General features: G+C 71.3%; 39 protein-coding genes, 2 pseudogenes and 1 riboswitch. Of the genes and pseudogenes, 12 read left to right on the forward strand and 29 right to left on the reverse strand.

What is annotated here, in order from left to right:
• From BMY61_RS40580 to BMY61_RS40590, 3 genes are all read left to right on the forward strand, one after another.
• Positions 1-297: FG-GAP repeat domain-containing protein (locus BMY61_RS40580; protein ID WP_143094770.1), on the forward strand; the 297-nt coding region annotated here is incomplete at its 5' end.
• Between the two features lie 167 nt (positions 298-464).
• Positions 465-1,658 (forward strand): acyltransferase family protein, encoded by a 1,194-nt coding sequence (locus tag BMY61_RS40585; RefSeq protein WP_082015614.1) that lies wholly within the window; start codon positions 465-467, stop codon positions 1,656-1,658.
• Positions 1,659-1,761: 103 nt separating this feature from the next.
• Positions 1,762-2,394 carry a DUF2461 domain-containing protein gene (locus BMY61_RS40590; protein ID WP_042458970.1) on the forward strand — a complete coding sequence of 211 codons (633 nt, stop codon included), beginning with the start codon at positions 1,762-1,764 and terminating at the stop codon, positions 2,392-2,394.
• 50 nt (positions 2,395-2,444) lie between these two features.
• On the opposite strand, the gene serA is transcribed toward BMY61_RS40590, so the two are convergent.
• The 6 genes and pseudogenes from serA to BMY61_RS40620 form a co-directional block, all read right to left on the reverse strand.
• On the reverse strand, positions 2,445-4,034 hold the full coding sequence (gene serA, locus BMY61_RS40595) for a phosphoglycerate dehydrogenase (RefSeq protein ID WP_042458973.1): 1,590 nt from the start codon (positions 4,032-4,034) through the stop codon (positions 2,445-2,447).
• Between the two features lie 287 nt (positions 4,035-4,321).
• Positions 4,322-5,320: a ketol-acid reductoisomerase gene (gene ilvC / locus BMY61_RS40600; RefSeq protein ID WP_042458976.1), complete on the reverse strand. Its 999-nt coding sequence runs from the start codon at positions 5,318-5,320 to the stop codon at positions 4,322-4,324.
• A gap of 115 nt (positions 5,321-5,435) precedes the next feature.
• Positions 5,436-5,960, reverse strand: a complete 525-nt coding sequence (gene ilvN / locus BMY61_RS40605; RefSeq protein WP_042458981.1) for an acetolactate synthase small subunit — start codon at positions 5,958-5,960, stop codon at positions 5,436-5,438.
• Positions 5,961-5,977: 17 nt separating this feature from the next.
• Positions 5,978-7,822 (reverse strand): annotated as a pseudogene (locus tag BMY61_RS40610) (acetolactate synthase large subunit); the annotation flags it as partial.
• A gap of 257 nt (positions 7,823-8,079) precedes the next feature.
• Positions 8,080-10,974, reverse strand: a complete 2,895-nt coding sequence (locus tag BMY61_RS40615) for a putative bifunctional diguanylate cyclase/phosphodiesterase (RefSeq protein WP_052439460.1) — start codon at positions 10,972-10,974, stop codon at positions 8,080-8,082.
• A gap of 236 nt (positions 10,975-11,210) precedes the next feature.
• On the reverse strand, positions 11,211-12,122 hold the full coding sequence (locus BMY61_RS40620; RefSeq protein WP_042458987.1) for a 2-hydroxyacid dehydrogenase: 912 nt from the start codon (positions 12,120-12,122) through the stop codon (positions 11,211-11,213).
• A gap of 85 nt (positions 12,123-12,207) precedes the next feature.
• Here BMY61_RS40620 and BMY61_RS40625 point away from each other — a divergent pair, with 85 nt between their 5' ends.
• On the forward strand, positions 12,208-12,639 hold the full coding sequence (locus BMY61_RS40625) for a VOC family protein (protein ID WP_042458990.1): 432 nt from the start codon (positions 12,208-12,210) through the stop codon (positions 12,637-12,639).
• 115 nt (positions 12,640-12,754) lie between these two features.
• Here BMY61_RS40625 and BMY61_RS40630 read toward each other — a convergent pair whose 3' ends face one another.
• The 11 genes from BMY61_RS40630 to BMY61_RS40670 form a co-directional block, all read right to left on the reverse strand.
• Complete coding sequence (locus BMY61_RS40630; protein WP_082015615.1) at positions 12,755-15,787, reverse strand: helix-turn-helix transcriptional regulator; 3,033 nt, start codon at positions 15,785-15,787, stop codon at positions 12,755-12,757.
• 38 nt (positions 15,788-15,825) lie between these two features.
• Positions 15,826-16,002, reverse strand: coding sequence for a hypothetical protein (locus BMY61_RS46825; protein ID WP_161791355.1), 177 nt, complete (start codon positions 16,000-16,002; stop codon positions 15,826-15,828).
• Positions 16,003-16,209: 207 nt separating this feature from the next.
• Positions 16,210-17,721: an Asp-tRNA(Asn)/Glu-tRNA(Gln) amidotransferase subunit GatB gene (gatB, locus tag BMY61_RS40635; protein WP_042458996.1), complete on the reverse strand. Its 1,512-nt coding sequence runs from the start codon at positions 17,719-17,721 to the stop codon at positions 16,210-16,212.
• 37 nt (positions 17,722-17,758) lie between these two features.
• Complete coding sequence (locus BMY61_RS40640) at positions 17,759-17,998, reverse strand: hypothetical protein (protein WP_042458998.1); 240 nt, start codon at positions 17,996-17,998, stop codon at positions 17,759-17,761.
• Entirely contained in the window at positions 17,995-19,488 is a 1,494-nt protein-coding gene (gatA, locus tag BMY61_RS40645) for an Asp-tRNA(Asn)/Glu-tRNA(Gln) amidotransferase subunit GatA (RefSeq protein ID WP_042459001.1), read from the reverse strand. Before gatA ends, BMY61_RS40640 begins: the two co-directional genes overlap by 4 nt.
• 5 nt (positions 19,489-19,493) lie before the next feature.
• A complete protein-coding gene (gatC, locus tag BMY61_RS40650; RefSeq protein ID WP_042385005.1) occupies positions 19,494-19,790 on the reverse strand; it encodes an Asp-tRNA(Asn)/Glu-tRNA(Gln) amidotransferase subunit GatC in 297 nt (98 codons plus the stop codon).
• Positions 19,791-20,007: 217 nt separating this feature from the next.
• Entirely contained in the window at positions 20,008-20,412 is a 405-nt protein-coding gene (locus BMY61_RS40655; protein ID WP_174514575.1) for a lasso peptide biosynthesis B2 protein, read from the reverse strand.
• An 8-nt stretch (positions 20,413-20,420) separates the two neighbouring features.
• Positions 20,421-20,672, reverse strand: coding sequence for a lasso peptide biosynthesis PqqD family chaperone (locus tag BMY61_RS40660; protein ID WP_042459007.1), 252 nt, complete (start codon positions 20,670-20,672; stop codon positions 20,421-20,423).
• A 12-nt stretch (positions 20,673-20,684) separates the two neighbouring features.
• Complete coding sequence (locus tag BMY61_RS40665; RefSeq protein WP_042459010.1) at positions 20,685-22,487, reverse strand: lasso peptide isopeptide bond-forming cyclase; 1,803 nt, start codon at positions 22,485-22,487, stop codon at positions 20,685-20,687.
• 88 nt (positions 22,488-22,575) lie between these two features.
• Positions 22,576-22,704, reverse strand: a complete 129-nt coding sequence (locus BMY61_RS45675; RefSeq protein ID WP_143094772.1) for a lasso RiPP family leader peptide-containing protein — start codon at positions 22,702-22,704, stop codon at positions 22,576-22,578.
• A gap of 167 nt (positions 22,705-22,871) precedes the next feature.
• Entirely contained in the window at positions 22,872-24,374 is a 1,503-nt protein-coding gene (locus tag BMY61_RS40670; RefSeq protein ID WP_052439461.1) for a putative bifunctional diguanylate cyclase/phosphodiesterase, read from the reverse strand.
• Between the two features lie 248 nt (positions 24,375-24,622).
• Here BMY61_RS40670 and BMY61_RS48915 point away from each other — a divergent pair, with 248 nt between their 5' ends.
• On the forward strand, positions 24,623-25,672 hold the full coding sequence (locus BMY61_RS48915; protein ID WP_052439462.1) for a pentapeptide repeat-containing protein: 1,050 nt from the start codon (positions 24,623-24,625) through the stop codon (positions 25,670-25,672).
• Between the two features lies 1 nt (position 25,673).
• Here the strand turns inward: BMY61_RS48915 and ligA are convergent, their stop codons facing one another.
• The 3 genes from ligA to BMY61_RS40690 are packed head-to-tail and all read right to left on the reverse strand — an operon-like array spanning position 25,674 to position 29,555.
• Positions 25,674-27,836, reverse strand: coding sequence for an NAD-dependent DNA ligase LigA (gene ligA, locus BMY61_RS40680; RefSeq protein ID WP_042459013.1), 2,163 nt, complete (start codon positions 27,834-27,836; stop codon positions 25,674-25,676).
• A gap of 19 nt (positions 27,837-27,855) precedes the next feature.
• Positions 27,856-28,869 carry a methionine synthase gene (locus tag BMY61_RS40685; RefSeq protein WP_075004256.1) on the reverse strand — a complete coding sequence of 338 codons (1,014 nt, stop codon included), beginning with the start codon at positions 28,867-28,869 and terminating at the stop codon, positions 27,856-27,858.
• Entirely contained in the window at positions 28,866-29,555 is a 690-nt protein-coding gene (locus BMY61_RS40690; protein WP_042459016.1) for an SDR family oxidoreductase, read from the reverse strand. The genes BMY61_RS40685 and BMY61_RS40690 overlap by 4 nt, the downstream gene beginning before the upstream one ends.
• Before the next feature lie 87 nt (positions 29,556-29,642).
• Here BMY61_RS40690 and BMY61_RS40695 point away from each other — a divergent pair, with 87 nt between their 5' ends.
• On the forward strand, positions 29,643-31,511 hold the full coding sequence (locus BMY61_RS40695) for an NAD-binding protein (RefSeq protein WP_052439463.1): 1,869 nt from the start codon (positions 29,643-29,645) through the stop codon (positions 31,509-31,511).
• On the opposite strand, the gene BMY61_RS40700 is transcribed toward BMY61_RS40695, so the two are convergent.
• Positions 31,466-32,020, reverse strand: a complete 555-nt coding sequence (locus BMY61_RS40700; protein ID WP_042459019.1) for an LOG family protein — start codon at positions 32,018-32,020, stop codon at positions 31,466-31,468. The two genes, BMY61_RS40695 and BMY61_RS40700, sit on opposite strands and share 46 nt — an antisense overlap.
• 39 nt (positions 32,021-32,059) lie before the next feature.
• The gene (mnmA, locus tag BMY61_RS40705; RefSeq protein ID WP_042459022.1) at positions 32,060-33,220 is read right to left on the reverse strand and encodes a tRNA 2-thiouridine(34) synthase MnmA; all 1,161 of its coding nucleotides are present in this window, start codon (positions 33,218-33,220) and stop codon (positions 32,060-32,062) included.
• 163 nt (positions 33,221-33,383) lie between these two features.
• On the opposite strand from mnmA, the gene BMY61_RS40710 reads away from it, so the two are divergent.
• Positions 33,384-34,142, forward strand: a complete 759-nt coding sequence (locus tag BMY61_RS40710; protein ID WP_236656639.1) for an enhanced serine sensitivity protein SseB C-terminal domain-containing protein — start codon at positions 33,384-33,386, stop codon at positions 34,140-34,142.
• Between the two features lie 88 nt (positions 34,143-34,230).
• On the opposite strand, the gene BMY61_RS40715 is transcribed toward BMY61_RS40710, so the two are convergent.
• From BMY61_RS40715 to BMY61_RS40735, 5 genes are all read right to left on the reverse strand, one after another.
• A complete protein-coding gene (locus tag BMY61_RS40715) occupies positions 34,231-35,322 on the reverse strand; it encodes an ABC transporter ATP-binding protein (protein WP_042459028.1) in 1,092 nt (363 codons plus the stop codon).
• Between the two features lie 38 nt (positions 35,323-35,360).
• Positions 35,361-36,431 (reverse strand): ABC transporter ATP-binding protein, encoded by a 1,071-nt coding sequence (locus BMY61_RS40720; RefSeq protein ID WP_042459031.1) that lies wholly within the window; start codon positions 36,429-36,431, stop codon positions 35,361-35,363.
• A 60-nt stretch (positions 36,432-36,491) separates the two neighbouring features.
• The gene (locus BMY61_RS40725) at positions 36,492-37,484 is read right to left on the reverse strand and encodes an ABC transporter permease (protein ID WP_042459034.1); all 993 of its coding nucleotides are present in this window, start codon (positions 37,482-37,484) and stop codon (positions 36,492-36,494) included.
• 180 nt (positions 37,485-37,664) lie between these two features.
• On the reverse strand, positions 37,665-39,347 hold the full coding sequence (locus BMY61_RS40730) for an ABC transporter substrate-binding protein (RefSeq protein WP_042459037.1): 1,683 nt from the start codon (positions 39,345-39,347) through the stop codon (positions 37,665-37,667).
• 82 nt (positions 39,348-39,429) lie between these two features.
• Positions 39,430-40,491: an ABC transporter permease gene (locus BMY61_RS40735; RefSeq protein ID WP_052439464.1), complete on the reverse strand. Its 1,062-nt coding sequence runs from the start codon at positions 40,489-40,491 to the stop codon at positions 39,430-39,432.
• Positions 40,492-40,932: 441 nt separating this feature from the next.
• Here BMY61_RS40735 and BMY61_RS40740 point away from each other — a divergent pair, with 441 nt between their 5' ends.
• The gene (locus BMY61_RS40740; RefSeq protein ID WP_042459043.1) at positions 40,933-41,592 is read left to right on the forward strand and encodes a trimeric intracellular cation channel family protein; all 660 of its coding nucleotides are present in this window, start codon (positions 40,933-40,935) and stop codon (positions 41,590-41,592) included.
• A gap of 22 nt (positions 41,593-41,614) precedes the next feature.
• On the opposite strand, the gene BMY61_RS40745 is transcribed toward BMY61_RS40740, so the two are convergent.
• Complete coding sequence (locus tag BMY61_RS40745; protein WP_042459045.1) at positions 41,615-42,361, reverse strand: IclR family transcriptional regulator; 747 nt, start codon at positions 42,359-42,361, stop codon at positions 41,615-41,617.
• 178 nt (positions 42,362-42,539) lie between these two features.
• Here BMY61_RS40745 and BMY61_RS40750 point away from each other — a divergent pair, with 178 nt between their 5' ends.
• The gene (locus BMY61_RS40750; RefSeq protein WP_042459048.1) at positions 42,540-43,718 is read left to right on the forward strand and encodes a cysteine desulfurase family protein; all 1,179 of its coding nucleotides are present in this window, start codon (positions 42,540-42,542) and stop codon (positions 43,716-43,718) included.
• 251 nt (positions 43,719-43,969) lie between these two features.
• On the opposite strand, the gene BMY61_RS40755 is transcribed toward BMY61_RS40750, so the two are convergent.
• Positions 43,970-44,695, reverse strand: coding sequence for an enhanced serine sensitivity protein SseB C-terminal domain-containing protein (locus BMY61_RS40755; protein ID WP_042459051.1), 726 nt, complete (start codon positions 44,693-44,695; stop codon positions 43,970-43,972).
• 80 nt (positions 44,696-44,775) lie between these two features.
• Positions 44,776-44,881: riboswitch (glycine riboswitch) on the forward strand.
• A 163-nt stretch (positions 44,882-45,044) separates the two neighbouring features.
• Here BMY61_RS40755 and gcvT point away from each other — a divergent pair.
• The 3 genes and pseudogenes from gcvT to BMY61_RS40770 all read left to right on the forward strand — a co-directional run.
• Complete coding sequence (gcvT, locus tag BMY61_RS40760; RefSeq protein ID WP_143094773.1) at positions 45,045-46,163, forward strand: glycine cleavage system aminomethyltransferase GcvT; 1,119 nt, start codon at positions 45,045-45,047, stop codon at positions 46,161-46,163.
• A gap of 111 nt (positions 46,164-46,274) precedes the next feature.
• Entirely contained in the window at positions 46,275-46,652 is a 378-nt protein-coding gene (gene gcvH, locus BMY61_RS40765) for a glycine cleavage system protein GcvH (RefSeq protein WP_042459060.1), read from the forward strand.
• Between the two features lie 35 nt (positions 46,653-46,687).
• A pseudogene (locus BMY61_RS40770) lies at positions 46,688-47,067 on the forward strand (serine hydroxymethyltransferase); the annotation flags it as partial.

Here is a 47,067-nt window from a genome sequence, read left to right on the forward strand (position 1 = left end):
GACGTCACCGGCGACGGCAAGGCCGACATCCTCATCTACGAGCCCGACGGCACCATCCAGATGGGCGTCGGCACCGGCGACGGCTTCACCAACTACCACGAGATCAGCGCCGGCTGGGGCGGCTACGACGGCAAGATCAAGTTCGGTGACGTCACCGGCGACGGCAAGGCCGACATGGAGATCATCCAGCCCAACGGCGACATGACCCTCGGCGTGAGCAACGGCAACGGCTTCACGAACTACCACACCATCAGCGGCGGCTGGAGCACCTTCGCCGCCCGCCTCCAGCTCGCCTGACCCCAGCTCCCCCGACCCCACCCTGGAACCGCCCGCGCGGCCCCGGAGACGCCTCGTCCCCGGGGCCGCGCGCTCATGGAACACTCACCGGATTCCAGCCCGCGCAAAGGGTTCCATTGCGGACACCGCCCCGACACCGGTTGACCCGTTCGGGTTATCGTTCCCGGGTGCGCACCCAACAGTCCTCCTCTTTGCTCCACCGCGCCGAGGCGCCGCCGAACACCCGGTCCCGCCTGGACGCGCTGACGAGCCTGCGCTTCTTCGCCGCCTTCGCCGTGTTCGTGCACCATTTCAACGGCTTCGTCCCGCGCGGCGGCTTCGCGCGCGTGCCCTGGCTCTACCCCTGGTCGACGATCGGCGCGCACGGCGTCACCTTCTTCTTCGTCCTGTCCGGCTTCCTGCTCGCCTGGAGCTGGCGCCCCGGGACCCAGAGCCTGGGCGGCTACTACTGGCGTCGGGCCGGGCGCATCTGGCCGGCTCACCTGGTGGCCACCATCCCGGCGATGCTGATCTTCTACGCCTTCGCCTGGGGCCCGGACCACACCGACGTCCTCTCCACGCTCTCCTCGCTGTTCCTCGTGCAGACCTGGTTCCCCTCGGTGAACCCCAGCCTGCCGGGCAACCCGGTGACCTGGACGCTCAGCGTCGAGCTGCTCTTCTACCTGCTCTTCCCGTTCATCTACCGCGGCTTCGTCCGGCTGCGCACCCGAACGCTGATGCTGATCGCCGGCCTCGGCCTGGTGGCCATGTGGGCGCTGGACTTCTGGGCGCAGTACCACGTGAGTGCCAACACCGAGTCCTGGATCATGCGCAACCCGGTGGTGTACCTGCCGGAGTTCGCGCTCGGCATGGCCTTCGCCTTCGCTCTGCGTCGCGGTTGGCGGCTCCGGCTGAGCCCGTGGCCGGTCCTGCTCCTGCTCGTCGCGTACATTCCCGTGTACGCGACCCACGCGGTCGGCCCCTACGGCTGGTTCGGCATCCAGATCGAGGCCACCGTGCGCCAGACCGTCGCGGTCATCTCCGTGCTGCTCATCGTCGCCTTCGTCCAGCGGGAGCTGGACGGCCGGAAGAGCCTGCTGCACCGCCGCGGACTGGTCCTCCTGGGCGCCTGGTCGTACTGCTTCTACCTGGTCCACCAGCAGGTCATCCAGGCCTGCTACGACCTGCACCTGAACCAGCCGGCCAGTGCCACCAACGTGTGGATCCTGCTGGTCATGGCCGCCGTCGGCACCCTCGTCGCCTGGCTGCTCTACACCCTGGTCGAGGAGCCCGCCCGCAAGTGGTGGTCGGCCCACATGCCGAAGTCGCTGGAGGCACGCCGCGCCCCGAGCCCGGCCGCGCCGGAACGCGTCAACGCGTAGCGTCGCAGGGAAGCCGTCGGCCCCGTCCCGGGATTCGTTTCCGGGGCGGGGCCGACGGCTTGTTCACTCCGCGAAGGCCGAGCACGGGGTCTAACCTCGGACTATGAGCTTCCAGGGTTGGCCGGCCGAGGCACTCGAGTTCTACGAGGGCCTCGAGGCGGAGAACAGCAAGGAGTACTGGACCTCCCACAAGGACGTCTACGAGCGCTGCGTCCGAGAGCCGATGGCCGCCCTGCTGGAGGAGCTGGCGCCCGCGTACGGCGAGGCCAAGGTCTTCCGCCCCAACCGCGACATCCGTTTCTCGGCCGACAAGTCGCCGTACAAGACGCACATCGGCGCGGTCCTGGAGGGCGGCGGCTACGTCCAGCTCTCCGCGGACGGCCTGGGCGCGGGCAGCGGCTGCTACGCGATGACCCCGGACCAGCTCGCCCGCTACCGGGAGGCGGTCGCCGAGGAGAAGCCGGGCAAGGCCCTGGAGTCGGTCATCACCAAGCTCACCGGGGCCGGCATCGAGATCATGGCCCACGGCCGGCTCAAGAGCGCCCCGCGCGGTTATCCCAAGGACCACCCGCGCATCGACCTGCTCCGCAACAAGAGCATGGCCGCCTGGCGCCAGTGGCCGGTCGAGCCCTGGCTCGGCACCGCCGAGGCCAAGAAGCACCTCGTGGGCTTCCTGAGGGCGACGCGCCCGCTCAACGCCTGGCTGGCCGAACACGTGGGCGTCACGGGCGACTGAACCCCGCCAGGGCAAGGCCCTGACGGGGTTCGCTGCCACCGCTGGTCGACTCAGGCGGAGAGGTTCACCGAGCGGGCGAACTTGGCACCGATCTCGGCGGAGATCTCGTTCAGCAGCTCCTGCGGGATCTCGCTGTCGACCGTCAGGGAGACGAGCGCGTCGCCGCCCTCCTCGTCGCGGGAGACCTGCATGCCGGCGATGTTGATGCCGGCGTCGCCGAGGAGCTTGCCGAGGGTGCCGACGACGCCCGGGCGGTCCTCGTAGCGGAAGAAGCCCATGTAGTCGGTCAGCGCGACGTCCACGTCGAACTCGTTGACGCCGACGATCTTCTGCTGACGCTTGGGGCCCGTGAGGGTGCCCGCCACCGCGATCTCGCGGCCGTCGTTGAGCGTGCCGCGGACGGTGATGACGTTTCGGTACTCGGGGCTCTCGCTCAGCGTCGACAGGCGCACCTCGAGGCCGCGCTCCTGCGCGAAGAGCGGGGCGTTGACGTAGGAGACCGTCTCGGCGACGACGTCCTCGAAGACGCCCTTGAGCGCGGAGAGCTCCAGCACCTTGACGTCGTGCTGGGTGATCTCGCCGCGCACCTCGACGTCGAGGCGGACGGCGACCTCGCCGGCCAGCGCGGTGAAGATGCGGCCGAGCTTCTCCGCCAGCGGCAGGCCCGGACGGACGTCCTCGGCGATGACGCCACCCTGGACGTTGACCGCATCCGGCACGAGCTCACCGGCGAGCGCGAGGCGCACCGAGCGGGCGACGGAGATGCCGGCCTTCTCCTGGGCCTCGTCGGTGGAGGCGCCGAGGTGCGGGGTGGCCACCACGTTGTCGAAGCCGAAGAGCGGCGAGTCGGTGCAGGGCTCCTTGACGAAGACGTCCAGGCCCGCGCCGGCGACCCGGCCCTCCTTGAGGGCGGCTGCCAGCGCCTCCTCGTCGACGATGCCACCGCGCGCGGCGTTGACGATGCGGACGGTCGGCTTGACCTTGTGCAGCGCCTCGTGGCCGATCAGGCCCACCGTCTCCGGGGTCTTCGGCAGGTGCACGGTGATGAAGTCGGCGACCTCCAGCAGCTCGTCCAGCGGCAGGAGCTTGACGCCCATCTGCGCGGCGCGCGCGGCCTGGATGTAGGGGTCGTAGGCGACGATCTTCATGCCGAAGGCCGACATGCGCTGCGCGACCAGGACGCCGATGCGGCCGAGGCCGACGACGCCGAGGGTCTTCTCGGCCAGCTCGACGCCGGTGTACTTGCTGCGCTTCCACTCGCCGTTCTTCAACGCGGCGTTGGCGGCCGGGATGTGACGGGCCGTCGACAGGAGCAGACCGCAGGCGAGCTCGGCGGCGGTGACGATGTTGGACGTCGGCGCATTGACGACCATGACGCCCGCCTTGGTGGCGGACGGGACGTCGACGTTGTCCAGACCGACGCCGGCGCGGGCGACGACCTTGAGCTTCTTGGCGGCGGCGATCGCCTCCGCGTCCACCTTGGTGGCGGAGCGGATCAGGATCGCGTCGACATCCGCGATGGCGGGAAGGAGTTCGGCGCGGTTGGCACCGTCGCAGTGGCGGATCTCGAAGTCCGGCCCGAGTGCGTCGACGGTGGCAGGCGACAGCTCTTCAGCGATGAGAACTACAGGCTTGCTCACGACAGTTTGTCCTTACTGTCCGGTTCTCCCCGAAGCCGTGCGTGTGAGGGTGGCACCCGCGTTGCTTGGACGGCATGGAGGGGACGATGGCATGCCGCGTTGGAGACGCACGACGCTGTGAGCCTGACGCGCAATTCGAGTCTATCGGCGGAGGCGCATCCACCGAGTGCCCCAACGGAAGAATCACCCGTCGGGGACCGTACGTTCCGTACAAAGCTTTGCTTTGTCGAAGGTCGCGGTAAAAGAAGCGGGGGTGGTCGGTTGACCACCCCCGCTCACCAGGCGGCTTACGCCTCCTCGTCGACCCAGCTCATGAGCTTGCGCAGCTTCTTGCCGGTGGTCTCCAGCAGGTGCTCGCTGTCGGCGTTCTTGTACTCGTTGTACTTCGGCAGGCCGGCCTTGTACTCGGCGATCCAGGTGTTGGCGAAGGTGCCGTCCTGGATCTCGGCGAGGACCTGCTTCATCTCGGCCTTGGTCTGGTCGGTGATGATGCGCGGGCCGGTGACGTAGTCGCCCCACTCGGCCGTCTCGGAGACGGACCAGCGCATCTTCTCCAGGCCGCCCTCGTACATGAGGTCGACGATGAGCTTCAGCTCGTGGAGGCACTCGAAGTAGGCGATCTCGGGCTGGTAGCCCGCCTCGACCAGGGTCTCGAAGCCGGCCTTGACCAGGGCGGAGGCGCCACCGCAAAGGACGGCCTGCTCACCGAAGAGGTCGGTCTCGGTCTCCTCGGTGAAGGTCGTCTTGATGACGCCGGCGCGGGTGCCACCGATGCCCTTGGCGTAGGACAGCGCCAGCTCGAAGCCCTTGCCGGTGGCGTCCTGCTCGACGGCCACGATGCACGGGACGCCCCGGCCCTCCTCGTACTGGCGACGGACCAGGTGGCCCGGGCCCTTCGGGGCGACCATGCAGACGTCGACGTCGGCCGGCGGCTTGATGAAGCCGAAGCGGATGTTCAGGCCGTGGCCGAAGAAGAGCGCGTCGCCGGCCTTGAGGTTCGGCTCCACGACCTCCTTGTAGACGTCGGCCTGGATCGGGTCCGGCACCAGGATCATGATGACGTCGGCCTCGGCGGCGGCCTCGGCCGGGGTCACCACGCGCAGGCCCTGCTCCTCGGCCTTGGCGCGGGACTTCGACTCGGGCAGCAGGCCGACGCGGACGTCGACACCGGAGTCGCGCAGGGAGAGCGCGTGGGCGTGGCCCTGGCTGCCGTAGCCGAGGATGGCGACCTTGCGGCCCTGGATGATGGACAGATCGGCGTCGTCGTCGTAGAACAGCTCGGCCATCGCTGGCTTCTCCTTGCGGGGTGGATTCCTTGGGGACACCGTACGCCGAAGCGAATTTCGGGACGGTGGTTGTCTCAATGGATGAGACTAGCGTCTCATCCACGCCGGACGGCGGTTATGCCGACCTCTCGACCGCTCGCAGGGAGCGGTCGGTAATGCTGCGCGCGCCGCGGCCGATGGCGACCATGCCGGACTGGACCAGCTCCTTGATGCCGTACGGCTCCAGCATCTTGAGCATGGCCTCCAGCTTGTCGCTGCTGCCCGTGGCCTCGATCGTCACCGCGTCCGGGGAGACGTCGACCGTCTTCGCGCGGAAGAGCTGGACGATCTCGGTCACCTGGCCGCGGGTCTCCGCGTCCGCGCGGACCTTGACGAGCATGAGCTCGCGACGGACCGCGGCGGACGGGTCCAGCTCGACGATCTTTATCACGTTGATCAGCTTGTTCAGCTGCTTGGTGACCTGCTCCAGCGGGAGGTCCTCCACATTGACGACGATCGTCATGCGGGAGATGTCCGGGTGCTCGGTCGGCCCGACCGCGAGGGAGTCGATGTTGAAGCCGCGCCGCGAGAACAGCGCCGCGATCCGGGCCAGGACGCCCGGCTTGTTCTCGACCAGGACGGAGAGGGTGTGCTTGCTCATGACGGTGGTGAATCCCCTCAGTCGTTCTCGTCGCCGAAGTCCGGACGGACGTCGCGCGCGGCCAGGATCTCGTCGTTGCTGACGCCGGCGGGCACCATCGGCCAGACCATGGCGTCCTGGTGGACGATGAAGTCGATGACGACCGGCGCGTCGTTCAGCGCCATCGCCTTCTCGATCACCGCGTCCAGGTCCTCGGGGCGCTCGCACCGCAGCGCGTGGCAGCCCATGGCCTCGGACAGCTTGACGAAGTCCGGGATGCGGGTACCGGCGGCGGGGCCCTTGCCGTCGTTCTCCGGGCCGTCGTGCAGGACGGTGTTGGAGTAGCGCTGGTTGTAGAACAGGGTCTGCCACTGGCGGACCATGCCCAGCGACCCGTTGTTGATGATCGCGACCTTGATCGGGATGTTGTTCAGCGCGCAGGTGACCAGCTCCTGGTTGGTCATCTGGAAGCAGCCGTCGCCGTCGATCGCCCAGACCTGGGCGTCGGGGCAGCCGGCCTTCGCACCCATCGCCGCCGGGACCGCGTAGCCCATCGTGCCCGCGCCGCCCGAGTTCAGCCAGGTGGCGGGCTTGTCGAAGGTGATGAACTGCGACGCCCACATCTGGTGCTGGCCGACGCCCGCGGCGTAGATCGCGTCCGAGCCGACCTTCTGGCCGATCCGCTCGATGACCTGCTGCGGGCTGAGCATGCCCTCGGGGGCCGCGTCGTAGCCGAGCGGGTAGGTCTTGCGCCAGGCGTTCAGCTGCTCCCACCACTGGCCGTAGTCGAAGCGCCGGTCGCCCGCCGCCTGCGCGGCGGCCTGCTCCTGCTGCACCGCGACGATCAGGTCCGCGATGATCTCGCGCGCGTCGCCCACGATCGGGACGTCCGCCGCACGGTTCTTGCCGATCTCGGCCGGGTCGATGTCCGCGTGGACGACCTTGGCGTGCGGGGCGAAGGTGTCCAGCTTGCCGGTGACCCGGTCGTCGAAGCGGGTGCCCAGCGCGAACAGCAGGTCCGCCTTCTGCAGCGCGGTGACGGCGGCGACCGAGCCGTGCATGCCGGGCATGCCCAGGTGCTGGTCGTGGCTGTCCGGGAACGCGCCCAGCGCCATCAGCGTGGTGACCACCGGCGCGCCGGTCAGCTCCGCCAGGATCCGCAGCTCCGCCGTCGCGTTCGCCTTCAGCACGCCGCCGCCGACGTACAGGACCGGGCGCTTCGCGGCCGCCAGCAGCTTGGCGGCCTCGCGGATCTGCTTGGCGTGCGGCTTGGTCACCGGGCGGTAGCCCGGCAGCTGCGCCTCCACCGGCCAACGGAACGTGGTGCGCGCCTGCAGCGCGTCCTTGGCGATGTCGACCAGCACCGGGCCCGGGCGGCCGGTCGCGGCGATGTGGAACGCCTCCGCGATCACGCGCGGGATCTCGTCCGCGTCCGTCACCAGGAAGTTGTGCTTGGTGATCGGCATCGTGATGCCGCAGATGTCCGCCTCCTGGAAGGCGTCGGTGCCGATCGCCTTGGAGGAGACCTGGCCGGTGATGGCGACGACCGGGACGGAGTCCATGTAGGCGTCCGCCAGCGGCGTCACCAGGTTCGTCGCACCCGGGCCGGAGGTGGCCATGCACACGCCGACCCGGCCCGTGGCCTGCGCGAACCCCGTCGCGGCGTGACCGGCGCCCTGCTCGTGACGGACCAGGATGTGGCGCACCTTCACGGAGTCCATCAGCGGGTCGTACGCCGGGAGGATCGCGCCACCCGGGATGCCGAAGACGGTGTCCGCGCCGACCGCCTCGAGGGAGCGGATGAGGGACTGGGCGCCGGTCATCGGTTCGGGGCCCGCGTGGTGCGGGGCGGGCGCTGCTGCCTGCTCGGTCATCTGCTGTTCCTTCTGGCTGCTCGGACTTCTCGGAGGGGATCTCTACGGCGGTTCGCGCTGCGCGCGGTGCGCTGGCTGCCTCGCGGCAACAAAAAACCCCTCGTGCCCATGCGGGCATGCGAGGGGTAGCGCGTCGGCCTGGTCAGCTCGGGAGGTCACTCCCGGCTCAGCCGACGCGCCCGCCAAGTACGAGAATTCGGGTGCGCATGCTGACGACCATCCTCCGACGCCCCCACGAGTGTCAAGCTCACCCGATTCGTGTCTCATCATGCGGAACCATCCTCGGACGTCCTGGTGTCCACCAGGAGTTCCTGCAGTTCATCCTCCCCCATCGGGGGCGCGAAGTGCAGTCCCTGGCCGCGTGAGCAGCCCAGATCCCGCAGGACCCGGGCCTGCTCGGGCGTGTCGACGCCCTCGGCGACGGTCTCCAGGCCCAGCTCGTGACCGATCCGCAGCACCGAGGAGGCGAGGGTGCGCAGGAAGGCCGATTCGAGCAGACCGTCGACGACGCCGCGCTCCAGCTTGAGCGCGTCCACCGGCAGCCGCCGCAGTTCGCTGAGCGGGGTCGCGCCGCCGCCGAGCCCGTCCAGGACGAGACCGACCCCGAGCTGCTTGAGCCGCGCCAGCCGCTGCACGAGCTCGTCGACGCCATGGGGGCGACCCTCGGCGAGGCCCGGGCCGCTCTCGCCGAGCTCGACCACCAGCCGGGTCGCGGGCAGGCGGAAGCGGTGCAGGGCGGCGTCGGCGGCGTCCAGCAGTCCGGAGGCGGTCAACGCGCGGGGGGAGAGCCGGACCGTCACCGGCAGCGTGCCGCCGCGCTCGGCGGCCTGCTGGACCGCCTGCTCGACCATCCAGCGGGCCAGCCGCACCGCCCGCTCCCCCGCGCCGGCCGCGTGCAGGAACTCCGCCGGGGTGAGCAGCAGCCCCTGGGCGGAGCGCCAGCGGGCCTGGGCGGCGAGGCCCGCGACCGCGCCGCTGCGCAGGTCGACGATGGGCTGGTGCACGAGGGTGAACTCGCCCTCCCGGACGGCGACGCGGAGCCGCTGGTCGAGCTCGGTCCGGCGGCGCAGCTCGGTCCGCAGCTCCGGCGAGTACTCGTGGACGCGGTCCTTGCCGCGCTTCTTGGCCTGGTACATGGCCAGGTCCGCGCTGCGCAGCAGGTCGGCGGCGCTCTCCGGGCCGACGCCCGGCTCGGCGAAGGCGATGCCGATGCTGGCGGCGACGGCGTGCTCCTCCCCGGCCAGGACGTAGGTCGCGGAGACGGCGGCGCGCAGCCGCTCGGCGATACCGAAGGCCTGCTCGCGGTCGACGCCGCCGACGAGCAGCACGGCGAACTCGTCGCCGCCGAGCCGGGCCACGGTGTCCCCCTCGCGCACCGACTCGCGCAGCCGCTGCGCGGCGAGGGCCAGCAGCTCGTCACCGACCTGGTGCCCGGCGCTGTCGTTGACGGCCTTGAAGCCGTCGAGGTCCACGAAGAGCACCGCGACGTCCGGCCGGCGGTCGGCCCGTGCCACGAGCGCCTCTCGGCCCCGCTTGAGGAACAGCGCCCGGTTGGGCAGGCCGGTCAGTGCGTCGTGGAACGCGTTGTGCTCCAACTGAGCCTGCAGGCGCACGCGTTCGGAGATGTCCCGGCAGTTGAAGATCAGGCCGTCGCGGTAGCGGTTGACGGTGGACTCCACGTCCAGCCACTCCCCCGCGCCCGAGCGGACCCGGCACTCGATCCGCGCGGTGAGGTCCGTGGACGACTTGGTGAGATAGCGCTGCACCTCCCACAGCACGTGGCCGAGGTCGTCGGGGTGGACCATCTCCGGCAGTCGGGTGCCGACCAACTCGTCCGCCGGGCGCCCGTAGACGCCGGCGGCGGCCGGGCTGACGTAGCGCAGCACCCCGTCCGGATCGGCGATCATGATGACGTCGCTCGATCCCTGCACCAGGGAGCGGAAGTGCCGTTCCTGGTGGCTGAGCCGCTGCGCGAGGGCCAGGTTGTCGAGCAGCATCACGCCCTGACGCAGGATCAGCGCGATGACCACGGTGCAGCTGACGACGAGGACGAAGCGGTCCAGGTGGTGCTGGCCCAGGGCGTTGTAGAGCAGCCCGACGGTGCACACGCCGGTGGCCGCGTAGGGCGTCAGCGCGCTGAAGGTGGAGGCCACGCGCGGGCGCCGCACGGACTCGCGGGTGAGCGCGCGGCCGCCGCCGGCCCAGGGCGCCCAGGCCAGCAGCATCGAGCCGCAGAACCAGCCGGCGTCGAGGAGTTCGCCGGAGTGGTACGCGTCCTTGAAGGACTGACTGGTGAAGACGGCGTCGCAGAAGACCGTCAGGGCCAGACCCACTATGGCCGTGTGCACCGCCGCCCGGTTGCCGTCCTGGCGCCGGAAGCGCAGGCCGAGCACCATGCTGATGAGCAGGATGTCCAGCAGCGGGTAGGCCAGGCCGACCGCCAGGCGCAGCGGGCTGTGCTGGTCCCCGGAGGCGGTGCGGGCCAGTGCGAGGGACCAGCTGAGCGTCAGCAGCGAGCCGGCGATCAGCCAGCCGTCCAGTGCGAGGCAGAGCCAGTTGGCGGCGCTGCGTGGCCGGTTGGACAGCATCAGCAGCCCGATGATGGCCGGCGGCGCGAAGAACAGGAAGGCGAAGTCGGCGATCGAGGGCGACGGCAGGGACTCGCCGAGCACGCACTCGTACCAGCCCCAGATGCCGTTGCCGACGGCCACCATGAGCGAGCTCAGCCCGAAGCAGAACCAGGCGCCGCGGTGCCGGCCCCCGGAGACCACGCCGTAGCCGAAGCAGGAGCAGCACGCCGTCAACGCGGCTCCGGCCAGGCCGAAGTCGCCCATGAAGTCGGCCAGCCCGGGCGAACCCCAGCCGTAGGCGGCCCCCGCCAGGTACAGCAGACAGACCAGCATGACCAGTATCCGCGGCAGCCGCGCCGCCGCCTGGGAGAGCCGCAGCGGCTCGTGCGGCTCCGCCCCGACGGCCGGGGCGGGCCGGCCGGGTCCGGGCCGGACGGCGGGCTCGTCGGGGTGTTCGAGCTCCGGCCCGTCCGCCTCGCCGTAGGCGAAGGGGGAGGCGGCGGACCGGTAGTGCTCCTCGGCCGCCCAGGACTGGCCGGGCAGCAGCCCCTCGGTGCCCGGTGCAGTGGTGCTCAGCTCAGTACTCAGCATGGGCAATCCCCCTCCGGCCCCGGGTGCGATCGGACCAGCGGGGCGGACAACTCCGTACCGGGTCTCCCGGTCGGGAACCTACACCACAGTCGTCACTCAGAGACATGCACACTCAACTCAGAGTAATGGGGACAGTCGAGGTAGCTGTACCCGATTCGGACGAAAGCGCCCGGTGCTGCTGCGCAACAGGGGGGTGGCGCGGGCGCACGCCGGGGGCGCACGCCCGGGTCGCCGCGTCAGACGACGTTGGCCGGTGCCTCGCCGCGCTCGTACCGCAGCACCTGCTCGCGCAGCAGCCGCCGGGCCCTCGGCAGGAAGGCACTGCTCGGGCCCCCCACGTGCGGCGTGATCAGCACGCCCGGCGCCTGCCAGAGCGGGTGATCGGGGGGCAGCGGCTCCGGGTCGGTGACGTCGAGCGCGGCCCGCAACCGCCCGTCCGTGAGCTCCTTCAGCAGGGCCTCGGTGTCGACGACGGGCCCGCGCGCGACGTTGACCAACAGCGCGCCGTCCTTCATCCGGGAGAGGAACCCCGCGTCGACGAGATGACGGCTCTCCGGTGTGAGCGGCGTCAACAGGACGACGACGTCGGCGGACGGGAGCAGACCGGCCAGCTCCTGCGCGCCGTGCACCTCCTCCTCCGGGCGCGCACGACGCGCGACACGGACGACGTCGCACTCGAACGGCTGCAGCCGCGCGGCGAGCGCGCGACCGATGGAGCCGTAACCGAGGATGAGCACGGTCTTGTCGGCGAGCGACTCGTGGAACTCCTGCTGCCACCGGCCCCGGTCCTGCAGCCGCGTGAAGTGCGGGATGCCACGCAGCGACGCGAGGATCAGCGCGACCGCGAGCTCGGCCGTGCTCGCGTCGTGCAGCCCGCGCGCGTTGCACGCGGTCACCCCCGCGGGCACGTGCGGCAGCACGTCGTCCATCCCGGCGGTCAGCGTCTGTACGACGCGCAGCGCGGGCAGCTCCGCGAGCAGCGGGAGCGCGACGGGATGCCGGAAGTAGGGCAGGCAGAAGAACTCCACGTCCCGCAGCTCCGCCGCACTCGGCCGGGGCCCGTCCCCGTCCCAGACGAGGACGTCGAGGTCGGCGGGCAGCCCACCGATGGCGTCGGGGGCGTACGGAAGCAGATAGCGGGCACTCATGCTCCGACCTTAGTCAGCGGGCGGCTGTCAGTGCCGTGCGGGAGTGTGGAGTCCTGAGGACCCTGACTCGGAAGGAGGCGGGCTGATGGCTCGCACGGTCCAGATCACGTTCGACTGCGGGGATCCGGCGGCGCTGGCCGCGTTCTGGGCCGAGGCCCTCGGTTACCGCCTGCAGGACCCTCCGCCCGGCTTCTCCACATGGGACGAGGCACTGGACGCGATGGGCGTCCCGCCCGGGCGTCGGAACGACGCCTCCGCGCTGATCGACCCGGACGGTGTCGGCCCCCGAGTCTTCTTCCAGCGCGTCCCGGAGGGCAAGGCCGCGAAGAACCGCGTCCACCTGGACGTCCGGGCCGCGCCCGGGGCGGACGACCGCATGGCCGCGCTGGAGGCCGAGGCGGACCGGCTCAGCACTCTCGGCGCGAAGCGGGTGCAGCGGTTCGAACCGGCGCCACCGCTGGAGCTGGGGCACATCGTGATGACCGACCCCGAGGGCAACGAGTTCTGCCTGGATTGAGTTGCACTCACATAGGGGCGCGAGGAACTGCGCGAGAAACCACCGGCGTGCGGATGGCCCTGCTCGACGAGGACCATCCGCACACCGGTGGGTTGTCGCGCAGTTCCTCGCGCCCCTAAGAGGTCCCGGCAACCAACCGCAGTCGGTGGGCCACGGCCGCAGCCTCGCCGCGCCCCGTCACGTCCAGCTTGGCGAGGATGTTGGAGACGTGCACGCTGGCTGTCTTCGGCGAGATGAAGAGCTCCTCCGCGATCTGACGGTTCGTGCGGCCGAGCGCGAGCAGCTTCAGGACGTCCTGCTCGCGCCGGGTGAGGTGGAAGGTCTCGTCGTCCGGTGCCTGCGCCGTCGAGGACGGCGCGAGGCGGGCGCGGCCGGTGAGGGTGTCGACGGCGTCGAGCAGGAGCCGGTTGCCCTGGCGGCGGGCCAGGTCCGCCGCCGTCGACGCGGCGGCTGCCGCCGCCACGCGGTCGCCGTCCGCGGCGAGGGACTCCGCCAGGCGGTAGTGGGCCAGGGCGCGGGGGTGGGGGCATTCCAGGACAAGGAGCGCGTCCGTCGCACGCCGCCAGTGCGCGCTCGTCACCGTCCCTTCCGCGCGGGCGAGTTCCGCCTCCAGGACGGCCTGCCAGCCGGCGTACAGAGGGAGTTCCGTGGCGAGGCCGGAGGCCGTCTCCCGGATACGGGCCAGCACCTCGGCGCGGCCGGGCGCCATCGTCGGGAGGTCGCGCGCGTCCGCCTCCGCCGCCGCGCCCGCGGCCAGCAGCGCCCACCAGCTGCGGTCGATACCCTCGGGCCGCCCGCCGTCGAGGGTCTGCACCAGCTCCGTCCGGGCCTCCGCGTACCGGCCGTTGACGGTGGCGATCCGCATCGCCAACAGCGCCGTCGGGACGTACTTCTGCGGCTGCCACACCAGGCCCACCCGCCGGGCCTCCGCCAGATGCTCCGTGGCGCCGGCGACGTCGCCGCGCAGCAGCGCGATCTCGCCGCGCAGGCGGTGCATGAAGTCGCGGTGCGCGCGCTGCCCGGCCCAGTCCGGCTCCTCGGCGAGCAGTTGCTCGGCCTCGTCGAGCTCACCGAGGGAGATCAGCGGCTCGGCCAGGTTGCCGAGCAGGATCGTGCCGTTGTAGCCGGTCATGCCGTTGGCACGGATCATCGCCAGGCCGGTGCGGGCGATCTCCGCCGCCTCGCGGGAGCGGCCCTGCAGCTCGTGGTGGCTGGAGAGGTTGGTGTAGACGCGGCCGAGCAGGTCCACGTCCCCGTTGGCCTCGGCCCGCTCGCGGATCCGCGCGAGCAGCACCGCGCCCTCGTCCAGCTCGCCGAAGGCACAGTGGAGCATGCCCAGCGTCAGCTGGGCGTGCAGTTGCAGGGAGGTGGCACCGACCTGGTCGGCGATCTCGACGGCACGGCGGGCGCTGTCGAGGTGCTCGCGCCGCGGGACGCCCAGCAGCCCGTCGCAGGCCTGCCGGTGCAGCAGCTCGGACAGGACGGCGGACGGCTTGCGGCCCTCCAGCAGCCGCAGCGCGTGGTCCATCTCCTGCTCGGGCCGGGCGCCGACGTCGTAACGCAGCGCGCGGGCCCGGGCCAGGATGAACCAGGCGGCCCGCTCGGGGGTCTTCGTCTCGTCGATGAGCCGCAGCGCGCGCTTGGTGTAGCGCAGGCCGCGGTCGGTCTCGCCGCTCAGGCGGGCGGCGACGGTGGCCTCGGCGAACAGGTCGACCAGCTGGATCGCGCCGCAGTCCCCCTCGCAGCCGCAGCCGCCCTCGCAGGAGCAGGACGGGTAGCTCTCGTCGGCGTGGTCGTAGTCGCGCAGGCCGGCGCGGACCTCCGGCGGGACGTCCTCCCACAGCTCCAGCGCGCGGTCGAGCATGCGCAGCTGCTCGGCGAAGGCGTTGCGGCGGCGGGCCTCGCGCCCCGCGTTCAACACCGCCGGCATGGCGCGGGCGGCATCGTTGGCGCAGTACCAGTAGCCGGCCAGGCGGGCGGAGCGCTGGTCCTTGGCGACCAGCGACGGCTCGGCCTCCAGGGCCAGCGCGTAGCGGCGGTTGGCGCGGGTGACCTCACCGGGCATCAGGTCGTCGAAGACGGCCTCGCGCACCAGCGCGTGGCGGAAGCGGTAGCCGTCGCCGTCGGAGGTCTGCTGGATGATGTTGGCACCCACGGCGGTGCGCAGCGCGTCGATCAGCTCGTCCTCGTCGAGCGTGCCGGTCGCCTCGACGACGGCGGCGAGCAGGCCGTGCTCGACCCGGGAGCCGCCCTGGGCGAGCAGGCGCAGCATCGTCTGGGTGGCCTCCGGCAGCGCCTCGATGCGGACCAGCAGCAGGTCGCGCAGGGTCTCGGTGAGGCCGGTGCGGCAGCCCTGCTGGAAGGAGACCGCCAACTCCTCGACGAAGAACGGGTTGCCCTCGGAGCGCTTGAAGATCTGGCCGACCAGCTCGGCGGTGGGTCGGGCCGGGCTGAGGATGCCGGTCAGCTGGCGGGCCACCTCGCGACGGCCCAGCCGCGGCAGCTCCAGTCGCTGGACGGTGCGCTGCCGCTCCAGCTCGGCGAGGTAGGGCCGGACGGGGTGACGACGGTGCAGGTCGTCACTGCGGTAGGTGGCGAGCAGCACCAGGCGGGCACTGTGCAGGGTGCGGGTGAGGTAGGCGAACAGCTCCCGGGTGGAACGGTCGGACCAGTGCAGGTCCTCGACGGCCAGCACCAGCGTCCGATCCGTCGTCAGCTGCTCGAAGAGCTGCGCGGTGTGCTCGAAGAGCCGGGCCCGCGCGTACTCGTCGTGCGCCTCCGGCGGCGCCTCGCCCATGTCCGGCAGGAGCCGGGCGAGGCTGCTCTCGCGGCCGACGGCGGCCGCCTCCAGCTCGGCCCCGAGGGCCCGGTGCAGCCGCCGCAGGATCATGGCGAAGGGCGCGTAGGGAAGACCCTCCGCGCCCACCTCCAAGCAGTTCCCGACCACCGCCGTGGACCCCCGTACCACGGCCGCGGCCTGGAACTCCTCCAGCAACCTGGACTTACCGACCCCCGCCTCGCCCCCGATGAGCAGGACCTGCGGTTGCCCCCCGTCGGCGCGCTCCAGCGCGTCGGTGAGGGCGGCCATCTGCGACCCGCGTCCGATGAACACCGGACTGACTGATATCCGCTCCACGTCCGGCAGCATCGCACACAATCCCGCTGGTCAGCACGGATTACCGCGCGTCAGCGGGCGGAGGAGCGCAGACCGCGGCGGCCTACCGGGCGGCTTTGTACCCCGCCGCGCCGTTCACCGTCCCTCCGGGCCTTGTTCGCGCGCTTGACATCGCGGACGAGGCGGTCGTGCTCGGCCTCGGCCATGAGGTCGTTGGTGCGGCCGAGGATCATCTGGTACTCGAACATCTTGTTCTCCCCTGTGAGTGGGTCGTCTCTCCGACAACCTCTAATTTCCTCTCCCAGGGGGGTGCCCGGCATCGGGCGCATGCCTGATCTTGACGGGCCGGAGGGCCTTAGACGCGCAGGACCGCCGCCCAGAGCACACCTAAGTACTCTTCAGCGGCGGTCCGTTCGGGCTAAGACCCCTCAGGGGACTTACTCAGTCCGTCTTTCCTATTCAGGCTGTACGCCGAGCTTCTCGAAGATCAGCTCCTTGACGCGGGCGGCGTCGGCCTGGCCGCGCGTCGCCTTCATGACCGCGCCCACGAGCGCGCCCGCCGCGGCGAACTTGCCCGAGCGGATCTTGTCGGCCACGTCCGGCTGGGCCGCCAGCGCCGCGTCGATCGCGTCGCCGAGCGCGGAATCGTCGGAGACGACGGCCAGGCCGCGCTTCGCGACGACCTCGTCCGGCTCGCCCTCGCCGGCCAGCACGCCCTCGATGACCTGACGGGCCAGCTTGTCGTTCAGCTTGCCCTCGGCCACCAGCGCCGAGACCTTGGCCACCTGGGCCGGGGTGATCGGCAGCGAGGCCAGCTCGACGCCGTCCTCGTTGGAACGGCGGGCCAGCTCGCCGAGCCACCACTTGCGGGCCTGGTCGGCCGGGGCACCGGCGTCGATGGTGGCCAGGATCAGGTCGATCGCACCGGCGTTGAGCGCCGACTGCATCTCGGTGGCCGAGATGCCCCACTCGCTCTGCAGGCGCTGACGGCGCACCCGCGGCAGCTCCGGCAGCTCGCCGCGGAGCTGCTCGACCCACTCGCGCGAGGGCGCGACCGGGACCAGGTCGGGCTCGGGGAAGTAGCGGTAGTCCTCCGCCTCCTCCTTGATGCGGCCCGAGGTCGTGCTGCCGTTGTCCTCGTGGAAGTGGCGCGTCTCCTGGACGATCGTGCCGCCCTCGTTGAGCACCGCGGCGTGCCGCTGGATCTCGAAGCGGGCGGCGCGCTCGACGCTGCGCAGCGAGTTGACGTTCTTCGTCTCACTGCGGGTGCCGAACTTCTCGGCGCCCTTCGGCATCAGCGACAGGTTGACGTCGCAGCGCATCTGGCCCATCTCCATGCGGGCCTCGGACACGCCGAGGGCACGGATGAGCTCGCGCAGCTCCGCCACGTAGGCGCGGGCGACCTCGGGCGCGCGGTCGCCGGCGCCCACGATCGGCTTGGTGACGATCTCGATCAGCGGGATGCCGGCCCGGTTGTAGTCCAGCAGCGAGTACTCCGCGCCGTGGATGCGGCCGGTGGCACCGCCGACGTGGGTGGACTTGCCGGTGTCCTCCTCCATGTGGGCGCGCTCGATCTCCACGCGGAAGACCTCGCCGTCCTCCAGCTCGACGTCCAGGTAGCCGTTGAAGGCGATCGGCTCGTCGTACTGCGAGGTCTGGAAGTTCTTCGGCATGTCCGGATAGAAGTAGTTCTTCCGGGCGAAGCGGCACCACTCGGCGATCTCGCAGTTGAGCGCGAGGCCGATGCGGATCGCGGACTCCACACCGGTCGCGTTGACGACCGGCAGCGAGCCCGGCAGACCCAGGCAGGTCGGGCAGACCTGGGTGTTCGGCTCCGCGCCCAGCGCGGTCGAACAACCACAGAACATCTTGGTCTTGGTACCCAGCTCGACGTGGACCTCAAGGCCCATCACCGGGTCGTACGAGGCGAGTGCCTCCTCGTACGGGACCAGGTCAATGACGCTCACTAAGGCGTCCTTTCGGGGTAAGGCTTGCGGTCTGAGGTCAGTCGGCGAGGACGTCGTCCTGGCTCAGCCGGCGCAGCTCGCGAACGAGCAGCAGCGTGCTGGTGACCAGGGCGAGGGCACCCACGGCGGCATTGATGAGCTTGAGCGTGTCCGCCTCGGTACGGGCCCGCCGGATGTCCTTGACGATCCCGAAGGCACCGAAGGCGCTGCCACCGATGCCCAGCATCAGGCCCGGCTTGGAGTGCTTGAAGCCCTTCGCGCTTTCCAGCTTGCTCATAGTGCCGGTGCCTCCTCCAGCAGGGGGTGTCCCCACTTGTCGTTGAGAGCCGCCTCGACCGCCGCACCCACGCGGTACAGCCGGTCGTCGGCCAGCGCGGGCGCGATGATCTGCAGGCCGACCGGGAGATTGTCCTCCGGGGCGAGGCCGCAGGGCACCGACATGGCCGCGTTGCCGGCCAGGTTCGACGGAATGGTGCACAGGTCCGCCAGGTACATCGCCATCGGGTCGTCGGCGCGCTCGCCGATCGGGAAGGCGGTGGTCGGGGTGGTCGGCGAGATCAGCACGTCGACGTCGCCGAAGGCGCGGTCGAAGTCGCGGGAGATCAGCGTCCGGACCTTCTGCGCCGAGCCGTAGTAGGCGTCGTAGTAGCCCGAGCTCAGCGCGTAGGTGCCGAGCATGATGCGGCGCTTGACCTCGGGACCGAAGCCGGCCTCGCGGGTCAGCGCGGTGACCTCCTCGGCCGAGCGCTCGCCGTTGTCGCCGACGCGAAGGCCGTAGCGCATGGCGTCGAAGCGGGCCAGGTTGGAGGAGCACTCGGACGGCGCGATCAGGTAGTACGCCGGAAGCGCGTAGGTGAAGGAGGGGCAGGAGATCTCGACGATCTCGGCGCCGAGCGAGCGAAGCAGCTCCACGGACTCGTTGAAGCGCTGCATGACGCCGGCCTGGTAGCCCTCGCCGCCGAACTCCTTGACGACGCCGACGCGCATGCCCTTGACGTCCGCGTGCCGCGCAGCGGCCACGACCGCCGGGACGGGGGCGTTGATGGACGTCGAGTCCATCGGGTCCCAGCCGGCGATGGCCTCGTGCAGCAGCGCGGTGTCGAGCACCGTGCGCGCGCAGGGGCCGCCCTGGTCCAGGGAGGAGGAGAAGGCGATCAGGCCGTAGCGGGAGACGCTGCCGTAGGTCGGCTTCACACCCACGGTGCCGGTGACGGCGCCCGGCTGACGGATCGAACCACCGGTGTCGGTGCCGATCGCCAGCGGCGCCTCGAACGCGGCGAGCGCGGCGGCGGAGCCACCGCCGGAGCCGCCCGGGATCCGGGAGAGGTCCCACGGGTTGCCGGTCGGGCCGTAGGCGGAGTTCTCGGTGGAGGACCCCATGGCGAACTCGTCCATGTTGGTCTTGCCGAGGATCACCACGCCCGCCTCCTTGAGGCGGCGGGTCACCGTGGCGTCGTACGGCGGACGCCAGCCCTCCAGCATCTTGGAGCCGGCGGTGGTGGGGATGCCCTTGGTGGTGAAGACGTCCTTCAGCGCGAGCGGGACACCCGCGAGGGGGCCGAGCTCCTCGCCTGCGGCGCGCTTGGCGTCAACGGCGCGGGCGGCCTCGAGCGCGCCGTCGGTGTCGACGTGGAGGAAGGCGTGCACCTTCTCGTCCACGGCGTTGATGCGGTCCAGGTGCGCCTGCGCGACCTCGACGGCGGAGACCTCGCCGGTGGCGATGGCGCTCGCGGTCTCGGCGGCGGTGTAACGGGTCAGGTCAGCCACGTTTCTCAGTCCTCCCCGAGGATCTGGGGGACACGGAACCGCTGCTCTTCCGCGGCGGGCGCGGCGGCCAGCACCTCGTCCGGACGGAGCGAGGGACGGACCTCGTCGGCACGCATGACGTTGGTCAGCGGCAGCGGGTGCGAGGTCGGCGGAACGTCTTCGGCGGCGATCTCGCTGACGCGGGCGACCGCGTCCACGATGTCGTTCAGCTGCTCGGCGAAGTGGTCAAGCTCTTCGCTCTTGAGCTCCAGCCGCGACAGCCGGGCGAGGTGGGCGACCTCCTCGCGCGTAATGCCAGGCATGCAGCGATCCTCTGGTGGGTGAAGGAAACGGACCTCGCCGAGTCTATTGACACGGAGGTGTCCCCATCCTACGGAGGTGGGCGCTGCGCTGCTTGCACTATCTGCGGCTGCGCCATCGAGGGCGCGAGGAACTGCGCGAGCAGCCACCGCGTGCGGGTGGCCCTCAGCGCGCAGGGCCATCCGCACGGGGTGGTTACTCGCGCCCCTGGAGGTGCACCTACCTGCCGGGTGCCACGGCGAGCAGCGGCTGGAAGAAGCCCGCCGGGTGGGGTTCGCCGACGGGCTCGCCGTCGACCTGGATCCAGGCGTGGGCGGCGAAGGGGTGCGTGCGCACGCCCGTGCACCAGGTCGGCCAGGTGCCGCGGAGGCGGCACAGCAGTGCGGCGGCGACGGAGCGCTGGAGGCAGTTGTTGCCCGCGCAGCGCAGGCTCACCGCGACGATCTGCTCACGTGCCGCCGCAGCCTGCTCGACCGTGGCCGGTCGGGCACCGCGCCGGGCGAACTCCAGGATCCTGCGGAGCCTCGCGGGCTTCACCCGGGCCAGGACGCGGGCGGCCCCGACGGCGAGGAGCGGCAGGGGGCGGCGGCGGAGGGCCAGCGTGGCCCGGGCGTCGAGGGACATCTGCACGCTCACGGCTGCACCAGCTCCGCCGAGGCCAGCTGGGCCAGGACCGCCTTGACGTCGTCCTTCGCGCGCTGGGCGTCGATTCCGTGCGTCACGACCAGGCCGTTGGCGATCCCGGCCGGTGACTCGCCGGCCAGCAGCTGCCGCAGCACGGCGCGGCCGGTCAGGTTCAGCTGGAAGTAGCGGCCGGTGCGGCCGTGGAGGAGGACGGTGCCGTCGTCGGTGTCGGTCATCGAGACGTCGGGGTGGAGCCGCATGACGTTGAGTCCTTAGGAACGATGAACGGGCAAGGAGCGGAGCCAGGTCTCGCAGCCGACGAGGTTCTCCAGCGCCTGCACGGCGCTGTTGTCGGCCTGGGGACCGGTCATGCGGGCCCGGAGGGCCTGCGGGTCGATCAGGCCGCGCGCGGCCAGGCGGGAGTCGGGGCCGAGCAGGTCCAGCAGGGCGGGCAGATGGGCGCGCAGGCCGCGCCGGACGTCCTCGCCGAACTCGCCCTTGGTGCTGCGGGCACGCAGCCGCTCGGGGACCAGGCCGCGCATCGCCTCGGCGAGCAGCGGTTTGAAGTGCCACGGGCCGGCGTGCTCCTCCGGGCGGACCCGCAGGACCGCGTCGATGACGCGGTCGTCGAGGTAGGGGGCGTCCAGGACGATGCCGCGCGCCGCGTACAGGTCGCCGAGCAGGCGGTAGGTCAGGGTGTTGGAGCGGATCACCAGCAGGGTCTGGTGCGTGCCGAGGTCGCGGGCGAGCGGGGTCGCGTCGCGGGCGGCGTGGCGGAGCCCGGCACGGGCGGCCTCGGCGGCGTCGGGGGTGACCCAGCCGGGCGCGCGGATCGGGCCGAGGCCCCAGCCGAGGGCCGCGCGGCGCTGCGGCGGACGGGGCTCGGTCAGCGCGTCGGCCTCGCTGTCCCACCACCGGGTGAAGGAGGTCGGGCGGAGCAGCTCGGCGAGGGTGGCGCGGGCCGGCCACCGGCGCAGAGCGACGTGGGCCCGCAGGTGTCGCAGCGCGGTGACGGGACGGCGGCGCAGCAGGGGGTGCAGGTAGCCGGGCAACGGCGAGAAGAGCTCGTCGCCGCCGTGGCCGGAAAGGTGCCGGACGGAGCCGTGTTCGGACAGCAGCAGGGCGCTGTGACGGATGCGCGCGGTGGCCCGGGTGAGCGGGCTCGGCATTTCCCCGCCGACCGGTGTCGCCGCGTCGGCGAACATCTCGGGGAGTTCGGACTGCGGCACGACGAGGTGGTCGGCACGGTCGAGTTCTTTCATCGCCAATTCCGCGAAAACGGTGTCGTCGTTTCCCGCCTCGGCCTCGCCCCAACGGAACGCGAGGAGTTCCGGGTCCTGCCGGGCGGCGAGAAAGCAGATCGACCCGGAATCGAGCCCGCCGGAGAGGTCCGCGCTGATCCGGCCGCTTTCCGGGCGTTTTCCCCGGGTGGCCTCCAGCAGTGCCGTGCGCACGACGTCGGCGCCGGCCCGGAGGGACAGTTCCGGCTCGGGCGGCTCCCACCAACGGATCTCGGCGGCGGTGTCCGCGTCCCATTCCAGCGCGTGGTCGGGGGCGAGGGCGGTGACGCCGGACCAGGGACTGCGGGCGTTGGCGGGGTAGGGCAGTTGCAGCCCGCAGGCGACGCGCAGCGCCAGCGCCTCCTCGTCGAGGTCGGCGTCGGTGAGGGCGGCCAGCAGGTCGGCGCGGTCGGCCGCGACGGTGACGCCGCCGACCCGGGTGCGGAAGAGCCGTCGCAGCCCGGACGAGCTGCCACGGAACCGTGACCAGTCGGGCAGCGAGACGCCCAGGTGGCAGCTCCCGCGCAGGGCCTGGAGGACTCGCGCGGCGTCGGCGGGGCCGTTGATCCGGGCGGCCAGCTCGCTCAGCCGGACCCGACCGACGGGCGCGGGGCCGACGGCGACGAGCCGCACGGGGCCGGCCTCGGCGACGGCGACCTCACCGGCGGGCCAACGGCCGACCAGCCAGGGACGCCCGGAGGCGTGCCGGATGACGCGCCTGTCGGGCTGGGCCGGACGCGTGGAGAGGGGTTCGGCCGACGGCCGGTCCGGAAGGACGAGGAATCCGGAGCTCATGTGTTGCGACCACCGTTTCCGGATCGGCAGCGGACCGGACCCGAAAGGGCCCGGCCCGCGGTGCGGTTCGCCTCGACGAAGGGGCGAATTACCAGTTCATGTTGAAGAACCAGTCGGGAACCGTGCCCCAGCCACCGAGGGTGTCCTCGTTGAACTCACCGACCTCGACGAGGGCCGGTGCCATGTACTCGTTCGACTGCTCGGTGGTCTCCGTCATGGGAACCTCCTGGATTCGAATCAGACAATTGCATTGCCAGGGAATTCCCAGGCGGGCCCGAATCTAGCATGTACACGGTCAAGCGTTAAGTGATCCACGTCACGCGATTTTCAGCCACGAAATCAGGTCATGTTCCGGCCGAAATGTTTGAGAGGAGAAAGGCCGGATCAGCGCTGGTGCGGGGCGGTGACGCGGCCTCGGAGCCACGCCGTGGCCTGCTCGGCGGGCATCGCCTTGGAGACCAGCCAGCCCTGGACCGCGTCGCAGCCCATGCCCTGCAGTCGCTTCCAGGTCTCGTCGTCCTCGACGCCCTCGGCCACGACGGTCAGCCCGAGCGAGTGCGCCAACTGCACACTGCAGCGCACCACGGCCGCGTCGTGGTCGTCGGCGACCATGCGGCTGACGAAGGAACGGTCGATCTTCAGCTCGCCCACCGGCAGGCGACGCAGCCGGACCAGCGAGGAGTAGCCGGTACCGAAGTCGTCCAGGGACATGCCGACCCCGTGGCCGCGCAGCTCCTCCAGCGTCTCGGCGGCCCGCTGTCCGTCCTCCAGCAGCAGACGCTCGGTGATCTCCAGCTGCAGCGCGCCGGCCGGGACGCCGTGTCGCTCCAGGCGGTCGGCCACCCCGGAGGCGAAGCCGGACCGCAGCACGTCACGCGGGGAGATGTTGACCGCGACCGGCACCTCGATCCCGTCCGCGCGCCAACGGGCCAGCTGGGAGACGGCGGCCTCCAGCACGTAGTCCGTCAGCTGCGGCATCAGACCGCTGGACTCGGCGAGGCCGACGAACTCCTCCGGGCTGACCGGCCCGCGTCCGGCGCGGGTCCAGCGCACCAGCGCCTCCAGGCCCACGACACTGCCGTCGAAGGCGACCTTGGGTTGGTAGTGGACCTGCACCTCGCCCAGGTCCAGCGCGCGGCGCAGCTCGCCGAGCAGGCCGAGCCGCAGCGGCGTGTCCTCCTCCTGACCCGGCTGGTAGAGCGTCACGCCGGAGCGGCTGCGCTGCGCGTGGACCATCGCGATGTCGGCCCGCCGCAGCAGCGACTCGGCATCCGGGGCGTGGTCGGGCAGGACCGCCACCCCCGTACTGGAGTCCAGGATCAGCTGCAGGCCGCCGAACTGGATGGGCGCGGCCACCTCGGCGGCGAAACCGCGGGCGAGCCGCAGCAGGGCGGCCGACTCCTCGGGCGGCTCGGGCACCAGCACCGCGAACTCGTCCCCGCCCAGCCGCGCCACCAGCGCGCCGGTCTCCGCGGCCAGGGCCTGCAGCCGCTGCGCGACCTGGACCAGCAGCCGGTCCCCGGCGAGGTGGCCGAGGGTGTCGTTGAGGGAGCGGAACCGGTCCAGGTCGATCAGGACCAGCGCGTGGCGGGCACGGGCGGTGGCCGCCTGCACGGTGGCCAGGTGCAGTGCGGCACGGTTCGGCAGCCCGGTCAGCCCGTCGGTCACGCCCTCGCGCAGCCGCTGCCGCCCGAACCACCAGGCGGCGAAGAGCACGGCGATCGGCACACCGAAGAGCGGCAGCAGCACCGGGGCGTGACGCGCGACCACATCGGCCAGCGGCACCAGCGGCGCCGCTCCGGCGAAACCCACGCCGAGGAAGACCGCCGCCCGCACGGCGAACCCGGCACGGTCCGAACCCAGCGCTGACCGGGACGTGCGCTCCATCGGTGTTCCTCTTGCTTCCCCGCTCGCCCGGATGAACCGCACGGGACGTACGGACCGACAGGATCGGGCTGAGTCCAGCCTAGGACGACTGCCCCTCGCGGGAGTGGCAATCCGTGAGGCCGTGACCGACTGGTGTCCTCAACGGCTGAACATACGTGGTGATTGTCCGGTTTTGACCGTGACACCACGTCACCTGACGCAACGCCACCCCATCCTGACCGCGTGGGCCGCGCTGGTAGCGTGCGCGGGTGTCGGAACTCCACGGGGTCTTCGCCCCCTGCGCCTCAGCCGAGCAACTGCGGGAACGCTGGCTGGACCCGACGGCCCGGGATCGGCTGGCAGCCACCCTGCGCGCGGCCCGGCGGGGCGGACGGTGGCAGGACGAACTGTCCGGGCTGCCCCATCTCGACGAGGTCTTCCACGAGGACGACGCCCTGTCCGGCCGGGACCTGCGCGGCGCCCCGCTGGACGGCGCGCCGCTGGCGGGCGCGGATCTGCGCGGCGCCGACTTCTTCCACGCCTCCCTGCACGCGGCGGACCTGTCCGGCGCGGACCTGCGGACCGCCCAGCTCGAAGGCGCCGACCTCCGTGACGCGGACCTCTCCGGCGCGGACCTGAGCGAGGCCAATCTCCTCGCGGCAGACCTCGACGGGGCGAACCTGACCGGCGCCGTGCTCGACGGCGCCCTCCGCTCCACCCGACCGGGCACCGCGGACCACGCGGCCGTGGCCCGTCACGGCTTCGACTTCCCACCGGCGGCCCGCGAGGCATTGCGCGCCCGCTGGCTGACCACCGACGGCCGCCGCACACTCGACGCCGCGCTCGACGCCGCCCGCACCGGAGGGGACGTGGCCGAGGAGCTGGCCGGTCTCGACCTGCTCGCCCCGGACGGCGACGGCCCCGACCTGCGCGGCGCTCCCCTGGACGGCCGCGACCTCGCCGGGGCCCGGCTGCGCGGCGTGCTGCTGGACGGCGCCTCCGCCGTGGGCGCGGTGCTCACCGAAGCGGACCTGACCGGAGCGCACGTCCTGGACGCGGACTTCAGCCGCGCCGATCTGCGGGGAGCGGACCTGTCACGCAGTTGGGGCCGCGCGTCCTTTGCGCAGGCCCGACTGGAGGGCACCCGGCTGTGTGCGGCGCAGCTCCAGGGCTGCGACTTCCGCGGCGTGGCCATGGCAGGCGCGGATCTGCGCGCCGCCACGCTGCTCTACTGCGTCCTGCCGGACGAGCAGCTGGCGGTGGCCGACACCGAGGGGGCCTTCATCAGCCCCCACGGCATGCAGCCACCGCCGCCTTGACCTACTCCTCGACCGGCAGCGCGACGGCCCGCGCCGCCTCCGGGCCCTCGGCAAGGAGCACCGCGAAGCCGGCGTCGTCCAGGATGGCGAGCTTGAGCTGGACCGCCTTGTCGTACTTGCCGCCGGGGCTGTCGCCGACGACGACGAAGTCGGTCTTCTTCGACACCGACCCGGTCACCTTCGCACCGCGCGACTGCAGTGCGTCCTTGGCGGCGTCCCGGCCGTAGTTCGCAAGAGTGCCCGTGACCACGACCGTCAGCCCCTCCAGGGGACGCGGCCCGGCGTCCTCCTCGGCCGCCTCGTCGACGAAGCGGACGCCCGCGGCGCGCCACTTCTCGATGATCTCCCGGTGCCAGTCCTCGGCGAACCAGTCGACGACGGCCTTGGCGATGCCGGGGCCGACGCCCTCGACCACGGCGAGCTCCTCCTCCGTGGCGCCCGCGATCCGGTCGAGGTCACGGAACTCCCGGGCGAGGGCCTGCGCCGCGACCGGGCCGACCCGACGGATCGACAGGCTGTTCAGCACCCGCCAGAGCGGCTGCTGCTTGGCCGCCTCCAGGTTCTCCAGCAGTTGGGTCGTGGTCTTCTTCGGCTCGCCCTTGAGATTGGCGAAGAAGGAGACGACCTTCTGCTCACCGGTCTCGTCGTCCAGCTTCGGCATGCCCGTCTTGGCGTCGCGGACCAGCGCCTTGATCGGCAGCAGGTCCTCGACCGTCAGGTTGAACAGGTCGCCCTCGTTCACCATCGGCGGGGTGGCCGGTTCCAGCGGCTGGGTCAGGGCCACCGCGGCGACATAGCCGAGGTGCTCGACGTCGAGCCCGCTGCGGCCGCCGAGGAAGGCGACGCGCTCACGCAACTGGGCCGGGCAGTGGCGGGCGTTCGGGCAGCGCAGGTCCTTGTCGCCCTCCGTCATCGGGCGCAGCTCGGTGCCGCACTCGTGGCAGTGGGTCGGCATGACGAAGGGACGCTCGGAGCCGTCCCGCAGGGCGACGACCGGGCCGAGGATCTCGGGGATGACGTCGCCCGCCTTGCGGATGACGATCGTGTCGCCCAGCAGCACGCCCTTGGCCTTGACCACGTCCTGGTTGTGGAGAGTGGCGTACTGGACCATCGAGCCGGCCACCTTGACCGGCTTCTCCAGGACCGCGTACGGGGTGGCCCGGCCGGTGCGGCCGATCCCGACCAGGATCCGGTCCAGCTTGCCGTTGACCTCCTCGGGCGGGTACTTCCAGGCGATGGCCCAGCGCGGCGCACGGGAGGTCGAGCCCAGACGGCCCTGGAGCGCGATCTCGTCCACCTTGATCACGACGCCGTCGATCTCGTGCTCGACGCTGTGGCGCTGCTCGCCGAAGCGCTTGATGAACTCCTTGACCTCGGCGAGCGTGCTCACCACGGCGTTGTGCCGCGCGGTGGGCAGCCCCCAGGCGCGGAGCAGCTCGTAGGCGTGCGACTGGCAGTCGATGTCGAAGCCCCGACGGGCGCCGATGCCGTGCACGATCATGTGCAGCGGCCGCTGGGCGGTGATCGACGGGTCCTTCTGGCGCAGCGAACCGGAGGCGGAGTTGCGCGGGTTGGCGTACGGGTCCTCCCCCGCGGCGACCCGGGCGATGTTGAGCGCCTCGAAGTCCTCGATCGGGAAGTAGACCTCGCCGCGGATCTCCACCAGCTCCGGCGGGTTCTCCCCCGCCAGACGGTGCGGGATCTCCTTGATCGTCCGGACGTTGGGCGTGATGTCGTCCCCGACCAGACCCGTGCCGCGCGTCGCGGCGCGGATCAGCACGCCGTTCTCGTAGGTCAGGTTGACCGCGAGACCGTCGATCTTCAGCTCGCACAGGTAGTGGAACGCCTGGCCGGCCAGCTCCCGTTCGACGCGCTCGGCCCAGGCGTCCAGCTCCTCGTCGTTGAAGGCGTTGTCCAGGCTGCGCATCGGCTCTTCGTGCTCGACCTTGGCGAAGTCGGCCGTGACGTCCCCGCCGACCATCTGCGTCGGCGAATCCGCGGTGCGCAGCTCCGGGTGCCGCTCCTCGATCGCCTCCAGCTCGCGCATGAGCTGGTCGAACTCGGCGTCGCTGACGGTCGGCGCATCCTGGTTGTAATACCGGTAGCGGTGTTCCTCGATCTCCTGCGCGAGCTGCGCGTGCCGGACGCGGTCGTCCAACGCCACTGCAACTACCCCCTTTTGACTACTCCGGGTTGTCGGCCAGGCTCTGCGCCGCGATGACGCTGTGTGACAACGCCGCGCGGGCGTAGGCCGGGGAGGCCCCCGCCAAGCCGCAGGTGGGGGTGACCACGACGGAACGCGGCAGCAGCGCGGGGGCCAGGCCCAGGCGACGCCACAACGTCCTCACACCGCTGACACTACCGGCCGGGTCTGACAATTTCCGATCCGTGGAGGGCACGACACCGAGCAGGAGAACGGTGCCCGACTCGACCCCCTCGCCGATCGCCTCGTCGTCACGCTCCGTCAGCAGGGATGCGTCCAGCGAGACGGCCGCCGCGCCCGCCCGGCGTAGCAGACCGATGGGGACGGACGGCGCACAGCAGTGGACGGCGACCGGCGCGTCCAGCGCGCCGACGACGCCGCGCAGGACCTCCTCGCCCACGCCACGGTCGACCGCGCGCAGCCGCTGCCAGCCGCTGGCCGTCCTCACCTGGCCGGCCAGGACCGCCGGGAGGGACGGCTCGTCGAGCTGGAGCAGCACCTGGGCGCCGGGGATGCGCCGGCGGACCTCGGCCAGGTGCAGCCGCAGGCCCTCCGTCAGCGAGGCGGCGATGTCGCGCACCGCCCCGGGGTCGGCCAGGGCCTTCTCCCCGCGCTGGAGTTCCACCGAGGCGGCCAGCGTCCACGGGCCGACGGCCTGGATCTTCAGCGGGCCGTTCCAGTCCTGGGTGAACTCCTCCAGGGCGTCCAGGTCCTCGCCCAGCCAGGAGTGGGCGCGCCGGGTGTCGCGGCCGGGGTGGTCGCCGAGGCGCCAACCGGACGGCTCGACGCGCGCGTAGAGCTCGACCAGCAGGCCGAGGCTGCGGCCGATCATGTCGGCGCCGGGGCCGCGCGCGGGCAGCTCCGGCAGGTGGGGCAGCGCCTCCAGCGAGCCGGTGACGGTCTTGGCCGCCTCGCGCGCGTCCGTGCCGGGCATGGACCCGACACCGGTGGCGCCGGGCGCGGAGAGCGCGGGGAACGAAGGGACGGTGCTCACTTGCCCGGCCGCACCGTCACGTCGGTGATCTCCGCGTCGCGCGGCAGGTCGATCGCGGTGAGCACGGCCTTGGCCACCGACTCCGGCGCGATCCACGCCTCCTCGTCGTAGGCGCGGCCCTCCTGCGCGTGCACCTTGGCCTGCATCGGCGTGGCGGTGCGGCCCGGGTAGACGGTGGTGACCCGGACGCCGTGGCCGTGCTCCTCCTCGCGCAGCGAGTCGGCGAGCGCCCGCAGGCCGAACTTGGACGCCGCGTAGACGCCCCACTCGGCGCTCGCGCGCAGGCCCGCACCGGAGTTGACGAAGACGACGTGGCCCTGGGAGACCCGCAGCGTCGGCAGCAGCAGCCGGGTCAGCTCGGCGGGGGCGAGCAAGTTGACGGCCAGCGTCTCCTGCCAGACCTTCGGCGTCATGTCGCCGACGGCGCCCAGCTCGACGACCCCGGCGACGTGCAGCAGCGAGTCGATCCGGTCGGGCTGCGGCTGGTGGCTGAACGCCCAGCTGAGCCGGTCCGGCTGGGCCAGGTCGCCGACCAGCGTGCGGGCGCCGGGGAACCGCTCGCGCAGCTCCGCCGCGCGGCGCGCGTCCCGGGCCAGCAGCCACAGCTCCTCGCCGCGCTCGTCGAGCTTCGCGGCGACGGCCGCGCCGATGCCGGAGCCTGCTCCGGTGATCACATGCGTTCCCATGGGTTCATCAGTACCACGCCCGGGACCGCGTTCCGTGCGCCACCATGGTGATCATCAGGCAGCATCCGGGCGAGAGGGCGGGTAACGGTGCCGGACGAGGAGCTCCGCGGCCACATGGTCGTGGTCGGCAACGACGCGCTGACCCAGCGCCTCGCCGGGGACCTGGCCAAGCTCTACCAGGAGCGGGTCGTCGTGGTGGTCCCCGAGCCGCAGCAGGAGCACGGTCCGCAACTGGTGGCCCTGCACCGGGACACGGGCCCGATCACCGTCATCGCCGGGCGCCGCCCGGACGAGCCGACGCTGCGTCAGGCGGGCGTCGCCGACGCGGACGCGCTCGCCATCGTCCTCGACGACGACCAGGCCGTCACCGCCGCCGCGCTGACCGCCCGCGGCATCAACCCCCACGTGCGGCTGGCGCTGCGGGTGCACAGCACCCCGCTCGGCAAGCGACTGCGCCGACTGCTGGACCGGCCGGACGCGCCGACGACCGTGGCCTCGGCCTCGCAGACGGCCGCCCCGGCGCTGGTCTCCTCGGCGCTGCCCGACCAGGACCAGGTCATCGCGGTCCACAACGGCACCTGCACGGTGGTCTCCACCGTGCTTCCCGCCGGATCACGGAAGCCGGAGCCCGGCCCGGGTGTCCCTGGTGCGGAGATCGCCGTCGCGGTCCTGGCCGAGGACGGCGATCTGCTGCTGCCCGACACGGAACAGTGGGAGCCCCCGGAGGACCAGCAGGTCACCCTCGTCACCCTGCGGCACCACCAGGAGGCGCCGACGCCGGAGGCCACCCGCGCGTGGAGTCGCATGGGCACGGTGCTGCGGTCGTTCTTCTCCCGCAAGCTCCAGGTGGCCGCCGCCGGGCTGGCCACGGTGGTGGCCCTGCTGACCGTGCTGACCTGGCAGTTGACCGGCACCAACCTGGGCCTGTCGCTCTACCTGGTGCTGCTGGACCTCTCCTCGGCGGGCAACCCGGCCTTCGGCCAGCCGGTGGCGCGGCAGGTGCTGCAGATCGTCACCATGTTCACCGGGATGCTGATCCTGGGCCTGGTCGCGGCGATCGTGCTCGACAGCGTCGGGGCCGTGCGGCCCGGCGACAGGCCGCGCCGGGTGCGGCGGACCATGAACAACCACGTCGTGCTGATCGGCATCGGCAGCGCCGGCACGGCGGTGGTCTCGCGGTTGGTGGACATGCGGCGTCCGGTGGTCGTGGTCGAGCGCAACCCCGAGGCGCGCAATCTGGCGGCGGTGCGGGCGCGCGGCGTCCCGGTGGTGCTCGGCGAGTTCACCCGCGACGAGGTCTGGCGCGCGGCCCGGGGCGACCGGGCCTCCGCGGTGATGGCGCTCACCAACAACGACAGCGCCAACCTGCAGGCCGTCCTCTTCGCCCGGGAGCGCCGCCCGGACGTGCCGGTCGTCCTGCGGCTGTTCGACGAGGGCTTCGCCCGGACCGTCTTCAAGGCGCTGCGGGAGGCGCACCCCAACTCGCGCACCCGCAGCCGCAGCGTGTCCTACCTGGCCGCGCCCGCCTTCGCGGCGGCGATGGTGGGCCGCCGGGTGCTGGCGGCGATCCCGGCCCGCCGGGAGATCCTGCTCCTGGCGGAGGTGACCGTCACCGCGGGCGACGCGCTCGCCGGACAGACCGTCAAGGGCGCGTTCCGACCCGGCGACTGGCGGGTCGTGGCCGTGCGGCAGCGGGGACAGAACGCCGACTGGAACCCCGATCAGGCCCGGCACCTGCAGGCCGACGACCGGGTGGTCGTGGTGGCGACCCGGGCCGGTCTCGGTCGGCTGCTGCGACGCACGGACGCGCCGCAGCAGGCGGCTGAGCGGATTCCGGGTCAGCCGACCGGACCTGACCGGACGACTGCGGCAGATCAGGCGGCTGCGACAGATCAGGCGGCTGCGGCTGATCAGGCAGACGCGGAGACCTCCCCGTCGAGCGCCTCCTCGGCGTAGCGCAGCGCGGTGGCGCCGTCGGGCGCGAACCGCACCAGCTCGTCCAGCGGGCGGGGCAGGAAGCCCTCCTGCTCCATCCGCCGCAGCTGGGTGCGCAGGCCGTCGTAGAAGCCGTCGGTGTCGAGCAGCACGACGGGCTTGTCGTGCAGCCCGTGCTTCTTCAGCTCCAGCACCTCGGTCACCTCGTCCAGCGTGCCGACGCCGCCGACCAGCACCACGAGCGCGTCGGCGCGGGCCAGCAGCTGCGCCTTGCGCTCGGCGAGGTCGGCGGTGCTGACCAACTCGTCCGCGCCCTGGTAGGCCTTGTGGGCCAGCAGCTCGACCATGATGCCGACGAGCTTCGCGCCCGCCGCCTTCGCCTCGTCCGCGACGACTCCCATCAGCCCGGCGTCGGAGCCGCCCCAGACCAGCGTGTGCCCGCGCTCACCGAGCGTGCGGGCGAACTCCCGCGCGGGGACGGTGTAGCGCTCGTCGAGGTCGTTGGCGGAGCAGAAGACGGTGATGTTCACGTGGGTCCCCCAGGATGCAGGAAGGGTGATGCGGAAGGATCAGAGCTGCGCGGCGGCCGGAGCGCGCTCGGTCTGCGCGATCGTCGCGGAGCCGACGACGCGGGTGCCGTCGTACAGCACCACCGCCTGCCCCGGTGCGATGCCGCGCAGCGGCTCGTCCAGGACGACGCGCAGGCCGCCGTCCTCGGCCACCTCGGCGGTGACGGGCACCTGCTCGCCGTGGGCGCGGATCTGGGCGAGGTAGCGGCCCGTGCCGACCGGGGCCGCCTCACCGCACCAGCGCGGCCGCACACCCGTCAGCGCGATCACGTCCAGCGCCTCGACCGGGCCGACGGTGACGCGGTTGTCGACCGGCGAGATGTCCAGCACGTAGCGCGGCTTGCCGTCGGCGGCGGGGCGGCCGATCCGCAGGCCCTTGCGCTGGCCGATGGTGAAGCCGTAGGCGCCGGTGTGCTCGCCCAGGACGGTGCCGTCGGCGTCCACGATCTCGCCGGGCGCGGTGCCGAGGCGCTGGGCGAGGAAGCCCTGCGTGTCGCCGTCAGCGATGAAGCAGATGTCGTGGCTGTCCGGCTTCTTGGCGACGGCGAGGCCGCGGCGCTCGGCCTCGACGCGGACCTGGTCCTTGGTGGTGTCCCCGAGCGGGAACATGGCGTGCGCGAGCTGGTCCGCGTCCAGGACGCCGAGCACGTAGGACTGGTCCTTGGCCGGGTCGACGGCGGTGTGCAGCTCCCGGCCGCGGGTGGGGTGGTCGACGATCTGCGCGTAGTGACCGGTGCAGACGGCGTCGAAGCCGAGGGCGACCGCCTTGTCGAGCAGCGCGGCGAACTTGATCTTCTCGTTGCAGCGCAGGCACGGGTTGGGCGTGCGGCCCGCCGCGTACTCGGCGACGAAGTCGTCGATCACGTCCTCGCGGAAGCGCTCGGCGAGGTCCCACACGTAGAAGGGGATCCCCAGCACGTCCGCTGCGCGGCGCGCGTCGCGGGAGTCCTCCAGCGTGCAGCAGCCGCGGGCGCCGGTGCGGAAGCTCTGCGGGTTGCTCGCCAGCGCGAGGTGCACTCCGGTGACCTCGTGCCCCTGTTCCACGGCCCGCGCCGCGGCGACGGCGGAGTCCACGCCGCCGGACATCGCGGCGAGCACGCGCAGCCGGCCGCCGGGGAGGGCGGAGGAATCGGGGTCTGGGGCACCGGGGAAGTCAGACATAGTGCTTACCAGAATACGGGCCGGGCCGATCAGAGTCGTTCCGCTCAGTTCCCGCCCCGATCCCGTGAGTAACTCAGCCGATAGTGCGGGTGCGAGGATCTCACTAGGCTCACCGGTGGCCAGTGGTGGACGGCCGGTGTGGACGAGGAGGACGGACGCGGTGATCGAAGCGGCGCTGAGGGAGATCACTCCCGGCCGGTACGACCGGTACGAGGAGTTGCTGCGCGCCCTCGCCCACGGCCGGCTCTGGATGCTGCTCTGGCACGGCATGCCCGGGGACCCGGACGCGCAGTACGGCAACCTGGAGGTCGGCGGGTACGGCTACGCGCCGTGCGTGACCTCCGAGGAGCAGCTCGTCGCGAGCGGCTGGGCCCGACAGCACCAGGTGATCTCCGGCGCGGAGGCCGCCGCGGCGCTCTACCGCGAGCACTGGGGCCTGTGGCTGAACCCGCACCAGCCGGGCGGCGGCGTCGGCATCCCCTGGGCCGATCTGCGCCGCGTCGCGGGCGGCCTGGACCGCCTGCCGGCGGGTCCGCTCGGTCTCACCCCGGTCGACCAGCCGCCCGCCTCGGTCCCCGCGTCCGTCGGCGGCACGGCGGCGGCTGCGGCGTTCTTCCAGGCCCTGGTCCTGGCGGCCCGGCAGAACCCGGCCGTCCGCTCGCTGCGGCGCGCCTGGGTGGAGCCGGCGTACGGCGAGCCGAGCCTCACCATAGGCCTCGACCTGGACGACACCTCGGACGCGGCGGTGGCCGCGACGCAGCAGATGATGCTCCAGGCCGTGGCCTCCGCGCCGGACGGCCTGGCGGTCTCCAGCGTCACCATGGCGGACCCGTACGACCCCGTCGCCGCGTGGCTGTGGTCGCGCGTCCCGGCCTTCTACAGCCGTCCCTCCCACTGGGAGCAGGCAGCCCAGCCGGCCTGATCCGGCGCCAGGAGACGGCAAAGGCTGAAGGGCCCTCCCACGGCACGGTGGGAGGGCCCTTCAGCCTTCTGCGGTGGCTACGGCCGGGTCACTCGGCCGAAGCCGGCGCGGGCGGAGTGACCTCCGCCGCGACGACCTGCTTGACCTCCGGGAAGTGGCAAGCGGCCTGGTGGCCGTCGGCGGAACCGATCAGCTGGACCAGCGGCGGCTCCTGGGAGGCGCAGATGTCCTGGGCCTTCCAGCAGCGCGTACGGAAGCGGCAGCCGGAGGGCGGGTTGATCGGGCTCGGGACGTCGCCGGTGAGGCGGATCCGCTCGCGGTTGGAGGCGCCGTCCGGGTCGACCTCGGGCACGGCCGAGAGCAGCGCGTGGGTGTACGGGTGCTGCGGACGGCTGTACAGGGTCTCCCGGTCGGCGATCTCGACGATCTTGCCGAGGTACATGACCGCGACACGCTCGGAGAAGTGCCGCACGACGGCCAGGTCGTGGGCGATGAAGAGGAACGCCAGACCGAACTCACGCTGCAGGTCCTGGAGCAGGTTGACGACCTGCGCCTGGATCGACACGTCGAGGGCCGAGACGGGCTCGTCGGCGACGATCAGCTTCGGCTTGAGGGCGAGGGCGCGCGCGATGCCGATGCGCTGACGCTGACCACCGGAGAACTCGTTCGGGTACCGGTTGTAGTGCTCCGGGTTGAGCCCGACGATCTCCAGCAGCTCCTGGGCGCGCCGCTTGTGGCCGCCCTCCGGGTTGATCCCGTTGAGCTTCATCGGCGTCTCGATGATCGTGCCGACCGTGTGCCTCGGGTTCAGCGAGGAGTACGGGTCCTGGAAGATCATCTGCAGGTTCTGCCGGGCCGTCCTCATCGAGGCGACCTTCTTGTGCGTGATGTCCTCGCCGTCGAAGCGGACGGTGCCGCCCGTCGGCTCCAGCAGGCGGGTGACCGCCCGGCCGGTGGTGGACTTGCCGCAGCCCGACTCGCCGACCAGGCCGAGGGACTCGCCCGGCTTCACGCCGAAGCTGATGCCGTCAACGGCACGCACCGCGCCGACCTGACGCTGGAACACGATGCCCTGGCGGATCGGGAAGTGGACTTCGAGGTTCTCGACCTCGAGCAGGTTCTGCGAGGAGACGGACGACTCCCCGGCCTTCTGCGCGGGGATGTTCTTGGTGGTGCTCATGCCCTTCTCCTGTCCGTCCGCCGCTTCGATGCCGGCAGTCACTTGGCACCGCTGGTGGCGCCGCGGCGGATCTCGGCCTTGTGCTCACCGGTCAGGTGGCAGGCCGCGATGTGCTTGTCGCTGCCGAGAACGGGCAGCAGTTCGGGACGCTCGACCGTGCAGCGCCCGTCCGGCACCTGCTCCTTGAAGCTGCACCGGGGGTTGAAGGCGCAGCCCGAGGGCAGGTTGATGAGGCTCGGCGGGGAGCCCGGGATCGGGTTGAGCCGCTGGGCGACGTCGCCGCCGAGGTGCGGCATCGACTGGAGCAGGCCCCAGGTGTACGGGTGCTCGGGCGACTTGAGCACGTCGTTGACCGAGCCGTACTCGATGCGGCGGCCGCCGTACATGACCAGGATGTCGTCGGAGATCTCCGCGACGACGCCCAGGTCGTGGGTGATGATGATGACCGCGGAGCCGAACTCCTCCTGCAGGTCCCGGATCAGGTCCAGGATCTGCGCCTGCACGGTCACGTCGAGCGCCGTGGTCGGCTCGTCGGCGATCAGCAGCTCGGGGTCGCACACCAGCGACATGGCGATCATCGCGCGCTGGCGCATACCGCCGGAGAACTGGTGCGGGTAGTCCTTGGCCCGGCGCTCCGGCTGCGGGATGCCGACGCGCTTCAGCATCTCGATCGCGCGCTCCTTGGCCTCCTTCTTGGACGCCTTGTGGTGCACCTGGTAGGCCTCGGCGATCTGCGATCCGACCGAGTAGAAGGGGTGCAGCGCGGACAGCGGGTCCTGGAAGATCATCGAGACCTTGCGGCCGCGGAGTCCGCGCATCTGCGACTCCGACATGCCGACGAGCTCCTCGCCGTCCAGCCAGATCTCACCGCCGACCTGAGCGCGGCTGCCCTTGTGCAGGCCGAGCAGGGAGAGCGAGGTGACCGACTTGCCCGAGCCGGACTCACCCACGATGCCGAGCGTCTTGCCCTTCTCCAGCGAGAAGGAGACGCCGTCAACGGACTTGACCAGGCCGTCCTCGGTCGGGAAGTGCACACGGAGGTCCCGGACCTCCAGGAAGGACGACGGCGGATTGACGTCCACGGACTGCGGCGAGAGTTCGATGGCCACGGATACTTCCTCAGTCGACGGGGGGTCGGGATCACCGACCCGCGCCGGGCATTTCTAGGGTCAGGCGAGGCGGACGCGGGGGTCGATGACGCCGTAGACGATGTCGACGACGACGTTGGCCAGCACGATGACCGTGGCGGCGAAGAGCGTGGTGCCCATGATGACCGGCAGGTCGGAGTCGGTCACGGAGTCGACGGCGAGCTTGCCGATGCCGTTGATGCCGAAGACGGACTCGGTGATGACCGCGGAGCCACCGATCAGCGAACCGAGGTCCATGCCGAAGATCGTGACGATCGGCGTGATGCCGGCGCGCAGGGCGTGCTTGAAGATCACCTTGCGCCGCGACAGGCCCTTGGCCCGGGCGGTGCGGACGAAGTCCTCACCCATCGTCTCCAGCATGGAGGAGCGCGAGAGGCGGGTGTACATCGCCAGGTAGAGGATCACCAGGGTGACCCAGGGCAGGATCAGCCCCTGGAACCAGGCGTTCGGGTCCTGGGTGATCGGGGTGTAGCCGGGGGCGGCCAGGATCTGCCACTTGTCGACGAAGGCCCACATCAGCAGCAGACCGACGAAGTAGGACTGGAGCGAGACACCGAACAGCGCGCCGCTGACGGCGACCTTGTCGATCAGCTTGCCCTTGCGGACGGCGGCGATGACACCGAGGCCGACACCGACGATCAGGAAGATGACGGCGGAGCCGAGGGCCAGGGAGAGGTCGGCCGGGAAGCGGTTGAACAGGGTGGTGAGCACCGGCTCGTCCGTCTTGAACGAGATCCCGAGGCAGGGCGCCGCGCAAGTGATCAGCACGCTCTGGTCGCCGAACTTGCGACCGGCGAACAGACCCTTGAGGAACTCGCTGTACTGGGTCCAGAACGACTGGTCCAGGCCCAGCGAATGCTTGATCTCAGCCAGACGCTGGACCGAGCAGGTCTTGCCACAGGCCAGCAGCGCAGGGTTCGACGGCAGCGCGAAGAAGATGACGAAGGTGATGAAACTGATCACCAACAGGATGACCGCTGAGATCAGCAGGCGTCGTATGACGTATCGGAACATGTGGTGCTCGGGTCCGGCCCGGTGGCCCGGCCCGCCTCCCTCTCGCTGAGAGCCGGTGGGATATGACCTGCGCTCGGGGTGACTTGGTGGGGAGTGGCCCGCCGGCCGCGGTTGTTCACCGCGGCCGGCGGGACCTCAGACGAACGGCCACCCAGTGGGGTTCGGGTGGCCCTTCGCTACTTAGTGCTTCAGCCAGACGTGCGCGAAGTTCAGCGACGCGTTGACCGGGTCCGGAACCAGACCCTGGACGTTGCCACCGGAGAGCTCGTCGAAGTTCATGTAGAACAGCGGCACGACGGAGGCGTCAGCGAGGATCTGCTGGTCCAGAGCGCCGTAGGCGGCGTCGGCCGTGGCCGGGTCCGTCATCTTGGCGATGGTGTCGATCTGCGAGTTGACAGCCGGGTCGTTCAGGTACGAGATGTCCTGGTTGGACGCGGGCTGCGCGGCGATCTGGCGACCGTCGAAGAGGATCGGCAGAACGGTGGACGGGTTCGGCCAGTCCGGGATCCAGTCCATCCACGCCATGTCGTACTGGTTCTTGGTGTTGTCCAGGGTGCTGAAGTAGTTCGCCTGGTCAACCGGCACGATGTTGACGGTGATGCCGACGTTCGCGAGCGAGGACTTGACCGCGTCCGCGAAGTTGGTCTGGGTCGGGGTGTTCTCGACGGCCAGCGACAGGGTCAGCTTCGGGTTGCCGGCCTGCGCGAGCAGGGCCTTCGCCTTGGTCTGGTCACCCGAGGGGCTGGTGGCGTAGAGGTTGAAGTCCTTGTGGCCCTCGACGCCCGGCGCCAGCATGGTGGACGCGTAGTCACCGTAGGCGGAGCCACCGAAGGCACCACGGGCGGTGGTCTTGTCCAGCGCGAACTCGATCGCCTGACGGACGTGGATGTCCTTGATCCGGTTCACGTTCAGCGCCAGGTAGGAGATACCCGGGGACTTGATGACGTGGTAACGGGACTTCAGGGTCGGGTCGTTGGCGATCTGGGTGAGGTCGGCACCCGCGATCGGCCACTGCTGGACCGCGTTCATGGCGTCCGGACCGTCAGCGCGCAGCTGCTGGTCGATCGCCGAACGGTCCAGACCCTGCTTCATGTCGATCTCGTCGACGTTCTGGTCCCGGATCGGGTCCGAGGAGGCAGACCAGTACGGGTTCTTGACGAGGACGAGCTCCTTGCCCTTGGAGTAGGACTTGATCATGTAGGGGCCCGTCGCCCACACGCCGGTGCTGTAGTTGGCACCCGTGTCGTGAGCCTTCGGGACCGGAGCCCAACCCGCCATGGCCGTGGTCTCGTTGAAGTCGTAGACCGGCTGGTTCAGGTGGAAGACGATCGTGGAGCTGTCCGGGGTCTGGATCGAGGCCAGGTCCTGACCCTTGAACGGACCCTTGTAGCTGGAGGCGCCGACCAGCCACTGGGCCGCGTAGCCCGGGCCGCCGGTGATGTCGGGCGACATGAAGCGCTCGACGCCGTACTTGATGTCCTGCGAGGTGACGGCGGTGCCGTCCTGGTACTTGACGCCCGGCTTGAGGTGGAACGTCCACACGGTGTCGTTCTGGCTCGGCTCACCGGTGTCGGTGGCCAGGTCGCCGACCAGCTTCGGGGCGGAGCCGTCGGTCTTCTCCTGCCAACCGGTCAGGGTCCGGACGATCTCCTCGACCATGTTCTGACCCTCGGTGGTGTACACACGCTGAGGGTCGAGGCTGTCGAAGTCGGACGGCGCCAGGTAGGTCAGCGTCCCGCCCTTCTGGACCGCGTCGGAGCTGCCGGAGCCGGTGCTCTTGGAGGAGCTGCTGCACGCGGTCACTCCCAGAGCGAGCGCGGTGGCGGTCGCCAGGAGGGCGACCGAACGGGTCTTCCGCATCATTTCGGAGTTATCTCCTTCGAGGTGGGACATCACTAGGGCCCCGTGCCCGGTGATCCGTGGGAGCGGATCACCGACCAGGCGGTCAGGAACGGTTCGCCCGCGGGTCGAGAGCGTCACGCACTCCGTCACCGAGCAGGTTCAGGGCGAGCACCAGCACGAGCAGGAGCACGCCGGGGATGAACAGGTACGTCGGGTCGATCAGGAAGTACTCCGACGCCTGACTGAGCAGAGCGCCCCAGTCGGGGTTCGGGGGGACGACGCCCACACCGAGGTAGGAGAGCGCAGCCTCCGTGGTGATGTTCGCGGGAACGGCCAGCGCAAAAGCAATGAGAATCGGCGCCCACAGGTTCGGCAGCAGCTGGCGGAACAGGATGTGCACCCAGCCGGCGCCCATGATCCGGGACGCGTCGACGAACTCGCGCTCACGCAGCGACAGCACCTGGCCACGGACCAGGCGGGCCGTGTAAGCCCAGGCGAACGCCGAGATGTTGAGAATCAGCACCGCAAGGCGCAGGTTCTCGTCGGTACCACCGTGCTGGTCGGTCTGGAAGGCGTTCTGGATGACCGGGGTCAGCGCGATGATGAAGAGGAGCTGCGGGAACGCCAGGACCACGTCCATGATCCGCGACAGCAGGTTGTCGATCCAGCCGCCGAAGTAGCCGGCCGCCAGGCCGACGACCACACCGACGACCGTGGACAGCAGGGCCGAGATCAGACCGACCGCGAGCGAGGTCCGAAGGCCGTAGACGATGCGGGCGAAGAGGTCGAACCCGGTACCGGGCTCGACGCCGAGCCAGTGCTTCGCACTGATTCCGCCGAAATGCCCGTACGGGTAGTTACCGATGTCGGGATTGATCGACTTTACGTCGGAGGTGATCGGACCCCAGCCACCCAGCGCGGTCAGCACCGGCGCGAAAATGGCGGCGAGGATGAAGATCACGGTAAGAACCAACGACACCATCGAGACCTTGTCGCGCTTGAGTCGCGTCCAGGCCATTCGGGCGGGGGAACGCCCGACAACTGCGGTGTTTGTGCTGGTGACCTCAGTTGCGGTGCTGTCAGCCGTAGCGGTCGTTTCGGCCACAGGGTTCTCCTCGGTGCCCGACTCGCCCGTGGGGCTTATCTGTTGGGGTTGCTGAGTCATGGTGCGGACATCCCCGAGTCTCGGTTCAGGTGTACGTGTCGCGGCGCGGTGACGTGACTCTAGGCGAACAGATTTTGGCCGCTCAAGACCTCAAGGCTTGCCGAGACCAGAATGAGATCATGCGAGATGTTTCCGTTGTGATCGCATGCCTTGAATGCCCGATTTGACCCCCGAAAACGAGGGGGATTGCGCCAAGTCCCTGAGCATAAAGTCCGTTTTGGTAGCTTTTGCCCGGACACCCCGTCCCGTGGTGCAATTTACCTACGCATTACCTGGCGTCCGACCCATGAGACGAACGGGGGCCACCACGGTGAATGTCTACAGGGTTACTCTCCGTCGCATAGATCCATTCAGTGCCGGCCCGCGCACCGGTCCGCCCGGCTCCGCCGCCCCCGGCGGGTGCGCCCCGCCGCACCCGCCACGTCGCGGTAGAAATGCCGGGTGACCTCGCAGATCTTCAGTCCCGACGTGGAGCAGGTGCTCGACCTGGCCGGCATCTTCGTCTTCGCCCTCTCCGGGGGCCTGCTCGCCATCCGCAAGAACTTCGACGTGTTCGGGATCGCGGTGCTGGCGGAGGCGACCGCCCTGGGCGGCGGAGTGCTGCGTGACGTCCTGATCGGCGCGATCCCCCCGGCCGCCTTCACCAACCTCGGCTACTTCGTCACGCCCCTGGTGGCGACCCTCGTCGTCTTCTTCCTCCACCCCGAGGTGGCACGGATCAACCTCACCGTGCAGACGCTGGACGCGCTCGGCCTCGGCCTCTTCTGCGTCACCGGCACCGCCAAGGCCCACGACTACGGCCTCGGCGTCGTGGCCTCCATCGCCCTGGGCATGCTCACCGCCGTCGGCGGCGGCGTCATCCGCGACGTGCTGGCCATGGAGACCCCGTCGCTGCTGCGCTGGGACCGCTCGCTCTACGCCGTGCCCTCGCTCGTGGGCAGCACCCTCACCGCGCTGCTGATCAGCATCGACCGGCTCAACACCCTGACCGGCAGCACCGCAGCCCTGCTGGCCTTCGTCTTCCGGATGCTCGCCCTGCGCTACAACTGGCGCGCCCCGCGCGCCTGGCACCGGGGCAGCTCCAACACCGGCGAGCACTGACGCCCGTGGCGAAGGGCCGGCCTCAGTGCGCGGCGCCGCCGTACTCGTGGGAGATGGCCGCGGCCGTGGCCTGCAGCTCGGGGAGCAGCCGGCGCAGGGCGCTCATCGGCGCCACCACCGTGGCCGTGGAGATGGAGCAGGCGGCGATCACGCGGCCGTCGATGCCGTGGACCGGGACGGCCACACAGTTCACGTTCTCCTCGAACTCGCCGCGGTCCATCGCCCAGCCGCGCTCGCGCACCGTCTCCACCTCGGCCAGCAGCGCGTCCGCCGTCCGCAGCGTGCGGGTGGTGTAGGTCGGCAGCTCCAGCCGGTGGATCAGCTCCGAGCGGTGCGCCGCCGGCAGGCCGGCCAGGAGCACCTTGCCGACCGCCGTCGCGCCCAGCGGGGCACGCTTGCCGATCCGTGAGTGCATACGCACGGGGTAGCGGCTCTCCAGCTTGTCCACATACGTGGCCTCGCCCTCCTCATAGACGGCGAGATGGACGGTGTGGCCGCAGGAGTCGTTGAGCGCGGCCAGGTGCGGGGCGGCGACGCCGCGCACGTCGATGCTCTCCAGCGCCTGCTGGGCGAGGGAGAAGAGGCGCCCGCCGAGGCGGTAGCGGTAGTCCGCCTGCCGGTGCACGAAGCCGTGCTGCTCCAGGGTGCGCAGCAGCCGCAGCGCGGTCGACTTGTGGACCCCGAGCAGCACTGCGGCCTGCTCCAGCGAGACGGGTCCGTCACCGAGCGAGGCCAGCACCGTGAGGGCCCGGTCCACGGACTGCGACATCTCCCACCAGCCCCTTTGGTGCGCTCCTGCGGTCGCAGGATGCCGGGATCATAAGGAGCGGCGGCGCGCCCTGCAACGCCTGTCCGTCTGAGGAACTCCGTCGACGCACGGTCGGCCGCCGTTCGAGGCTCGGACGCTGCGGGAGCACGCACCGGCGCCCCACTAGACTTGGTCCGCCATGCCCTACCTCGACCACGCCGCCACGACTCCGATGCTGCCGGAGGCCGTCCAGGCGATGACCGCGCAGCTGAGTCTCGTCGGCAACGCCTCCTCGCTGCACTCCGCGGGGCGACGCGCCCGCCGTGTCGTGGAGGAGTCCCGCGAACAGCTCGCCTCCGTGCTCGGCGCCCGCCCCAGCGAGATCGTGCTGACCGGTGGCGGCACCGAGTCGGACAACCTCGCCGTCAAGGGCCTGTACTGGGCCCGGCGCGACGCCGACCCGGTCCGGCGCAGGATCCTGTGCAGCCCCGTGGAGCACCACGCCGTGCTCGACGCGGTGATCTGGCTGGAGCGTCACGAGGGCGCCGTCGTCGAGTGGCTGCCCGTCGACGCGCTCGGCCGGGTCCACGCCGACACGCTGCGGGCAGCCGTCGCCGCCAACCCGGACGACGTCGCGCTGGTCACCGTGATGTGGGCCAACAACGAGGTCGGTACGATCCAGCCGATCCAGGAACTCTCGGCCGTGACGCGCGAGTTCGGCATCCCGATGCACGCGGACGCGGTCCAGGCCTTCGGCCAGTTGCCGCTCTCCTTCGAGGAGTCGGGCCTGGACGCGATGACGGTGACCGGCCACAAGATCGGCGGCCCCTACGGCGTCGGCGCACTGGTGCTGTCGCGCTCGGCGGCGCCCGTCCCGCTGCTGCACGGCGGCGGCCAGGAGCGGGACGTGCGCTCCGGAACGCTGGACGTCCCGGCGACGGCGGGCTTCGCCGCCGCCGCGGCGGTGGCCGACGAGCGCCGCCCCCGCTATGCCGAGGAGATCGGCGCGCTGCGCGACCAGTTGGTCGCCGCGGTGCGGGCGGCGGTCCCCGACGCGATCCTCAACGGCGACCCCGACCCCGCGGGGCGGCTCAGCGCCAACGCGCACTTCTCCTTCCCGGGCTGCGAGGGCGACGCGCTGCTGATGCTGCTGGACGCCCGCGGCATCGAGTGCTCGACCGGCTCCGCATGCTCGGCGGGCGTGCCACAGCCCAGCCACGTCCTGTTGGCGATGGGCGCGGAACCCGCGCTCGCCCGCGCCTCGCTCCGCTTCTCCCTCGGCCACACCTCCACCGAGGCTGACGTGAAGGCCCTCGGCGACGCGATCGCCCCGGTCGTCGACCGCGCCCGCCTGGCCGGCTCGACCCAGCGGCGGTAGCCGCACCGCCCTCAGGGGCGCGAGGCTCTGCCGATCGGCGGCACAGCCGCCAGGGGCGCGAGGAACTGCGCGAGCAACCAACGGCCTGCGGATGGCCCTGCACGTTGAGGACCATCCGCACGTCGGTGGCTTGTCGCGCAGTTCCTCGCGCCCCTGGCGGGTGCACCTGCCCGCGAGAACGCATGCGTGACGTGTCGTGCCCGGGCGGCCGAGCCGCACCGGCAGAGGCTCGCGCCCCTGAGGGAGCGTCCTCAGCGGGCGAAGAAAGGGGCCACCGTGCCGAGCATCCACCGCGCCGTCGGGTCCTCCGCTACCGCGTCCAGCAGCACCAGGGAGACCTCGCAAGGCAGCGGGACCGCGCCCAACGCGCGGCCCAGCGCCTGACCGACGGCCTGGTGGTCCTCCGCCTCGTAGCGGGCGAGCTGCACGCCCACGAAGAGCTTGACCGGGTCCCCCTCCACCTGGACGAACGCGCGACGCGCGGTCAGCACGACCGGCAGCGCGGCCAGTTCGCCCGCCGCCACGGCCAGGTACTCGTACGGGTCCTCGTGCGGCTCAGGCTCCCAGGCCGTCGTGCGGACGCCCTCCTCGGAGGGGTCGCCGCACAGGTCGGGGACGCCGGCCGCGGGGACGGGGAGGCCGACCGCGCCCTCGGGGTTGACCGCGATGCCGACGCCCTGCGGCAGGCCCCGGGCCAGCTCCTTGACCGGGGCGATGGCGTAGGGCATCCCCGGGCCCGCGACGGCCCGCAGCTGCGTCTCCGAGCTGAAGACCGGCACGAACGGCTGCCCCGCCAGCTCCGTGGTCGGCAGGTCGAGGGTGACGCCGTCCCGTGTCGGACCGGCCGGCATCGGCACCCAGACGTGGCTGCGGCCGAGCACCTCCATCACCCGAGGCGTGGCACCCGGGTCGCCGACGGACGCCGCAAGTGCCAGCTCCAGCTCGTTCTCGGGCCACACGCCCCCGTACCCCTGCATGCTGCTCTCTCCTCCACGTGTTCGCCTCAGCTGCGGCACCATGCCATGATGAGCCCACCCACAATCGCATAGAGGCCGATCGAACCCGCGCGGGAGAGCTCGGCGACACAGCACCACGTCTGGTCGCCGGCGCCGAAGGAGCAAGTCCTCCCCCGAATCTCTCAGGCACAACACCGCACGGGCGAGGCAGTTCTGGAAAGCGACCAGCCATCTGACTGGCCAGGTCCACCCACGGTGCAAGCCGCGACCCACCCGCAACGGGACGGGCGCGCGGCGAAGCTCTCAGGTTGCAGCGACAGACGGGGAGGGTCCCTGCCGCAGCATGCCCAGAATGCTTGGAGATCCCGCTATGTCTCTCCGCCTGACCGCGCTGGACGCCGTCCACCGCGCCCTCGGCGCCACCATGACCGACTTCGCCGGCTGGGACATGCCGCTGCGCTACGGCAGCGAGCGCGAGGAGCACAACGCGGTCCGCACCAAGGCGGGCCTGTTCGACCTCTCGCACATGGGCGAGATCACCGTGTCCGGGCCGCAGGCCGGCGAGATGCTGGACCACGCGCTGGTCGGCTTCGTCTCCGCGCTCGCCGAGCACAAGGCCCGCTACACCATGATCTGCGCCGCCGACGGCGGCATCCTCGACGACCTGATCGTCTACCGCACCGGCGACGACGAGTTCATGGTCGTCGCCAACGCCTCCAACGCGCAGCTGGTCCTGGACGAGCTGACCGCCCGGGTCGAGGGCTTCGACGCCGTCGTCCGCGACGACCGCGACGCCTACGCGCTGATCGCCGTGCAGGGCCCCGACTCCCCCGCGATCCTCGGCTCGCTGACCGATGCCGACCTTCCGGGCCTGAAGTACTACACCTGCCTGCCCGCCACCGTGGCCGGCCGCCCGGCGCTGCTCGCCCGGACGGGCTACACCGGCGAGGACGGTTTCGAGCTGTTCGTCGCCCCGGCCGACGCCGTGGCCCTGTGGCAGGCGCTGACCGAGGCCGGCACGGCCTACGGCCTGATCCCCTGCGGCCTCTCCTGCCGCGACACGCTCCGCCTGGAGGCGGGCATGCCGCTGTACGGGCACGAGCTGAACACCTCGCTCACCCCGTTCGACGCCGGCCTCGGCCGCGTGGTCCGTTTCGACAAGACCACCAACGAGGGTGCCTTCGTCGGCCGCGCCGCGCTGGAGAAGGCCGCCGAGCAGGCCGCCGCCACTCCGCCGCGCGTCCTGGTCGGCCTGGTCTCCCCCGGCCGCCGCGTCCCGCGTGCGGAGATGAACGTGGTGGACGCCGAGGGCACCGTGATCGGCTCGATCACCTCCGGGGCGCCCTCCCCGACGCTGGGCAAGCCGATCGCCATGGCCTACGTCGACGCCGCCCACGCCACGCCGGGCGCGCAGGTGGCCGTGGACGTGCGCGGCACGCACGAGCCGGTCGAGGTCGTCGCGCTGCCGTTCTACAAGCGCGCCCGCTGACCGCCCGCTGAGCGCGCGTCCCCTGCGGGACGCGTCTCACCTCGTAAGACTTGCCCTGGGGTCACCGACCCCCATTTCGCCGTACCCACACCTCTCCGGGAGAATCGCGTCATGAGCAACCCCCAGCACCTCACGTACAGCAAGGAGCACGAGTGGCTGACGGCCGTCGAGGACGGCGTGGCCACCGTGGGCATCACCGCCTTCGCCGCCGACGCTCTCGGTGACGTCGTCTACGTGGACCTGCCCGAGGTCGGCCGCACCATCGCGGCCGGTGAGACCGTGGGCGAGCTGGAGTCGACCAAGTCCGTGAGTGACCTCTACACCCCCGCCTCCGGCGAGGTCGTCGAGGTCAACCAGGCGGTCATCGACGACCCGGCCCTGGTCAACTCCGAGCCCTTCGAGGGCGGGTGGCTGTTCAAGCTCCGGCTGGAGGGCACCCCCGAGGGTCTGCTCTCCGCCGACGAGTACACCGCCCACACCGGCGGCTGACGACCGACCTCTGACCCGAGGGACCACACAACGCCATGACTGTCCTGAACCAGTCCCTGCACAGCCTCGACCCCGAGGTCGCCGCGGCGGTGGACGCCGAGCTGCACCGCCAGCAGTCGACCCTGGAGATGATCGCCTCCGAGAACTTCGCCCCCGTGGCGGTCCTGGAGGCCCAGGGCTCGGTGCTGACCAACAAGTACGCCGAGGGCTACCCGGGCCGCCGCTACTACGGCGGCTGCGAGCACGTCGACGTCGTCGAGCAGCTCGCGATCGACCGGATCAAGGCGCTGTTCGGCGCCGAGCACGCCAACGTCCAGCCGCACTCCGGCGCGCAGGCCAACGCCGCCGCGATGTTCGCGCTGCTCCAGCCCGGGGACACCATCCTCGGCCTGGACCTGGCCCACGGCGGCCACCT

It is taken from the genome of Streptacidiphilus jiangxiensis, from assembly GCF_900109465.1.
GTDB lineage: Bacteria > Actinomycetota > Actinomycetes > Streptomycetales > Streptomycetaceae > Streptacidiphilus > Streptacidiphilus jiangxiensis.

Bases quoted from the DNA above. Each gene is read 5' to 3' on its own strand.
- BMY61_RS40590 (WP_042458970.1), top strand. From the start codon at position 1,762: ATGAGCTTCCAGGGTTGGCCGGCCGAGGCACTCGAGTTCTACGAGGGC.
- ilvC (WP_042458976.1), bottom strand. From the start codon at position 5,320: ATGGCCGAGCTGTTCTACGACGACGACGCCGATCTGTCCATCATCCAG.
- ilvN (WP_042458981.1), bottom strand. From the start codon at position 5,960: ATGAGCAAGCACACCCTCTCCGTCCTGGTCGAGAACAAGCCGGGCGTC.
- BMY61_RS40615 (WP_052439460.1), bottom strand. From the start codon at position 10,974: ATGCTGAGTACTGAGCTGAGCACCACTGCACCGGGCACCGAGGGGCTG.
- BMY61_RS40620 (WP_042458987.1), bottom strand. From the start codon at position 12,122: ATGAGTGCCCGCTATCTGCTTCCGTACGCCCCCGACGCCATCGGTGGG.
- BMY61_RS40625 (WP_042458990.1), top strand. From the start codon at position 12,208: ATGGCTCGCACGGTCCAGATCACGTTCGACTGCGGGGATCCGGCGGCG.
- BMY61_RS40630 (WP_082015615.1), bottom strand. From the start codon at position 15,787: ATGCTGCCGGACGTGGAGCGGATATCAGTCAGTCCGGTGTTCATCGGA.
- BMY61_RS46825 (WP_161791355.1), bottom strand. From the start codon at position 16,002: ATGTTCGAGTACCAGATGATCCTCGGCCGCACCAACGACCTCATGGCC.
- BMY61_RS40640 (WP_042458998.1), bottom strand. From the start codon at position 17,998: ATGAGCAAGCTGGAAAGCGCGAAGGGCTTCAAGCACTCCAAGCCGGGC.
- gatC (WP_042385005.1), bottom strand. From the start codon at position 19,790: ATGCCTGGCATTACGCGCGAGGAGGTCGCCCACCTCGCCCGGCTGTCG.
- BMY61_RS40655 (WP_174514575.1), bottom strand. From the start codon at position 20,412: ATGTCCCTCGACGCCCGGGCCACGCTGGCCCTCCGCCGCCGCCCCCTG.
- BMY61_RS40660 (WP_042459007.1), bottom strand. From the start codon at position 20,672: ATGCGGCTCCACCCCGACGTCTCGATGACCGACACCGACGACGGCACC.
- BMY61_RS40665 (WP_042459010.1), bottom strand. From the start codon at position 22,487: ATGAGCTCCGGATTCCTCGTCCTTCCGGACCGGCCGTCGGCCGAACCC.
- BMY61_RS45675 (WP_143094772.1), bottom strand. From the start codon at position 22,704: ATGACGGAGACCACCGAGCAGTCGAACGAGTACATGGCACCGGCCCTC.
- BMY61_RS40670 (WP_052439461.1), bottom strand. From the start codon at position 24,374: ATGGAGCGCACGTCCCGGTCAGCGCTGGGTTCGGACCGTGCCGGGTTC.
- BMY61_RS40690 (WP_042459016.1), bottom strand. From the start codon at position 29,555: ATGGGAACGCATGTGATCACCGGAGCAGGCTCCGGCATCGGCGCGGCC.
- mnmA (WP_042459022.1), bottom strand. From the start codon at position 33,220: ATGTCTGACTTCCCCGGTGCCCCAGACCCCGATTCCTCCGCCCTCCCC.
- BMY61_RS40715 (WP_042459028.1), bottom strand. From the start codon at position 35,322: ATGAGCACCACCAAGAACATCCCCGCGCAGAAGGCCGGGGAGTCGTCC.
- BMY61_RS40725 (WP_042459034.1), bottom strand. From the start codon at position 37,484: ATGTTCCGATACGTCATACGACGCCTGCTGATCTCAGCGGTCATCCTG.
- BMY61_RS40730 (WP_042459037.1), bottom strand. From the start codon at position 39,347: ATGATGCGGAAGACCCGTTCGGTCGCCCTCCTGGCGACCGCCACCGCG.
- BMY61_RS40735 (WP_052439464.1), bottom strand. From the start codon at position 40,491: ATGACTCAGCAACCCCAACAGATAAGCCCCACGGGCGAGTCGGGCACC.
- BMY61_RS40745 (WP_042459045.1), bottom strand. From the start codon at position 42,361: ATGTCGCAGTCCGTGGACCGGGCCCTCACGGTGCTGGCCTCGCTCGGT.
- BMY61_RS40750 (WP_042459048.1), top strand. From the start codon at position 42,540: ATGCCCTACCTCGACCACGCCGCCACGACTCCGATGCTGCCGGAGGCC.
- BMY61_RS40755 (WP_042459051.1), bottom strand. From the start codon at position 44,695: ATGCAGGGGTACGGGGGCGTGTGGCCCGAGAACGAGCTGGAGCTGGCA.
- gcvT (WP_143094773.1), top strand. From the start codon at position 45,045: ATGTCTCTCCGCCTGACCGCGCTGGACGCCGTCCACCGCGCCCTCGGC.
- gcvH (WP_042459060.1), top strand. From the start codon at position 46,275: ATGAGCAACCCCCAGCACCTCACGTACAGCAAGGAGCACGAGTGGCTG.